Source organism: Pseudomonas sp., assembly GCF_041601375.1.
GTDB lineage: Bacteria > Pseudomonadota > Gammaproteobacteria > Pseudomonadales > Pseudomonadaceae > Aquipseudomonas.
This window is the reverse complement of record NZ_JBFIIG010000008.1, coordinates 1-53,999: the sequence shown is the minus strand read 5'-3', so window position 1 is coordinate 53,999 and position 53,999 is coordinate 1. Positions and strand designations below refer to the sequence as shown.

49 protein-coding genes are annotated in these 53,999 nt (G+C 63.6%); 24 read left to right on the top strand and 25 right to left on the bottom strand.

Features of this window, described 5'->3' with window-relative positions; all coding sequences use genetic code 11:
* On the top strand, window positions 1-161 hold a 161-nt coding region (locus ABZE94_RS02580), incomplete at its 5' end, for a PA1571 family protein (protein ID WP_372873970.1).
* A 110-nt stretch (window positions 162-271) separates the two neighbouring features.
* Here ABZE94_RS02580 and pdxB read toward each other — a convergent pair.
* Entirely contained in the window at window positions 272-1,414 is a 1,143-nt protein-coding gene (gene pdxB / locus ABZE94_RS02575; RefSeq protein WP_372873967.1) for a 4-phosphoerythronate dehydrogenase PdxB, read from the bottom strand.
* A gap of 145 nt (window positions 1,415-1,559) precedes the next feature.
* On the opposite strand from pdxB, the gene ABZE94_RS02570 reads away from it, so the two are divergent.
* Window positions 1,560-2,942 (top strand): MATE family efflux transporter, encoded by a 1,383-nt coding sequence (locus tag ABZE94_RS02570; protein WP_372873966.1) that lies wholly within the window; start codon window positions 1,560-1,562, stop codon window positions 2,940-2,942.
* Complete coding sequence (locus tag ABZE94_RS02565; protein ID WP_372873965.1) at window positions 2,939-4,030, top strand: DUF3080 family protein; 1,092 nt, start codon at window positions 2,939-2,941, stop codon at window positions 4,028-4,030. Before ABZE94_RS02570 ends, ABZE94_RS02565 begins: the two co-directional genes overlap by 4 nt.
* Here ABZE94_RS02565 and ABZE94_RS02560 read toward each other — a convergent pair.
* On the bottom strand, window positions 3,988-4,443 hold the full coding sequence (locus ABZE94_RS02560) for a gamma-glutamylcyclotransferase family protein (RefSeq protein ID WP_372873964.1): 456 nt from the start codon (window positions 4,441-4,443) through the stop codon (window positions 3,988-3,990). The two genes, ABZE94_RS02565 and ABZE94_RS02560, sit on opposite strands and share 43 nt — an antisense overlap.
* 2 nt (window positions 4,444-4,445) lie before the next feature.
* Window positions 4,446-4,697 (bottom strand): sulfurtransferase TusA, encoded by a 252-nt coding sequence (tusA, locus tag ABZE94_RS02555; RefSeq protein ID WP_238041503.1) that lies wholly within the window; start codon window positions 4,695-4,697, stop codon window positions 4,446-4,448.
* A gap of 132 nt (window positions 4,698-4,829) precedes the next feature.
* Between tusA and ABZE94_RS02550 the strand changes: the two genes are divergently transcribed.
* On the top strand, window positions 4,830-5,030 hold the full coding sequence (locus ABZE94_RS02550) for a hypothetical protein (RefSeq protein ID WP_372873963.1): 201 nt from the start codon (window positions 4,830-4,832) through the stop codon (window positions 5,028-5,030).
* A 59-nt stretch (window positions 5,031-5,089) separates the two neighbouring features.
* On the opposite strand, the gene rlmM is transcribed toward ABZE94_RS02550, so the two are convergent.
* Window positions 5,090-6,139, bottom strand: coding sequence for a 23S rRNA (cytidine(2498)-2'-O)-methyltransferase RlmM (gene rlmM / locus ABZE94_RS02545; protein WP_372873962.1), 1,050 nt, complete (start codon window positions 6,137-6,139; stop codon window positions 5,090-5,092).
* Window positions 6,140-6,448: 309 nt separating this feature from the next.
* On the opposite strand from rlmM, the gene acnA reads away from it, so the two are divergent.
* From acnA to ABZE94_RS02530, 3 genes are all read left to right on the top strand, one after another.
* Window positions 6,449-9,190: an aconitate hydratase AcnA gene (gene acnA, locus ABZE94_RS02540; RefSeq protein ID WP_372873961.1), complete on the top strand. Its 2,742-nt coding sequence runs from the start codon at window positions 6,449-6,451 to the stop codon at window positions 9,188-9,190.
* A gap of 336 nt (window positions 9,191-9,526) precedes the next feature.
* The gene (locus ABZE94_RS02535; RefSeq protein ID WP_372873960.1) at window positions 9,527-11,092 is read left to right on the top strand and encodes a methyl-accepting chemotaxis protein; all 1,566 of its coding nucleotides are present in this window, start codon (window positions 9,527-9,529) and stop codon (window positions 11,090-11,092) included.
* A gap of 415 nt (window positions 11,093-11,507) precedes the next feature.
* Window positions 11,508-11,834 carry a cyclic nucleotide-binding domain-containing protein gene (locus tag ABZE94_RS02530; protein WP_372873959.1) on the top strand — a complete coding sequence of 109 codons (327 nt, stop codon included), beginning with the start codon at window positions 11,508-11,510 and terminating at the stop codon, window positions 11,832-11,834.
* 223 nt (window positions 11,835-12,057) lie between these two features.
* Here the strand turns inward: ABZE94_RS02530 and rpsA are convergent, their stop codons facing one another.
* The 8 genes from rpsA to mtnA all read right to left on the bottom strand — a co-directional run bounded on the left by rpsA (window position 12,058) and on the right by mtnA (window position 24,495).
* Window positions 12,058-13,743: a 30S ribosomal protein S1 gene (gene rpsA, locus ABZE94_RS02525; protein ID WP_172146096.1), complete on the bottom strand. Its 1,686-nt coding sequence runs from the start codon at window positions 13,741-13,743 to the stop codon at window positions 12,058-12,060.
* A 152-nt stretch (window positions 13,744-13,895) separates the two neighbouring features.
* Window positions 13,896-14,585, bottom strand: coding sequence for a (d)CMP kinase (cmk, locus tag ABZE94_RS02520; RefSeq protein WP_372873958.1), 690 nt, complete (start codon window positions 14,583-14,585; stop codon window positions 13,896-13,898).
* A complete protein-coding gene (locus tag ABZE94_RS02515; protein ID WP_372873969.1) occupies window positions 14,582-16,804 on the bottom strand; it encodes a bifunctional prephenate dehydrogenase/3-phosphoshikimate 1-carboxyvinyltransferase in 2,223 nt (740 codons plus the stop codon). Before ABZE94_RS02515 ends, cmk begins: the two co-directional genes overlap by 4 nt.
* Window positions 16,805-16,848: 44 nt before the next feature.
* Entirely contained in the window at window positions 16,849-17,955 is a 1,107-nt protein-coding gene (gene hisC / locus ABZE94_RS02510; protein ID WP_372873957.1) for a histidinol-phosphate transaminase, read from the bottom strand.
* 160 nt (window positions 17,956-18,115) lie between these two features.
* Window positions 18,116-19,222 (bottom strand): prephenate dehydratase, encoded by a 1,107-nt coding sequence (gene pheA, locus ABZE94_RS02505; RefSeq protein ID WP_372873956.1) that lies wholly within the window; start codon window positions 19,220-19,222, stop codon window positions 18,116-18,118.
* Window positions 19,222-20,307: a 3-phosphoserine/phosphohydroxythreonine transaminase gene (serC, locus tag ABZE94_RS02500; protein WP_372873955.1), complete on the bottom strand. Its 1,086-nt coding sequence runs from the start codon at window positions 20,305-20,307 to the stop codon at window positions 19,222-19,224. Before serC ends, pheA begins: the two co-directional genes overlap by 1 nt.
* Window positions 20,308-20,402: 95 nt before the next feature.
* Window positions 20,403-23,174 (bottom strand): DNA gyrase subunit A, encoded by a 2,772-nt coding sequence (gene gyrA, locus ABZE94_RS02495; protein WP_372873954.1) that lies wholly within the window; start codon window positions 23,172-23,174, stop codon window positions 20,403-20,405.
* Between the two features lie 244 nt (window positions 23,175-23,418).
* Window positions 23,419-24,495: an S-methyl-5-thioribose-1-phosphate isomerase gene (gene mtnA, locus ABZE94_RS02490; RefSeq protein ID WP_372873953.1), complete on the bottom strand. Its 1,077-nt coding sequence runs from the start codon at window positions 24,493-24,495 to the stop codon at window positions 23,419-23,421.
* Window positions 24,496-24,723: 228 nt separating this feature from the next.
* Here mtnA and ABZE94_RS02485 point away from each other — a divergent pair, with 228 nt between their 5' ends.
* The 5 genes from ABZE94_RS02485 to ABZE94_RS02465 all read left to right on the top strand — a co-directional run bounded on the left by ABZE94_RS02485 (window position 24,724) and on the right by ABZE94_RS02465 (window position 29,653).
* The gene (locus tag ABZE94_RS02485; RefSeq protein WP_372873952.1) at window positions 24,724-26,046 is read left to right on the top strand and encodes a TRZ/ATZ family hydrolase; all 1,323 of its coding nucleotides are present in this window, start codon (window positions 24,724-24,726) and stop codon (window positions 26,044-26,046) included.
* Between the two features lie 184 nt (window positions 26,047-26,230).
* Window positions 26,231-26,929 carry a bifunctional 2-polyprenyl-6-hydroxyphenol methylase/3-demethylubiquinol 3-O-methyltransferase UbiG gene (gene ubiG / locus ABZE94_RS02480; protein WP_372873951.1) on the top strand — a complete coding sequence of 233 codons (699 nt, stop codon included), beginning with the start codon at window positions 26,231-26,233 and terminating at the stop codon, window positions 26,927-26,929.
* Window positions 26,929-27,600 (top strand): N-acetylmuramic acid 6-phosphate phosphatase MupP, encoded by a 672-nt coding sequence (mupP, locus tag ABZE94_RS02475; protein WP_372873950.1) that lies wholly within the window; start codon window positions 26,929-26,931, stop codon window positions 27,598-27,600. Before ubiG ends, mupP begins: the two co-directional genes overlap by 1 nt.
* A 159-nt stretch (window positions 27,601-27,759) precedes the next feature.
* Window positions 27,760-28,500: a YciK family oxidoreductase gene (locus ABZE94_RS02470; protein ID WP_372873949.1), complete on the top strand. Its 741-nt coding sequence runs from the start codon at window positions 27,760-27,762 to the stop codon at window positions 28,498-28,500.
* Window positions 28,501-28,726: 226 nt separating this feature from the next.
* The gene (locus ABZE94_RS02465; RefSeq protein ID WP_372873948.1) at window positions 28,727-29,653 is read left to right on the top strand and encodes a GGDEF domain-containing protein; all 927 of its coding nucleotides are present in this window, start codon (window positions 28,727-28,729) and stop codon (window positions 29,651-29,653) included.
* Between the two features lie 117 nt (window positions 29,654-29,770).
* Here ABZE94_RS02465 and rluB read toward each other — a convergent pair whose 3' ends face one another.
* From rluB to ABZE94_RS02445, 4 genes are all read right to left on the bottom strand, one after another.
* A complete protein-coding gene (rluB, locus tag ABZE94_RS02460) occupies window positions 29,771-31,057 on the bottom strand; it encodes a 23S rRNA pseudouridine(2605) synthase RluB (protein ID WP_372873947.1) in 1,287 nt (428 codons plus the stop codon).
* A gap of 186 nt (window positions 31,058-31,243) precedes the next feature.
* The gene (gene scpB / locus ABZE94_RS02455) at window positions 31,244-32,026 is read right to left on the bottom strand and encodes an SMC-Scp complex subunit ScpB (protein ID WP_372873946.1); all 783 of its coding nucleotides are present in this window, start codon (window positions 32,024-32,026) and stop codon (window positions 31,244-31,246) included.
* Between the two features lie 2 nt (window positions 32,027-32,028).
* Window positions 32,029-32,727, bottom strand: coding sequence for a ScpA family protein (locus ABZE94_RS02450; RefSeq protein WP_372873968.1), 699 nt, complete (start codon window positions 32,725-32,727; stop codon window positions 32,029-32,031).
* A 150-nt stretch (window positions 32,728-32,877) separates the two neighbouring features.
* Window positions 32,878-34,092, bottom strand: coding sequence for a tryptophan--tRNA ligase (locus tag ABZE94_RS02445; protein WP_372873945.1), 1,215 nt, complete (start codon window positions 34,090-34,092; stop codon window positions 32,878-32,880).
* A 312-nt stretch (window positions 34,093-34,404) separates the two neighbouring features.
* On the opposite strand from ABZE94_RS02445, the gene ABZE94_RS02440 reads away from it, so the two are divergent.
* Complete coding sequence (locus ABZE94_RS02440; protein ID WP_372873944.1) at window positions 34,405-34,761, top strand: PA2779 family protein; 357 nt, start codon at window positions 34,405-34,407, stop codon at window positions 34,759-34,761.
* Between the two features lie 144 nt (window positions 34,762-34,905).
* Here the strand turns inward: ABZE94_RS02440 and ABZE94_RS02435 are convergent, their stop codons facing one another.
* Together ABZE94_RS02435 and ABZE94_RS02430 are read right to left on the bottom strand one after the other, a co-directional pair.
* Complete coding sequence (locus ABZE94_RS02435) at window positions 34,906-35,532, bottom strand: L-threonylcarbamoyladenylate synthase (RefSeq protein WP_372873943.1); 627 nt, start codon at window positions 35,530-35,532, stop codon at window positions 34,906-34,908.
* 13 nt (window positions 35,533-35,545) lie between these two features.
* Window positions 35,546-36,409: a PHP domain-containing protein gene (locus tag ABZE94_RS02430; protein WP_372873942.1), complete on the bottom strand. Its 864-nt coding sequence runs from the start codon at window positions 36,407-36,409 to the stop codon at window positions 35,546-35,548.
* 343 nt (window positions 36,410-36,752) lie between these two features.
* On the opposite strand from ABZE94_RS02430, the gene ABZE94_RS02425 reads away from it, so the two are divergent.
* The 5 genes from ABZE94_RS02425 to ABZE94_RS02405 all read left to right on the top strand — a co-directional run bounded on the left by ABZE94_RS02425 (window position 36,753) and on the right by ABZE94_RS02405 (window position 40,391).
* Window positions 36,753-37,052 carry a YciI family protein gene (locus tag ABZE94_RS02425; RefSeq protein WP_372873941.1) on the top strand — a complete coding sequence of 100 codons (300 nt, stop codon included), beginning with the start codon at window positions 36,753-36,755 and terminating at the stop codon, window positions 37,050-37,052.
* Window positions 37,053-37,310: 258 nt separating this feature from the next.
* Window positions 37,311-37,694, top strand: coding sequence for a translation initiation factor 2 (locus tag ABZE94_RS02420; protein WP_372873940.1), 384 nt, complete (start codon window positions 37,311-37,313; stop codon window positions 37,692-37,694).
* Window positions 37,695-37,700: 6 nt separating this feature from the next.
* Window positions 37,701-38,378 carry a response regulator transcription factor gene (locus tag ABZE94_RS02415; protein WP_372873939.1) on the top strand — a complete coding sequence of 226 codons (678 nt, stop codon included), beginning with the start codon at window positions 37,701-37,703 and terminating at the stop codon, window positions 38,376-38,378.
* Between the two features lie 130 nt (window positions 38,379-38,508).
* On the top strand, window positions 38,509-38,949 hold the full coding sequence (locus ABZE94_RS02410; RefSeq protein ID WP_372873938.1) for a Spy/CpxP family protein refolding chaperone: 441 nt from the start codon (window positions 38,509-38,511) through the stop codon (window positions 38,947-38,949).
* A 110-nt stretch (window positions 38,950-39,059) separates the two neighbouring features.
* The gene (locus tag ABZE94_RS02405; protein WP_372873937.1) at window positions 39,060-40,391 is read left to right on the top strand and encodes a sensor histidine kinase; all 1,332 of its coding nucleotides are present in this window, start codon (window positions 39,060-39,062) and stop codon (window positions 40,389-40,391) included.
* A 120-nt stretch (window positions 40,392-40,511) separates the two neighbouring features.
* Here ABZE94_RS02405 and ABZE94_RS02400 read toward each other — a convergent pair whose 3' ends face one another.
* The gene (locus ABZE94_RS02400; RefSeq protein ID WP_372873936.1) at window positions 40,512-41,075 is read right to left on the bottom strand and encodes a nitroreductase family protein; all 564 of its coding nucleotides are present in this window, start codon (window positions 41,073-41,075) and stop codon (window positions 40,512-40,514) included.
* A 368-nt stretch (window positions 41,076-41,443) separates the two neighbouring features.
* A complete protein-coding gene (locus ABZE94_RS02395; RefSeq protein WP_372873935.1) occupies window positions 41,444-41,815 on the bottom strand; it encodes a YkgJ family cysteine cluster protein in 372 nt (123 codons plus the stop codon).
* Between the two features lie 155 nt (window positions 41,816-41,970).
* On the opposite strand from ABZE94_RS02395, the gene ABZE94_RS02390 reads away from it, so the two are divergent.
* The gene (locus ABZE94_RS02390) at window positions 41,971-43,422 is read left to right on the top strand and encodes a TrkH family potassium uptake protein (RefSeq protein WP_372873934.1); all 1,452 of its coding nucleotides are present in this window, start codon (window positions 41,971-41,973) and stop codon (window positions 43,420-43,422) included.
* 19 nt (window positions 43,423-43,441) lie between these two features.
* Here ABZE94_RS02390 and ABZE94_RS02385 read toward each other — a convergent pair whose 3' ends face one another.
* On the bottom strand, window positions 43,442-44,443 hold the full coding sequence (locus tag ABZE94_RS02385) for an AraC family transcriptional regulator (protein ID WP_372873933.1): 1,002 nt from the start codon (window positions 44,441-44,443) through the stop codon (window positions 43,442-43,444).
* Window positions 44,444-44,613: 170 nt separating this feature from the next.
* On the opposite strand from ABZE94_RS02385, the gene ABZE94_RS02380 reads away from it, so the two are divergent.
* Together ABZE94_RS02380 and ABZE94_RS02375 are read left to right on the top strand one after the other, a co-directional pair.
* Window positions 44,614-44,931, top strand: coding sequence for an Mpo1-like protein (locus ABZE94_RS02380; RefSeq protein ID WP_372873932.1), 318 nt, complete (start codon window positions 44,614-44,616; stop codon window positions 44,929-44,931).
* Between the two features lie 192 nt (window positions 44,932-45,123).
* Entirely contained in the window at window positions 45,124-46,512 is a 1,389-nt protein-coding gene (locus ABZE94_RS02375) for an adenylate/guanylate cyclase domain-containing protein (RefSeq protein WP_372873931.1), read from the top strand.
* A 376-nt stretch (window positions 46,513-46,888) separates the two neighbouring features.
* Here ABZE94_RS02375 and ABZE94_RS02370 read toward each other — a convergent pair whose 3' ends face one another.
* Both ABZE94_RS02370 and ABZE94_RS02365 read right to left on the bottom strand, forming a co-directional pair.
* Complete coding sequence (locus ABZE94_RS02370; RefSeq protein WP_372873930.1) at window positions 46,889-47,923, bottom strand: glycosyltransferase family 4 protein; 1,035 nt, start codon at window positions 47,921-47,923, stop codon at window positions 46,889-46,891.
* A complete protein-coding gene (locus ABZE94_RS02365) occupies window positions 47,920-48,729 on the bottom strand; it encodes a UDP-2,3-diacylglucosamine diphosphatase (protein ID WP_372873929.1) in 810 nt (269 codons plus the stop codon). Before ABZE94_RS02365 ends, ABZE94_RS02370 begins: the two co-directional genes overlap by 4 nt.
* A 144-nt stretch (window positions 48,730-48,873) precedes the next feature.
* Here ABZE94_RS02365 and ABZE94_RS02360 point away from each other — a divergent pair, with 144 nt between their 5' ends.
* From ABZE94_RS02360 to ABZE94_RS02350, 3 genes are all read left to right on the top strand, one after another.
* Complete coding sequence (locus tag ABZE94_RS02360) at window positions 48,874-49,626, top strand: AraC family transcriptional regulator (protein WP_372873928.1); 753 nt, start codon at window positions 48,874-48,876, stop codon at window positions 49,624-49,626.
* 86 nt (window positions 49,627-49,712) lie between these two features.
* Window positions 49,713-50,048: a tRNA-binding protein gene (locus ABZE94_RS02355; RefSeq protein ID WP_372873927.1), complete on the top strand. Its 336-nt coding sequence runs from the start codon at window positions 49,713-49,715 to the stop codon at window positions 50,046-50,048.
* Window positions 50,045-50,896, top strand: coding sequence for a DMT family transporter (locus ABZE94_RS02350; RefSeq protein WP_372873926.1), 852 nt, complete (start codon window positions 50,045-50,047; stop codon window positions 50,894-50,896). Before ABZE94_RS02355 ends, ABZE94_RS02350 begins: the two co-directional genes overlap by 4 nt.
* 61 nt (window positions 50,897-50,957) lie before the next feature.
* On the opposite strand, the gene ABZE94_RS02345 is transcribed toward ABZE94_RS02350, so the two are convergent.
* The gene (locus ABZE94_RS02345; protein ID WP_372873925.1) at window positions 50,958-51,767 is read right to left on the bottom strand and encodes an SDR family oxidoreductase; all 810 of its coding nucleotides are present in this window, start codon (window positions 51,765-51,767) and stop codon (window positions 50,958-50,960) included.
* A gap of 246 nt (window positions 51,768-52,013) precedes the next feature.
* Window positions 52,014-53,999: aminopeptidase N (gene pepN / locus ABZE94_RS02340; protein ID WP_372873924.1), on the bottom strand; the 1,986-nt coding region annotated here is incomplete at its 5' end.

Below are 53,999 nucleotides of genomic sequence, written 5' to 3'. Positions count from 1 at the left end.
CCCCCGAACCCCATGTTGCCCCTGAGCAGTCGCAACAGCCGGTAGGTGGCGCCATCATCGATGAACAAGGCCAGGAAATCCCGATCACCGAGAACATGATCCAGCGCGCCTGCCAGGAGCTGGAAAAAGAGCTGGTTACCCCAGACAAGAAAAAAAGCTGATCCGGCGGTCTATACGAACCGCCTGGCGCAAGTCTTCGCGGCTAAAGCCGCGCCTACACCAACGCGGCCGATGGGCGCTTGGCTGACCTTGTCGCTGGACGGCAGCGCCATCAACGCAAGGTCGCGCCCAGCGCCTTGACCATCTGCACCAACTGCGGCGCATCGCCTTGCAGCTTGACGCTCAACCCATCGATCTCGCGGCGCATCGGATAATGCTTGCGTAGCGCATCGAAGGCCGCCCGCCGGCTCGCGCTATCGCCCTGCAGGCTGCGGCGGAAATCCGCATCGTCGCGCCGCGGGTCATAGACCGCACGGCACAGGGTGGCCAGCGCCCAGGCCGGATCGGCAGCGGCCTCCAGGCTCAACTCGGCGAGCCAGGGCGCCGGCATCAGCTCGTCGAGGCTGACCCTCGGCGTGCAGCCGAGATGCGCGCAAACCGCCGAATAGATCTGCGCCGTGCCGCGCAGCTTGCCATCCAGGCTGTAGCCGGCGATGTGCGGGGTGGCGAGGCGGCACAGGCCGGCCAGCGCGACATCGACCTGCGGCTCGCCTTCCCAGACATCCAGCACCACCTGCAGATCGCCGCGCTGCTCGAGCAACTCGCGCAGCGCCGGATTATCCACCACGGCGCCGCGGCTGGCATTGATCAGCCAGGTGCCGGGCTTTAGTCGGGCCAGGCGCCGCGCATCGAATAGATGATGGGTCGGCTGCGCGCCAGCGCGTTCGAGCGGGGTGTGCAGACTGAGCACATCGCACTCGGTGAGCAACTGCTCCAGGCCGACGAAATCACCGCCCTCGGCGAGCTGGCGCGGCGGGTCGCAGACCAGTACCCGCCAGCCCAGGCCGCGCATCACCTCGACCAGGCGCCCGCCCACCTCGCCGGCACCGACCACCCCGTAGGTGCGTGTGGCCAGCTCGACACCCTGTTGCTCGGCCAGCAGCAGCAGGCTGCCGAGCACATAATCGACCACCCCGCGCGCATTGCAGCCCGGCGCACTGGCCCAACCGATGCCGGCCTGGGCGAAGTAATCGAGATCGAGATGATCGGTACCGATGGTGCAGGTGCCGACAAAGCGCACCGCACTACCTTCGAGCAACGCCCGGTCGACCCGGGTCACCGAACGCACCAGCAGCAGTTCGGCATCGGCCACGGCCGCCGCATCGATAGCGCGGCCGGGCAAACGACGAATCTGGCCGAATCCGGCAAAAAACTCATCGAGCAGAGGGATGTTTTCGTCGGCGACTATTTGCATGAGCGGCTCCATACGTCAGGGCGCCATTCTAACCTGTCGTCACCCTTGCCCGCAGCACGCCGACACAGCCCACACGCCGCTTTCCTGACCGAAGTGTCAGCGCGTAGACTACGCGGTTTTCCCAGAGCGCCAGCGGATGACCTCTATGCCTGCCGTATCCCGCCTGCTGCGCGTGCGCACCGAGCTGCGCACCCTGCTGGTTCTGGCCACGCCGATCATCATCGCCCAGCTGGCGCATACCGCCATGGGCTTCGTCGATACCCTGATGGCCGGGCGGGTCAGCTCCCGCGACCTGGCGGCGGTGGCACTCGGCAATTCGATCTGGGTGCCGGTATTCCTGCTGATGACCGGCATTCTGATGGCGACCACGCCCAAGGTCGCCCAGCGCTTCGGTGCCGGCCAGCAGGCCGAGATCGGCCCACTGGTGCGTCAGGCCTTGTGGCTGGCGCTGGCGGTCGGTGGTGGTGCCGCCGTCCTGCTGTGGAACGCCGAAATCGTCCTGCAATTGTTGAATGTCGAGCCGCGCCTGATCGAACCCGCCATGGGTTATCTGCGCGCGGTGGCCTGCGGCTTCCCGGCGGTGGCGCTGTACCATGTGCTGCGCTGCTTCAGCGACGGCCTTGGCCATACCCGCTCGAGCATGGTGCTGGGGCTGCTCGGCCTGCTGTTGAACATTCCGGCCAACTACATCTTCATCTACGGCAAGTTCGGCCTGCCAGCCATGGGCGGGGTCGGCTGTGGTTGGGCCACCGCACTGGTGATGGCCTTCATGCTGCTGGGCATGCTCTGGTGGGTGAAGTGGGCGCCCTTCTATAAGCCGAGCCTGTTGTTCAGCCGTTTCGACTGGCCGCAGTGGCCGACGATCCGGCGCCTGCTGGCGATTGGCCTGCCGATGGGTATCGCGGTATTCGCCGAAGTGAGCATCTTCTCGGTGATCGCCCTGCTGATCGGCAGCCTCGGCGTCAGCGTGGTCGCCGGCCATCAGATCGCCCTCAACTTCACCTCCATGGTGTTCATGATCCCCTACTCCCTGGGCATGGCCGCCACGGTGCGCGTGGGCCAGATGCTCGGGCGCGGCGATCCCCGCCAGGCCCGCTTCGCCGCCGGGGTGAGCATGGCCGCGGCACTGGTTTATGCCTGCCTGTCGGCCAGCCTGATGCTGCTGTTGCGTGAGCAGATCGCGCAGATCTACACCGCCGACCCGACGGTGATCGCCCTGGCATCCGGCTTGATCGTGTATGCCGCGATGTTCCAGTTCTCCGATGCGATCCAGGTCACTGCGGCCGGCGCCCTGCGCGGCTACCAGGACACCCGCATGACCATGTTGCTGACCCTGTTCGCTTACTGGGGCGTCGGCCTGCCGGTGGGGTACGCCCTGGGATTGTCCAGCCTGTTCGGCGAGCCGAGCGGCCCGAGCGGCCTCTGGCAAGGCTTGATCGTCGGCCTGACCTGCGCCGCCATCATGCTGGCGATCCGTCTCGGCGGCAGCGCGCGCAAACGCATTCACGCGGTTAAAATGACGCGATGATCACCAGCCCCCTTGCCCTGCTGGTCCTGCTCACCCTGCTGGTCCTATCGGCGTGCCAACCGGCCGATGACGGCCTGGCCTTGCAGGCGGACTACCTGCAACGCCTGAACAATGCCGTCGAGGGCGATGCCGTCGCGGCCTTCGACAAGATGGCGCTGACGCGGTACCGCTTGCCGCCGCGCCGCGAACGTGTGGCGACAATCCCCGAGGTGCGCATCGGCCTGCTCGACCTGCTGATCGACGTGCGCCGCTGCCCCGCGCTGCAGCAGCAGATCAGCCTGCGCAACAGCAGCCTGGGCAAACAGCTGGTCCCCAGCAGCCGCCTGGCCTATGAAGGCGACCTGTTGCGCGCCATCGACGCCTGCTTGGCGTACCTGACGCCCGAGCAAGACCAGAAGCTGCAGCGGATGCTCACCGGTCTGGCCCAGGAAAAGCGCGCGCAGCTGCCCCTGGTGTTCTGGAATGCGCTCAACGCCAGCGAGGAAGTCGAGCGCTACCTGCGCTTTGCCGATCAGACGCTGCCGATTGCCCCCGCCGAGGACGATGCCGCCCTCGATGCCTTGGCGCAGCTGGCCGCCATGGCCAATGCCCTGCCGCAAACCCTGCCGCCGCCCACGACCGAACTCGATCCGCTATTCTTCGCCCTGCATGCCAGCCCCCAGGGCGGCCAGCTGATCAGCAGCCTGGCCAGCCTGACCCACACATTGAATGAAGGCAGCCGCCTGCTCGAACAACGCCAGCAGCGCCGGCCCATTTGCCCGCAGGGGCAAGCGACGTCACGCGGGCGCATCCTGCAGAACATCTTCGTCAAATACTACGCCGGCGGCCTGCAACCCTATCTGGCCCAGGTGCACCAACGCGGTCAACCCTGGAGCAGCAGCCTGCGCCAGCTCAGCGCCGCCGCCGAGGTGCCGGCGGCCACGCGCAACTACCTGCTGAACCTGGCTGGCCCTGGGCAATCCCTGTGGGTTGATTTTCAAGCCGCCACCTCCCGGCATGTACGCGCCTGGCAGGACAGTCTGAAAAGCTGTGGTCTGGCGCCCGGTCAGTCCGGGTGGAATGGCCAGGCCGCCAACGCCGACCAGTAGGCCTCGGAGAGGAACTCACGCCCCTGCAGCAGATGCGCCAGGTAGTCCGCGCTGGGCAACAGGCCATCCTGGCGATACGCCGGATTGGCGATATACACCCAGGCAGGCTGCACGCCCTGGGCCGTGACAATCGCCAGGCGCTCGCGGCTGTAATAAATCGGCGCGCCCTCGAAGGGGTCGAGCTTGGCGATCTCATCCAGTTCGGCCAGTCGGTAGAGCACGCCTTCCACTACGCCATCGCGCTGGTAACGGATATTGGCGTAGGCACGACCCGGGGCACGGTCCACCGCGCGCTTGTTGAAACACAAGGCAAAGCCGATCAAGCGGCCCGGCATCACCTCACTCACCCGCAGACCGCGGGCCTGCATGCGCGCCGGATTCATGTTCGAGCCGTAGGCGAAGTACCAGCCCATGGTCAGTCGGCCTTTTTCCGGATCAGATACAGATAGGTACCCGCCTCTTCGCTCTGCTCGAGCAGTTCATGGCCGAGAAACACGCAGAACTTGGGGATATCGCGCCGGGTCGAGGGGTCGGTGGCGATCACCTTGAGCAGGCCGCCAGCCGGCAGGTCGCGCACCTTGTTGTGCAGCATCATCACCGGCTCGGGGCAGTTCAGCCCGCTGGCGTCGAGGGTGTCATCGAGAATGGCGTCGGATTGCAGGGGCATCTGGCTGGCTCCAAAAACAGGCGGCTATTGTCGCGCAAAGCGGCCCCTCAGACCACCCGCCCCGCTCATGCGCCAAAGCGAACCCGAACTAGCCTTTAACAGGTAGCCCCACAGGCGGAGCAGGTGGTGAAAATGTCCGCACCCAACCAACCCCGGACCTGGTGCCTGGTGCGCCTGGACGACAATGGCAACGAGTTCGTCGTGCGCGCCGACCTGACCCGTGCCGCCGCCGAAGCCCTGGCACGGCAACTCGAGGCGCACGGCCACAAACAGAGCTATTGGGTCAGGCAACAGCAGCCCGTTGGCCCGGACGAAAGCCGGGAAGATCGTTGAGGCCACCCCCCGGGGCTCATCCGGGCCTTAGACGCGAAATGGACGCGCAGTCCCCGCGCCTACAACCGGCGCAGGTGGCAGGTCACTTCCTCGCGGTCGTGGTAGAGCTGCTTGCAGGCGATCGACACCTTGATCTTGCGCGCGGCAAAGCCGTCCTCGAGGCGCTGCAACAGGCGGCGTACCTCGGCGTAGCGCTGCTTCATCGGCAACTTGAGGTTGACCACCGCCTCGCGGCACAGGCCTTCGCCGATCCAGGTTTCCAGCAGGGCGGCGCTGCGCGCGGGCTTCTCGACGATGTCGCAGACCATCCAGTCCACCGGTTGGCGCGGCTTGTAGGTGAAGCCGTCGACCATCAGGTGCTGGACCAGGCCGGTGTCCATCAGGCTTTCCGCCATCGGCCCGTTGTCGATGGCGGTGACCAGCATGCCGCGCCTGACCAGTTGGTAGGTCCAGCCACCCGGCGCGGCGCCGAGGTCGACACCGGTCATCTCGTCCGACAGGCGCTCGTCCCACTGTTCGCGCGGAATGAAGGTGTGCCAGGCCTCCTCCAGCTTGAGGGTCGAACGGCTCGGCGCCTCGCGGGGGAACTTCAGGCGTGGGATGCCCATCGGCCAGAGCGCCGAGTTGTGCGGCTCGGCCAGGCCGACGAAGACCTCGCGGCCGCTCTTGAAGGTCAGCAGCAGACGCGGCTTCTGCGCGTCCTCCACCAGCTTGCCGGCCTTGCTCAGGGCATTGCGCAGCGGCGCCTCGAACTTCTTGCAGAAGTTCGACAGCTCCTTGCCATCATTGGTGTCGAGCACTTCCAGCCACAGGCTGCCGAAGGTCGGCGAGTCCGCCAGATGGGCCAGCAGCACGCTGATGCGGTCCAGCTCCGGCAGGTCGATGAACACGCCACGCGCCCATTGCCGCGGGAAAATCAGCTGACTGAAGCGCACCCCGCGCATCAAGCGTTCGGCACCTTGCGCCTCGGTGCAGATAAATTCGGCGCAGGCCGTGCTCGGCTTGGCCTTGGCGTAACCGGCCACGTCCAGGCGCGCGGCATGCTCGGCGATCTCCGCACACACCTCGTTCTCGAAACCGGGGCGGCAGTGCAGTAACAAAGTATTCATCGGTGATCTCCTCAAGGCGCGCATCATAACGGAGTCGGCAACCCGGGGCGTAATCGCACGTCCCATCGTTCTCCACTTTGTCGCAGTGTGCCGCGGCCGATGCGGTTGCGCCCCCGCAGACGGCTTCAGCCGCGAAAGCCCTCGCGTGCCAACTATATGGCCGGCCCCTGACCGAGTACTCATAGGCACTGCTGCGCGCACGCGCACCGACAAGACCTATGACATGGCAAGCCCCGCCAAGCAGGACTAGCTTGAAGACACTGCAGCAAACAATCCGGTTTGCACCGTGCATGCCCCAGGAGACACGCAATGCCATCCTTAGATAGCCTGAACAGTCGCCGCAGCCTCGTCGTCAGCGACCAGACCTACCAATATTTCAGCCTGCCGGAGGCGGCCAAGACCCTCGGCAATATCGACAAGTTGCCGATGTCGCTGAAAGTCCTGCTGGAGAACCTGTTGCGCTGGGAGGACGGCAAGACCGTCAGCGGCGCCGATCTGCAGGCCATGGCCGACTGGCTGCAGAGCCGCAGCTCCGAACGCGAGATCCAGTACCGCCCGGCGCGCGTACTGATGCAGGACTTCACCGGGGTGCCAGCGGTGGTCGACCTCGCGGCCATGCGCGATGCCATGGCCAAGGCCGGCGGCGACCCGCAGAAGATCAACCCGTTGTCGCCGGTCGACCTGGTGATCGACCACTCGGTGATGGTCGACAAGTTCGCCTCCGCCGCCGCCTTCGGCCAGAACGTCGCCATCGAGATGCAGCGCAACGGCGAACGCTACGCCTTCCTGCGCTGGGGCCAGCACGCCTTCGCCAACTTCAGGGTGGTGCCGCCGGGCACCGGCATCTGCCACCAGGTCAACCTGGAATACCTCGGCCGTACCGTGTGGACCAAGGAGGAAGACGGCCAGACCTTCGCCTTCCCCGACACCCTGGTCGGCACCGACTCGCACACCACCATGATCAACGGTCTCGGCGTGCTCGGCTGGGGCGTCGGCGGCATCGAGGCGGAGGCGGCGATGCTCGGCCAGCCGGTGTCGATGCTGATCCCCGAGGTGATCGGCTTCAAGCTGACCGGCAAGCTCAAGGAAGGCATCACCGCCACCGACCTGGTGCTCACCGTCACCCAGATGCTGCGCAGCAAGGGCGTGGTCGGCAAGTTCGTCGAGTTCTACGGCGACGGCCTGGCCGACCTGCCGCTGGCCGACCGCGCCACCATCGCCAACATGGCGCCGGAATATGGCGCGACCTGCGGCTTCTTTCCGGTCGACGCGATCACCCTGGGTTATCTGCGCCTGTCCGGTCGTTCCGAGCAGACCGTCAAGCTGGTCGAGGCCTACTGCAAGACCCAGGGCTTGTGGCGCGAGAAAGGCCAGGAGCCCGTGTTCAGCGACAACCTGGAGCTCGACATGGACAGCGTCGAGGCCAGCCTGGCCGGGCCCAAGCGCCCGCAGGACCGGGTTTCCCTGTCCCGGGTCGGCAAAGTTTTCGATGAGTTCATCGGTGTGCATCTGACACCCAGCAGCAAGGAAGAGAGCCGTCTGCTCGACGAAGGCGGTGGCGGCGCCGCGGTCGGCAGCGCCGCGCAGATCGGCACGGTCGACTATCATCATGAAGGCCAGACCCACCGTCTGATGGATGGCGCGGTGGTGATCGCCGCCATCACCTCCTGCACCAACACCTCCAACCCGAGCGTGATGATGGCCGCCGGCCTGTTGGCGAAGAAGGCCATCGAAAAGGGCCTGCAGCGCAAACCCTGGGTCAAGAGTTCGCTGGCCCCCGGTTCCAAGGTGGTGACCGAGTATTTCAACGCAGCCGGATTGACCCAATACCTGGATCAACTGGGCTTCAGCCTGGTCGGCTACGGTTGCACCACCTGCATCGGCAATTCGGGGCCGCTGCTCGAACCGATCGAGCAGGCCATCCAGGAGAACGACCTGACGGTGGCCTCGGTGCTGTCCGGCAACCGCAACTTCGAGGGCCGCGTGCATCCGCTGGTGAAAACCAACTGGCTGGCTTCGCCGCCCCTGGTGGTGGCCTACGCCCTGGCCGGCAGTGTACGGGTGGACATCACCAGCGAACCGCTCGGCCTGGGCAAGGACGGCCAGCCGGTGTATCTCAAGGACATCTGGCCGAGCCAGCAGGAAATCGCCGAGGCAATCCTCAAGGTCGACACCGCGATGTTCCACAAGGAGTACGCCGAGGTGTTCGCCGGCGACGAACAGTGGCAAGCGATCCAGGTGCCAGAGGCCGCCACCTACGCCTGGCAGGCCGACTCGACCTATATCCAGCATCCACCGTTCTTCGAGGACATCGCCGATGCACCGCCACACATCGGCGACATTCACCAGGCGCGCATCCTCGCTCTGCTCGGCGACTCGGTGACCACCGACCACATCTCCCCGGCGGGCAACATCAAGGCCGACAGCCCGGCCGGGCGCTACCTGCGCGAACAGGGTGTCGAACCGGTGGACTTCAACTCCTACGGCTCGCGCCGCGGCAACCATGAGGTGATGATGCGCGGCACCTTCGCCAATATCCGCATCAGGAACGAGATGCTCGACGGCGAAGAAGGCGGCAACACCCTGCACGTACCGAGCGGCGAGAAGCTGGCGATCTACGACGCGGCGATGCGCTATCAGGACGCCGGCACCCCGCTGCTGGTGGTCGCCGGCAAGGAATACGGCACCGGATCGAGCCGCGACTGGGCGGCCAAGGGCACCAACCTGCTCGGAGTCAAGGCGGTGATCGCCGAGAGCTTCGAGCGCATCCACCGCTCCAACCTGGTCGGCATGGGCGTGCTGCCCTTGCAGTTCATGCCCGGCCAGGATCGCATGAGCCTGCGCCTGAGCGGCAAGGAAACCCTCGGCATCCATGGCCTGGATGGCGTCGAGCTGCACCCGCACATGGTGCTGATGGTGGAAGTGAGCCGCGAGGACGGCACGCGGGAAAGCATCGAAGTGCTGTGCCGCATCGACACCCTCAACGAGGTCGAGTACTTCAAGGCCGGCGGCATTCTGCACTATGTCCTGCGCCAACTGATCGCAGGCTAGCTACGATGCTCGGCCTGCCGACTCGCGGCGGCAGGGCCGACTAAAACGCCGCACGCAATCCGGGACGTGATCCCGGATTGGGTGGGCGCTAATCGGGTTACAAAGGCACGGCGCGCGTGCCGCGCAACCGCAATGCCTGTCGCTTGCAGAGCGCCGCGGCCACTGGCGTTTTATTGCCCGAACAGCCGTTCCAACCACGACCTGTTCCTCGCCGCCTTGTCGCCCGCGGAAATGTGAAGCCGTTCAATATCCGGTTACACTGCGAGGCCCGATTTCCGCTCAACTTCAGCCCTGCCTGGCCGATGACAAGGCATAACCCTTAGGGACAAGCTCCTCATGCGCAATAATCAGCCCATCACCCAACGCGAACGCACCTTTGCGGCCCAACAGCGCTTGATTTCCACCACCGACACCAAAGGCCAGATCACCTATTGCAACGAGGCATTCGTCGAAATCAGTGGCTTCAGCCACGGCGAGTTGATGGGTGCGCCACACAACCTGGTGCGTCACCCTGATGTGCCGTCGGCCGTGTTCGCGCACATGTGGAACACCCTGAAGCAGGGTCGTCCCTGGATGGGTATCGTCAAGAACCGCAGCAAGAATGGCGATTACTACTGGGTCAATGCCTACGTCACCCCGGTACTGGAAAAGAACCAGGTGGTTGGCTACGAATCCGTGCGGATCAAACCGACCGCCGAACAAGTACGCCGCGCCGAAGCCCTGTACAAGCGAATCAACGCCGGCAAGTCCGCCGTACCCGGTCGCGACCAGTGGCTGCCGACCCTGCAAAACTGGCTGCCCTTTATTCTGGTCAGCCAGATCGGTTTCCTGATCGGCACCTGGCTCGACACCAGTTGGGGCTTCGCCGTTGCCGCCCTGCTCTCGATACCGCTCGGGCTGGCCGGTCTCAACTGGCAGCAGCGCGGGATGAAACGCCTGCTGCAACTGGCCGATCAAACCACCTCCGACCCGCTGATCGCACAGATGTATACCGACAGCCGGGGTTCCCAGGGCCGCCTGGAAATGTCCATCCTCGGCCAGGAAGCACGTTTGAAAACCTGCCTGACGCGCCTGCAGGACAGTGCGGAAAACCTGGCCAAACAAGCCAAGCAGGCCGATGCCCTGGCTCACAGCAGCTCGGCCGGGCTGGATCGCCAACGCCAGGAAACTGAACAGGTCGCCACCGCGGTCAACGAAATGGCCGCCACCACCCTGGAAGTTGCCAGCAACGTCGCCCGCACCGCCATCGCCACCCAGGAAGCCAATCGTCTGACCAGCGAGGGCCGCGCCATCACCGCGGAAACCCGCGCCGCCATTCAGCGCCTCTCGCAGTCGGTCGGCGACACCGGCGAAACCGTCACCCGCCTGGCCCAGGACAGCAACGAAATCGGCGGCGTGGTCGATGTGATCAAAGGCATCGCCGACCAGACCAACCTGCTCGCCCTCAACGCCGCCATCGAAGCCGCCCGCGCCGGTGAAATGGGTCGCGGCTTTGCCGTGGTCGCCGACGAAGTCCGCTCGCTGGCACAACGCACCACCGAGTCCACCGGACAGATTCACCAACTGATCGCCAAACTGCAGCGCACTGCCGAAGAAGCCGTGATGACCATGGAAATCGGCCGCAAGCAGGCCGATGAAGGCGTCGAACGCGTACAGCGGGCCGACCTGGCCCTCGCCGGGATCAGCGACGCAGTGTCCAACATCGCCGACATGGCCGACCAGATCGCCGCAGCAGCCGAAGAGCAAAGCTCGGTCGCCGACGAAATCAACCGCAACATCACCAACATCGCCCAACTGTCCGACCAGACCTCCAGCGAAGCGCAAAGCTCCGCGGTGCTCAGCGAAGCACTCACCGCCACTGCGCAAGGGCAATATTCGCTGGTCGAACGCTTCAACCGCTAAACACCAAAAGGGCGCCCGAGCAGACTCGGCGCCCCCTTCCTGTAAAAGCCGCCGTGACCAACCAGCCTACTGCCAGGGCTTCGGCGCTTCCCCTCCTACCAGGCCCGAATAGCCGGTTGGCGCCGCAGCTCATTTCCGCCACCGCCTCTTCCGGCGCCTATACTGTCAGCATGCATGGTGGCAACAACACAGGGCACCAAGCCCGGTTATTGACCCTATGTTCATGATGCCGACAACGTCGCCAAATGATGACCCTAGTGCCATTCCCGCGGGGAGAAACGGCAGGTGCAACGCTATGCAAACTCTCGACCTGGCTTTGCTCAACGAGGTCCTTCCCGCCGAGATGTTCCGGCAAATGTCCGCATTCGGCGCCCTCTCTAACGAATTCATCAAACAGGTGCTGGCGGCGGGTTAGTTGCTCGAATTAACAGAGGGCGAGCAGCTCTATCATCAAGGCGATCATGCCGATTGCTTTTATGTCGTCCTGAAGGGGCATCTGGAGATTTATCAGGATAGCGAGACGGGCCGGGAGGTCATCCACACGGCCTGCGAAGGAGAAAGCGTCGGCTTTGCCGCGATACTCGCGATGCGCCCCCCGACTGTTCAGCAGCGTTGCGAGCAGCGAATGCATAGCATTGAAAATTCCCTGCCACGCCCTGCCCAGGCTGCAGGAACTGGATGGCAATCAGTTCGGGATCTTTTTCATCAATCTGTCCCGGGACATGAGTCGCTTTATGGATGATTGCATTCACCGGCTGCACGCGGCCAACACCTAGACGACAATCGCCGAAGCCCCGTTACCTACGATAAAATATTCATATTTTTCAAATACTTAACTATATATTTCGCGACAATCAGACTGCCCTTCAACCGCCGGCAACGCCAATGCAAATCCGTGGCGAGCGGGCAAATTCCAGGCACAAAAAAGGGCGACCGAAGTCGCCCTTTTTTTGGATCAACCGAACTTAGTTCTGTTTTTCCATTTGTGCACGGAGCAGATCACCAATGGTGGTCGGACCGGAAGCTTCAACTTCCTGCTTGCGCATTTCCTTGATGGCTTCTTTCTCGTCTTCAACGTCTTTCGACTTGACCGACAAGCTGATTACGCGGCTCTTGCGATCGACGCTGATGATCTTGGCTTCTACTTCTTCGCCTTCTTTCAGCACGTTGCGCGCGTCTTCAACGCGGTCACGGCTGATTTCGGAGGCTTTCAGTGTCGCTTCGATGCCATCGGCCAGGGTGATGATCGCGCCCTTGGCGTCAACTTCTTTAACGATACCGCGCACGATGGTGCCTTTATCGTTAACAGCAACGTAGTCGGAGAACGGATCTTCTTCCAGCTGCTTGATGCCGAGGGAAATGCGCTCACGCTCCGGATCGACGGAGAGGATAACGGTTTCCAGCTCGTCGCCCTTCTTGAAGCGGCGTACGGCTTCTTCGCCCACTTCGTTCCAGGAGATGTCGGACAGGTGAACCAGGCCGTCGATGCCGCCATCCAGACCAATGAAGATACCGAAATCGGTGATCGACTTGATGGTGCCGGAGATCTTGTCGCCCTTGTTGAACTGACCGGAGAAATCTTCCCACGGGTTAGTCTTGCACTGCTTGATACCCAGGGAGATACGACGACGCTCTTCGTCGATATCCAGAACCTGAACTTCCACTTCATCGCCAACCTGTACGACTTTGGACGGGTGGATGTTCTTGTTGGTCCAATCCATTTCGGATACGTGCACCAGGCCTTCCACGCCTTCTTCCAGCTCTGCGAAGCAGCCGTAGTCGGTCAGGTTGGTTACGCGTGCATTGACGCGGGTGCCTTCCGGGTAACGTGCCTTGATAGCAACCCATGGGTCTTCGCCCAGTTGCTTAAGGCCCAGGGAAACGCGGTTACGCTCGCGATCGTACTTGAGTACCTTGACATCGATCTCGTCGCCAACGTTGACGATCTCGGACGGGTGCTTGATACGCTTCCAGGCCATGTCGGTGATGTGCAACAGGCCATCGACGCCGCCCAGATCGACGAATGCGCCGTAATCCGTGAGGTTCTTGACGATACCCTTGACTTGCTGACCTTCCTGCAGGGATTCCAGCAGAGCTTCGCGCTCGGCGCTGTTCTCGGCTTCCAGCACGCTGCGGCGGGAAACGACAACGTTGTTGCGCTTCTGGTCCAGCTTGATGACTTTGAATTCGAGCTCTTTGCCTTCCAGGTGAGTGGTATCACGCACCGGACGGACATCGACCAAGGAACCTGGGAGGAACGCACGGATGCCGTTAACGTCGACTGTGAAGCCGCCTTTAACCTTACCGTTGATAACGCCCTTGACCACTTCCTCAGCGGCGAAAGCTGCTTCCAGAACGATCCAGCACTCGGCACGCTTGGCTTTTTCGCGGGACAGCTTGGTTTCACCAAAGCCGTCTTCAACCGCGTCCAGCGCAACGTGAACTTCGTCACCGACCTTGATGGTCAGCTCGCCAGCGTCGTTGTGGAACTGCTCCAGCGGGATGAGGCCTTCCGACTTCAAGCCAGCGTGAACGGTTACCCAACCAGCTTGGTAATCGATGTCGACGATGATAGCGGTGATGATCGAGCCAGCCTGAAGGTTCAGGGTTTTTAGGCTTTCTTCAAACAGTTCAGCAAAGCTTTCGCTCATTTTAATTCCTGTAGATTCAGGGCGGGGAATCCGCCCAAACCACATTCCAGACAATGTGGGTACGTTCATATAAAAAGAGGCCTACGGGTCTAGGACTGGATTCCCGCATGCCTCCTTGTGAGCTGACCGACTTAAAGCAGCCGGGGCTCTTGTCATCCGACAAGATCGCGATTGGCGACCTCACTCAGGATACGTCCCATTACCTGCTCGATGGAAAGTTCGGTGGAATCCAGCTGGATCGCATCGGCCGCCGGTTTGAGCGGAGCCACTGCACGCTGGGTATCGCGTTCATCACGCGCCCGAATCTCCTCGAGAAGACTCGCGAGATTAACATCATCGCCCTTGGCCTTCAACTGCAAGTAACGTCGCCGAGCACGCTCCTCGGCGCTGGCGGTCAGAAAAATCTTCAGCGGCGCATCGGGAAACACCACGGTGCCCATGTCACGGCCATCGGCGACCAACCCCGGCATCTCCTGAAATGCCCGCTGACGCTGCAGCAAGGCCTCGCGTACCGCGGGCAACGACGCCACTTGCGAGGCACCGGCGCCAATCCCCTCGTTGCGGATGGCCTCGGTGACCTCCTCGCCCTCGAGAATGATCCGCTGCCCCTGCCCCTGGGCACCGGCGAGGAACTGCACATCCAGGTGTGCGGCGAGCACCTTCATCGCCTCCTCGTTGGTCAGGTCGACACCATGATTGCGCGCGGCAAAGGCCAGCAAGCGATACAGGGCGCCTGAATCCAGCAGATTCCAGCCCAGTTTCTGGGCCAACAGGCCGGCGATCGTGCCCTTGCCCGAGCCGCTCGGCCCATCGATCGCGACTATCGGTGCCAGAGCAGTCATGACGCGGCCTCCTCAGCCACACGGATACCGACCTGCGCTGCCAGGGCGAGGAAGTTCGGGAATGAGGTCGCGACATTGGCGCAATCATGAATACGAATCGGCGCCGTGACGCGCAACGATGCCACGCTGAAGGCCATGGCGATCCGGTGGTCGCCATGGCTCCAGACCTCGCCACCGCCCATGCTAGCGCCGCCGCTGCCGGCCCCGTCGATGATGATGCCGTCCGGCGTCGGCTCTACCTTGACGCCCAATGCCAGCAGGCCGTCGGCCATGACCTGAATGCGGTCGGATTCCTTGACCCGCAACTCCTCGGCGCCGCGCAGTACGGTACGCCCTTCGGCACACGCAGCCGCCACGAACAGCACGGGGAATTCGTCGATGGCCAGCGGCACCAGGTGCTCCGGAATATCGATGCCCTTGAGCTTGGCGCTGCGCACGCGGATGTCCGCCACCGGCTCGCCGCCCACGGTACGCTGGTTCTCCAGGCTGATATCGCCGCCCATCAACCTGAGGATGTCGATCACCCCGGTGCGGGTCGGGTTGATGCCGACATGCTCGAGCAGCAGCTCGGAGCCTTGGGCAATGCTGGCGGCGACCAGGAAGAAGGCCGCCGAGGAAATATCCGCCGGCACTTCGATATGACTCGCCGTCAGCTTATGACCCGACTCGACGCTGGCCGTACTGCCCTCGACCGCCACCGGGTAGCCGAAACCGCGCAGCATGCGCTCGGTGTGGTCACGGGTCGGCGCCGGCTCGGTCACCGAGGTCTGCCCCGCCGCATACAAGCCGGCCAGCAACAGGCAGGATTTTACCTGGGCGCTGGCCACCGGCATCTCGTAGTGCATGCCGCTCAGGCGCTGGCCGCCGCGAATGGTCAACGGCGGACGCCCTTCGGCAGCGGTTTCGATCACCGCCCCCATCTCGCGCAGCGGCCGGGCCACCCGGTTCATCGGCCGCTTGGACAGCGAGGTATCGCCAGTCAGGGTGCTGTCGAACGACTGCCCGGCCAGCAAGCCGGCGAGCAGGCGCATGGAAGTACCCGAGTTGCCCAGGTAGATAGGCCCGGGCGGCGCCTGCAGGCCGTGCAGACCGACGCCATGGATGGTCACCCGGCCATGGTGCGGGCCTTCGATCACCACCCCCATGTCGCGGAAGGCCTGCAGGGTGGCCAGGGCATCTTCGCCCTCGAGAAAGCCTTCGACCTCGGTCGTGCCTTCGGCCAGCGAACCGAGCATGATCGAGCGGTGCGAGATGGACTTGTCGCCCGGAACACGAATCCGCCCGGAGAGCTTGCCACCGGGATTAGCCAGAAAAATCAGATCATTCGAATGCATAGCGTCCACATAGGCCCGTCGGGCTAGAATTTTGCTGAAATGTTCGCGGGCCACACGAGCGCGGGTAAACACCCCCAGCAGCTGATGGCCGTCCCCAGCGTCGACCGCATCGCGCAAGGCGTCGAGGTCGCCGCGAAATAGATCCAGGGTATGCAGCACGGCCTCGCGGTTGGCGAGAAAGATGTCGTGCCACATCACCGGGTCACTGCCGGCAATCCGCGTGAAATCGCGAAAGCCGCCGGCAGCGTAGCGGAAAATCTCCAGATTCTCGCTGCGCTTGGCCAGCGAGTCGACCAGACCGAACGCCAATAAATGCGGCAGATGGCTGGTCGCGGCGAGCACCTGATCATGGTGTTCGACCTGCATATGCTCGACCTTGGCCCCCAGTTCGCGCCAGAGCCGGTCGACCAGCTGCAGGGCCTGCGGGTCGGTTTGCGCAAGCGGCGTCAAGATCACCTTATGCCGGCGGAACAGCGCGGCATTGGCGGCCTCCACCCCGCTTTGCTCGGAGCCGGCAATCGGATGGCCCGGCACGAAACGCGCAGGCATCTCGCCGAAGGCCAGACGCGCGGCGCGCACCACATTGCCCTTGGCGCTGCCGACATCGGTGAGCACCGCATCGCCCAGGTCGAGCTTGGCCAGTTCCAGCAGGAGTTTTTCCATGGCCAGGATCGGCACCGCCAGCTGGATCACCTCGGCGCCCTGACAGGCGGCGGCCAACTGCTCTTCGCAGCGGTCGACCACCCCCCGTTCCACGGCCAGGCGACGCGACTGCGGATCGAGATCGACCCCCACCACTTCCCGGCACAGGCCGCGCTCACGCAAGCCCTTGGCGAAGGAACCGCCGATCAGGCCGAGACCGATCACCACCAGGCGGCCGATCATAGGCGTACAGGGTTGCGCCTTGGTGACAGCGCTTTTCGCTTCGCTCACGCGTCCAGCACCTTGGCCAGCGCTTCGAGGAAACGGCCGTTCTCTTCGGGCAAACCGATGGAGACACGCAGGTAGGTCGGCATGCCGTAATTGGCCACCGGCCGCACGATCACGCCTTCGCGCAACAGCGCCTGATAAAGCGGCATGGACTCGCGACCGAGGTCGACGGCGATGAAGTTGCCCCTGGACGGGATCCAGCCCAGCCCCAGCGCGCGGAACCCCGCCTCCAGCTGCGCCATGCCGGCCGCATTGACCCGACGACTCTGCGCCAGGTACTCGGCATCGTCGAACGCCGCACAGGCGGCCGCCAGGGCCAGGCTGTTGACGTTGAACGGCTGACGCACACGGTTGAGCACATCGGCGATCTGCGCCGAACTGATGGCGTAACCGACGCGCAACGCCGCCAGGCCATAGGCCTTGGAGAAGGTGCGCGAGACCAGCAGATTCTCGTACCTGGCCAGATAATCGAGGCCGTCCGGCAGCTCATCGCCTTCGGCGTACTCGATATAGGCCTCGTCGAGAACCACCAGCACATTGCCCGGCACACGGGCGAGGAAATCGTCCAGCGCCTGCGGACCGAACCAGGTGCCGGTCGGGTTGTTCGGATTGGCGATGAACACCACCCGGGTATCGACGTCGATGGCAGCCAGGATGGCCTGCAGGTCGTGGCCATGCTCCCTGGCCGGCACCACCTTGCCCTGCGCACCGACCGCCTGGGTGGCGATCGGGTAGACGGCAAAGGCATGCTCGCTGAACACCGCATTCAGACCGGGCGCCAGATAGGCCCGCGCCACCAGCTCGAGAATATCGTTGGAACCGTTACCCAGGGTGACCTGGCCGGTCTGGACGCCGCAGCGCTCGGCCAGCAGGCTTTTCAGGGCGAAGCCGTTGCCATCGGGATAACGGGTCAGCTCGGCCAGCTCGTCACGAATCGCCTGCAACACCTTCGGGCTGGGGCCCAACGGGTTTTCATTGCTGGCCAGCTTGACGATGCTGGCCGGATCCAGATCCAGCTCGCGGGCCAACTCATCCACCGGCTTGCCCGGCACATAGGGCGACAGCTTTTGCACGCCTGGCTGGGCCAGGGCGAGGAAATCGGTCATAGCAAAACCTCGAACTGCAGGTTACGCCCAAGCAGGTTTTGCACAGGTTTAAGGCCTGCTTTCCCTGTAGGAGCGGCTGAAGCCGCGAATTTCGCGGCTGAAGCCGCTCCTACAAAAAAGCACTCCCGCTCATGCATCACCCAAGCGGCCGTAACTGCTTTTAAAGTACCGCTTTCGGGTAGGAACCCAGCACTTTCAGCGCCACGGCTTCCTGATTGATCTTCTCCAGCACATCCTTGATCAGCGGATCGCGGTGATGGCCGACGAAATCGATGAAGAACACATAGGTCCACTTGCCGCTGCGCGACGGGCGCGTTTCGATGCGGGTCAGGTCGATGCCGTTGTTATGGAACGGCACCAGCAACTCGTGCAACGCGCCCGGCTTGTTGCGCATGGAGACGATGATCGAGGTCTTGTCGTCGCCGGTCGGCGGCACTTCCTGGCTGCCGATGATCAAGAAGCGCGTGGAGTTGTCCGGGCGGTCCTCGATCTTTTCCGCCAGTTTGCTCAGCCCATACAGGCTGGCCGCCATGTCGCCGGCGATCGCCGCACTGTTCCACTCGCTCTTGACCCGCTTGGCCGCATCGGCGTTGCTCGACACCGCCACGCGCTCGACGTTCGGGTAATGCGCATCCAGCCACTTGCGGCACTGGGCCAGGGACTGGGCGTGAGAATAGATGCGGGTGATCTTGTCGACCTTGGTGGTTTCGCCGACCAGCAGATGATGGTGGATGCGCAGCTCGACTTCGCCGCAGATCACCATGTCGTGCTCGAGGAAGCTGTCGAGGGTGTGATTGATCGCGCCCTCGGTGGAGTTTTCCACCGGCACCACGCCGAAGTTCACCGCACCGGCGGCCACCTCGCGGAACACCTCGTCGATCGCCGCCATGGGCACGCTGATCACCGCATGGCCGAAATGCTTCATCGCCGCGGCCTGGCTGAAGGTGCCTTCCGGACCGAGGTACGCGACCTTCAGCGGGTTCTCCAGGGCCAGGCAGGAGGACATGATCTCGCGGAACAGCCGGGCCATTTCCTCGTTGCCCAGCGGCCCCTGGTTGCGCTCCATGATGCGCTTGAGCACCTGGGCTTCGCGTTCGGGGCGGTAGAACACCGGCTTCTCGCCTTGCGGCAAGGCGAGCATTTTGACCCGTGCCACCTCTTCGGCGCAGCGCGCGCGGTCGCTGATCAGCTCGAGGATTTTTTCATCGAGGTTGTCGATGCGCAGGCGCAGGGCTTGCAGTTCCTGTTCGGAGATTACATCCGTCATCAGCCGTGTTCCTTCTCGAATTCGGCCATGTAAGCGACCAGCGCCTCGACGGCATCCAGGCCCACGGCGTTATAGATGGAGGCACGCATGCCGCCAACCGAACGATGGCCCTTCAGATTGAGCAGGCTGCGGGCCTCGGCACCGGCGAGGAACGGCTTGTCCAGGCGTTCATCGGCCAGGCGGAAAGGCACGTTCATCCAGGAGCGGGCGTTGAGCGCAATCGGGTTGCTATACAGCCCGCTGCTGTCGATGGCGCCGTAGAGCAGCTCTTTCTTGGCGCGGTTGCGCTGTTCCATGCCTTCGACGCCGCCCTGCTCCTTCAACCACTCGAACACCAGGCCCGAGAGGTACCAGGAAAAGGTCGCCGGGGTGTTGTACATCGAGCCGTTGTCCGCGGCGACCTGGTAATTGAGCATGGTCGGGCAGACGCTGCGGGCGCGGCCGAGCAGGTCCTCGTGGACGATGACGACGACCAGCCCGGACGGGCCGATGTTCTTCTGCGCACCGGCGTAGATCAGGCCGAATTTCGATACGTCGATCGGCCGCGAGAGGATGTCCGAAGACATGTCCGCCACCAGCGGCACGTCAGCGACTTCGGGAATCCAGTCGAACTCCAGGCCGCCGATGGTCTCGTTCGGCGTGTAGTGCAGGTACGCGGCATCTTTCGACAGCTGCCAGTCGTTCTGCCCAGGAATGGCGAAGTAGTCGTAGGGCTTGGCGCTGGCGGCGACGTTGATGTTGCCATAGCGCCGCGCCTCGTCGATGCTCTTCTTCGACCAGATGCCGGTGTCGATATAGTCGGCGACGCCGTCTTCCGGCAGCAGGTTGAGCGGAATCTCGGCGAACTGCTGGCTGGCGCCGCCCTGCAGGAACAGCACCTTATAGTTGGAGGGGATGGCGAGCAGGTCGCGCAGGTCCTGTTCGGCCTTGGCGGCAATGCCCATGTAGTCGTCGCTGCGGTGACTCATCTCCATCACCGACAGGCCTTTACCCTGCCAGTCGAGGAGCTCCGCCTGGGCGCGTTGCAGAACAGCTTCAGGAAGCGCGGCCGGGCCGGCGCAGAAGTTATAGGCTCGCTTGCTCACATCCACTCTCGCTCAATTGTTGGACGACTGACCACTGCCGGTCAGTCGTCGAATCCAACGCTGTAACGAGCGAGGTCCAGCCTCGCTCATGCCGATCACTCTTCGCTGGCTGGACTCTCGTCAGCGGCAGCATCCGAAGCCTCGACGGCATCGCCTTCCAGCAACCCATCTTCCAGCAGCTCCTCGTCGTCCTCGGCCGAAGGCTCCTGCACCCGCTCGAGACCGACCAGCTTTTCATCCTTGGCCAGCTTGATAAGGGTCACGCCCTGGGTGTTACGACCCAGGCTGGAGACTTCGCCTACGCGGGTCCGCACCAGGGTGCCCTGGTCGGAAATCAGCATGATTTCCTCGTCGTCGAACACCTGCACGGCGCCAACCAGCTTGCCGTTACGTTCGTTGCTGACCATGGCGATCACGCCCTGGCCGCCGCGTCCGCGACGGGGGAACTTGCTCAACGGCGTGCGTTTGCCGAAACCACGCTGGGAGGCGGTGAGAATCTGCGCCCCCGACTCGGGAATCAACATGGAGATCAACTGCTGCCCCTTGCCCAGCCGCATGCCGCGAATACCTCCCGCGACACGGTTCCTGACCTTCACCGCGCTCTCGGCGAAACGAATCACCTTGCCGGCCTCGGAGAACAGCATGACCTCGGTGGAGCCGTCAGTGATGGCGGCGGCGATCAGGGTGTCGCCTTCCTTGAGTTTCAGGGCGATCAGGCCGCTGGAACGTGGCCGGCTGAATTGCGCCAGCGGGGCCCGCTTCACCGTACCGAAAGCGGTGGCCATGAAGATGTAGGCGCCGGTGGGTTCAGCCACCAGTTCCGCCGTTTCGCCGTCGATTTCCTCGGCCTCGACCGCCTCGTCGGCTTCGACCACCTCACCCTCGATCAGCGCATCGTCGGCGTCGTCCAGCTCGTCATCGGCACCGGCACTCTGCTGCAGGGCTTCCAGATCGATCTGCAGCATGGTGGTGATGTACTCGCCCTCATCCAGCGGCAACAGATTGACCAGCGGACGACCACGGGCGGCACGCGAGGCCTCGGGAATCTCGTAGGTCTTCAGCCAGTACACCTTGCCCTTGCTGGAGAACAGCAACAGAGTGGAGTGACTGTTGGCGACCAACAGGTGAGCGATGTAGTCCTCATCCTTGATGCCGGTGGCCGACTTGCCCTTACCGCCGCGACGCTGAGCCTGATAGGCGCTCAGTGGCTGCGATTTGGCGTAACCGGTGTGGGAGATGGTCACCACCCGCTCTTCTTCGGTGATCAGGTCACCCAGGGTCAGGTCCAGACGGGCGTCGAGAATCTCGGTACGGCGGGCATCGCCGAACTCAGCCTTGACCGCTTCCAGCTCTTCGCGAATCACTTCCATCAGGCGCACGGCGCTGGTGAGGATGCGGATCAGCTCGCCGATCTGGGTGAGAATTTCCTGGTATTCGGCCAGCAGCTTCTCGTGCTCCAGACCGGTCAGGCGGTGCAGGCGCAATTCCAGAATGGCCTGGGCCTGTTCGGGCGACAGGTAATACTTGCCGTCGCGCAGACCATATTGCGGTTCGAGGGTTTCCGGACGGCAGGAATCGGCGCCGGCGCGCTCGACCATGGCTTCCACCGCAGTGGATTCCCAGGCGGTGGCAATCAGCGCGGACTTGGCTTCGGCCGGGGTCGGCGAAGCCTTGATCAAGGCGATCACCGGGTCGATGTTGGACAGCGCAACGGCCTGGCCTTCGAGGATGTGCCCACGCTCACGCGCCTTGCGCAGCTCGAACACGGTGCGCCGGGTGACCACTTCACGTCGGTGCAGGACGAAGGCTTCGAGCATGTCCTTGAGATTCAGGACTTTCGGCTGGCCATCGATCAGCGCCACCACGTTGATGCCGAACACGCTCTGCATCTGGGTCTGGGCATAGAGGTTGTTGAGCACCACTTCCGGCACTTCGCCGCGGCGCAACTCGATGACGATACGCATGCCGTCCTTGTCGGACTCGTCACGCAGCTCGGTGATGCCTTCGAGCTTCTTCTCTTTAACCAGCTCGGCGATCTTCTCGATCAGCCGCGCCTTGTTCAGCTGGTACGGCAACTCGCTGACGATGATCTGCTGACGACCGCCGACCTTGTCGATGTCTTCGATGATCGCCCGCGCGCGCATATAGATGCGCCCGCGACCGGTGCGATAGGCCTCGATGATGCCGGCGCGGCCGTTGATGATCGCCGCGGTCGGGAAGTCCGGCCCCGGGATGTACTGCATCAGCTCATCGACCGTCAGCTCGGAGTTGTCGATCAGCGCCAGGCAGCCGTTGATCACTTCCGTGAGGTTGTGCGGCGGAATGTTGGTGGCCATGCCCACGGCGATGCCGCTGGAACCGTTGACCAGCAGGTTGGGCACCTTGGTCGGCATCACCGCCGGAATCATCTCGGTGCCGTCGTAGTTCGGCACCCAGTCGACGGTTTCCTTGTGCAGGTCGGCCAGCAGCTCGTGGGCCAGCTTGGTCATGCGCACTTCGGTGTAACGCATGGCGGCGGCGTTGTCGCCGTCCACCGAACCGAAGTTGCCCTGACCATCCACCAGCAGGTAGCGCAGGGAGAAGGGCTGAGCCATGCGCACGATGGTGTCGTACACCGCGGTATCGCCATGCGGGTGGTACTTACCGATCACGTCACCGACCACGCGGGCGGACTTCTTGTATGCCTTGTTCCAGTCGTTGCCCAACTCACTCATTGCAAAGAGCACCCGACGGTGCACGGGCTTCAAGCCATCGCGCGCATCCGGCAGGGCACGCCCGACGATTACGCTCATCGCGTAGTCGAGGTAGGACTGCTTCAGTTCGTCTTCGATATTGACCGGGAGGATTTCTTTGGCCAGTTCGCCCATGAGTAGCCTGGTTCCTTTTTCTGGTGATACTCCGCACCATTCATCCCGAACGAGGCGAAGCGTGCCGCGCGGCCCTAGGCCAGCAGCGACTCACGACAAATCAATGAGTTATGCCATGTATCTGCGCAGTTAAGGCGACCGTTGCCAGCGCCCCTGAAAACGGCCGAATATTACCACAACCGGCGCCCCGCACCTATCCCCAGCCAACCGCCGCAGCAACACCCGCCGGCCAGCCGCGACACGCTCAATGCAGACGCTTGCGGCACATCAGCCTGGTCATTTTCGCCAGGTCCGGCCGCTCGACCACGCCCTTCTCGGTGACGATAAAATCGATCAGGTCGGCCGGGGTCACATCGAATACCGGATTGAGTGCATCCACCCCCGCCGCCACACGCTGCCCGTTGAGTTCCAGCAACTCGCTGGCATCACGCTCCTCGAGAGGGATGTCGTCGCCACTTTCCAGCGCCATGTCGATGGTCGAGCTCGGCGCCACCACCATGAAGCGCACGCCGTGGTGCATGGCATTGACCGCCAACTGGTAAGTGCCGATCTTGTTCGCCACATCGCCATTGGCGGCAATCCGGTCGGCACCGACGATGATCCAGGTGATACCGCGGGTCTTCATCAGGTGCGCGGCGGCCGAATCGACATTCAGGCTGACCGGAATGCCTTCGCCAGCCAACTCCCAGGCGGTCAGGCGCGAACCTTGCAGCCAGGGACGGGTTTCGTCGACATAGACGCGCTCGACCAAGCCTTCCAGATAGGCTGCGCGAATCACCCCCAGCGCCGTACCGAAGCCGCCAGTGGCCAGGGCGCCGGCATTGCAGTGGGTCAACAGGTTCTGCTGATTGCCCTGATGCTTGCGAATCAGGTCGACGCCGAGCTGCGCCATGGTCAGGTTGGCTTCACGGTCGCTCTGATGAATACCCAGCGCCTCGCTCTCCAGCAGCGCAAGCGGATCGTCACCTTCCTTAATACGCGCCAGGCGTTCGCGCATTCGATTGAGCGCCCAGAACAGATTGACTGCGGTGGGTCGCGAGTCGGCCAGCACTTTGAAGTCGGCCTCCAGGGCCGAACGCCAATCCCCACCCTCGGCCAGCCGCGCACGCGCGCCGAGCACCACGCCAAAGGCCGCACTGATACCGATGACCGGTGCGCCGCGCACCACCATCAGGCGAATCGCCTCGGCTACGGCCGCTGCCGAATGGCAGGCATGCCAGGTTTCCTCGAACGGCAACACACGCTGATCGAGCAAATACAGAGTGCCATCGCGCCAATCAATGGCCTGAACCTTCTCCGCCGCTAGCAACTGCTCGCGCATGACCCACCCCGCCCCGAAAAAGCCGAGCATTATACGCAGAGAAGCAGCGGCAAGAGAAAAGCAGCTGCAAGCTGCAAGCGAATCGGCTCCCGGGCCGACAGCCGCGCCTCGTCACGCGTTCTCGCTCTTACTTGCCGCTTACCTTTGCGACTTACTGGCTGCGCAGCTTCAAGCGCACGCCGTTCCCCTATAAACTCAGCCTCTTAGATACTCACAGGAAGCCCAGGCATGCCCCACGCCCCTCTCGACCTCCTCCTACTCCCAACCTGGCTGGTGCCGGTCGAGCCTGCGGGAGTGGTGCTGCACGAGCATGGCCTGGGCATCCGCGACGGACGCATCGCCCTGATCGCGCCGCGAGCCGAAGCGCTCAAGCACAAGGCTCTGGAAGTCCGTGAACTGCCCGGACGACTGCTGGCGCCGGGCCTGGTCAATGCCCATGGCCATGCGGCCATGAGCCTGTTCCGCGGCATGGCCGATGAGTTGCCGCTGAACAACTGGCTGGAGCAACACATCTGGCCCGCCGAGGCCAAGTGGGTCGACGAGCAGTTCATCCTGGACGGCACCGAACTGGCCATCGCCGAGCAACTCAAGGGCGGCATCACCTGCTTTTCGGACATGTACTTCTTTCCCGAAGTGGCCAGCGAGATGGTGCACAGGAGCGGCATTCGCGCCCAGATAACCATTCCGGTACTGGATTTCCCCATTCCCGGCGCCCGCGATGCCGACGAAGCCCTGCGCAAAGGGCTGGCGCTGTTCGATGACCTCAAGCATCACCCGCGCCTGAGCGTCGCCTTCGGCCCCCACGCCCCCTACACGGTGAGCGACGACAAGCTGGAGAACATCCGCCTGCTCGCCGAGGAACTGGATGCCGGCATCCATATGCACGTGCATGAAACCGCCTTCGAGGTACAGCAGAGCCTGCAACAGCATGGCGAGCGACCGCTGGCGCGACTGGCGCGACTCGGCCTGCTCGGCCCGCGCTTCCAGGCCGTGCACATGACCCAGATCGATGATGAGGATCTGGCGCTGCTGGTGGTCAGCAACAGCAGCGTGATCCATTGCCCGGAGTCCAATCTCAAGCTGGCCTGCGGCTTCTGCCCGGTAGAACAGCTCTGGCAGGCCGGGATCAATGTGGCCATCGGCACCGACGGCGCCGCCAGCAACAACGACCTGGACCTGCTCGGCGAAACCCGCACGGCCGCCCTGCTGGCCAAAGCCGTGGCCGGCTCGGCCAGCGCCCTGGACGCACATCGGGCACTGCGCATGGCAACCCTGAATGGCGCACGCGCCCTCGGCCTGGACGATCGGATCGGCTCGCTGGAAGTCGGCAAAGCCGCCGATCTGGTGGCATTCAATCTGTCTGGCCTGGCCCAGCAGCCGATCTACGACCCGGTTTCGCAACTGATCTACACCTGCAACCGCGACTGCGTCGAGGATGTCTGGGTCGGCGGCAAGCACCTGCTCGACGGCGGCCGACTGACGCGCCTGGACGAACAACGGATCATCGCCAACGCCCGCGCCTGGGGAGCGAAGATCGCCGGCAAGCAATAGAACACATAGATAACGGGCAGGAATCGAGGGGACGCCCAGTCCTTGCCGGCAAGCTGGCGCCTGCGGACTGCGACAAACTGACATATATTGGCGCGCCAAGAGGCGCCCACTCCACCGCGAGAAACTGGCAACATGGCGCAACGCGCCTCAGGCCTCCCGCTTTCAGCTTTTACCCGAGAAAAATATGAGCAACGTCGATCACGCCGAAATCGCCAAATTCGAAGCCCTCGCCCACCGCTGGTGGGACCGCGAAAGCGAATTCAAACCCCTGCACGACATCAATCCACTGCGGGTCAACTGGATTGAAGAGCGCGTCAGCCTGGCCGGCAAGAAGATACTCGACATCGGCTGCGGCGGCGGCATCCTCAGCGAAGCCATGGCCCAGCGCGGTGCCGAGGTAACCGGCATCGACATGGGCGAAGCGCCCCTGGCCGTGGCTCAGTTGCACCAGTTGGAATCCGGCGTCTCGGTGCAGTACCGACAGATCACCGCCGAAGCCCTGGCCAGCGAAATGCCCGAGCAGTTCGACGTGGTCACCTGCCTGGAAATGCTCGAACACGTCCCGGATCCGGCCTCGGTGATCCGCGCCTGCCACACCCTGGTCAAACCCGGCGGCCAGGTATTCTTCTCCACCATCAACCGCAACCCCAAGGCCTATATGTTCGCGGTGATAGGCGCGGAATACCTGCTGCGCCTGCTGCCGCGCGGCACCCATGACTTCAAGAAATTCATCCGCCCCTCGGAGCTGGGCGCCTGGAGCCGCGAAGCCGGCCTGCAAGTCAAGGACATCATCGGCCTGACCTACAACCCGCTGACCAAACACTACAAACTGCAAGCGGATGTCGACGTCAACTACATGATCCAGACGCTCAAGGAGGCCTGATGCGTTTGCGCGCAGTTCTTTTCGATATGGATGGCACCCTGCTCGACAGTGCCCCGGACTTTATTGCCATCTGCCAGGCGATGCGTGCCGAACGCGGCCTGGCGGCCGTGGACGACAAGCTGATCCGCGATCAGATTTCCGGCGGAGCCCGCGCCATGGTCGCCGCGAGCTTCGCCATGGATCCACTGGCCGAGCAGTTCGAGGCGCTGCGCCTGGAGTTTCTCGAGCGCTACCAGGATCACTGCGCGGTGCTGACCCGCCCTTTCGACGGCATCCAGGAGCTGCTCGCCGACATCGAGCAGGCCAAGCTGATCTGGGGCGTGGTGACCAACAAGCCGCTGCGCTTCGCCGAACCGATCATGCAGCAACTCGGCCTGGCCGAGCGCTCCGCCATCCTGATCTGCCCGGATCATGTGACCAACAGCAAACCCGACCCGGAACCGATGACTCTTGCCTGCAGCCAGCTGGGCCTGGACCCGACCAGCGTCCTGTTCGTCGGCGACGACCTGCGCGATATCGAGTCGGGCCGCGCCGCCGGCACCAGAACCGCGGCGGTGACCTATGGCTATATTCACCCGGAGGACAACCCGAGAAACTGGGGCGCCGACGTGGTGGTCGACCACCCACTGGAATTGCGAGCGGTACTCGAACGGGCGCTGGGCGGCTGCTGACGCAGCAGCTGCAAGACCCGCAGGGCGGGTTAGCCATGAAGCGGCGTAACCCGCCAGCGATACCGACAACGACTGTGGCGGGTCACGCTGCGCTAACCCGCCCTAGATAGTGCGCCCGGCCTTCACGGCCCGATCCACCCATCCTCCGAAGGAGCCCCCATGTTCCAATATTCTGCCCGCCCCGACCTGCTCAAGGATCGGGTGATACTGGTCACCGGCGCCGGCCGCGGAATCGGCGCCGCCGCCGCACAGACCTTTGCCGCCCATGGGGCGACCGTGCTGCTGCTGGGCAAGACCGAAGCCAACCTCAACCGGGTCTACGACAGCATCGTGGCCGCCGGCCACCCGCAGCCCGCCGTGATCCCGCTCAACCTGGAAACCGCCCTGCCACACCAGTACGACGAACTGGCCGCAATGATCGAACGCGAATTCGGCAAGCTCGACGGCCTGCTGCACAACGCCTCGATCGTCGGCCCGCGCACACCGCTGGAGCAGCTCTCCGGTGACAACTTCATGCGCGTGATGCAGGTCAACGTCAACGCCACCTTCATGCTCACCAGCACCCTGCTGCCGCTGCTGAAACTCTCCAGCGATGCCTCGGTGGTATTCACCTCGAGCAGCGTCGGACGCAAAGGCCGCGCCTACTGGGGCGCCTATGCGGTCTCCAAGTTCGCCACCGAGGGCCTGATGCAAGTGCTGGCCGATGAGGTCGAGGGCGTGGCGCCGGTACGTGCCAACAGCGTCAACCCGGGCGCAACCCGCACCGACATGCGCGCCCAGGCTTATCCAGGTGAAAACCCGGAGAACAATCCGCTACCCGAGGCCATAATGCCGGTCTATCTCTACCTGATGGGCCCCGACAGCAGCGGCGTCAATGGCCAGGCATTCGACGCCCAGTAATGCCGACAATCGGCCAGCGAAGCGGCAGAAAAATGGCGAAACACCCACCGACCGGCAACCGTTTGCCGGCCGCTGCGGCAACGGCACTGCCGATACTGGCCATTAGCCGCAAAAAAACGGCGTAAGTGACTGACTTCAAATAATTTTCATATTTCCTGAACCCTCTGGCATGAAATTCGCTCTATAGCCAGTGTTGCCGCATCAATGCGCCAGAGGCTCAGCATTTATGGTTACCCCCAGCCAGACCAACACCATCAATTTCGATACGGCCAAGCTTCAGCGCCTGGGCTTTTCCGGCAATCGCGCGCCGTCCCTGCGCCCGATCAGCCTGGCCCAGCTGCGCCAGCAACTCGGCATGCAGCTGCAGACCAGCCTGGATGCCGAGCGCATCCTCAAGCTGTTCTTCACTGCCGTGCAAAGCCTGGTGCCGCTCAATGCCCTGACCTACCAACAGCCGACCGCCGACCTGCGCCTGGAGCTGGGCGAACGCGCCAGCCACTCGGCCGGTTACCGACTGAGCCATGAAGGCGAATACCTCGGCGAACTGGTTTTCCGCCGTCAGCAGCGCTTCAGCGACGAGGAGCTCGGCCAACTGGAGTCCCTGCTGGCCAGCTTGCTGTTCCCGCTGCGCAATGCCCTGCTCTACCGCGCAGCGGTCCAGAGCGCGCTGCGCGACCCGCTGACCAACACCGGCAACCGCATTGCCATGGATCAGATTCTGCAGCGTGAAATCGATCTGGCGCAACGCAACCAGCAACCACTCTCGCTGCTGATGCTCGACCTCGACCATTTCAAGCGGATCAACGACAACCACGGCCATAGCATCGGCGACGAGGTATTGATCGACGTGGCCGCCACGCTGAAAAACCAGCTGCGCAATGTCGACATGGTGTTCCGCTATGGCGGCGAAGAATTTCTCGTACTGCTCTCGGGAACCTGCCGCGAAGCCGCCGCCATGGTCGGCGAGCGCCTGCGTCATGCCGTGCAAGAACTGCAATGCCTGGCCCAGGGTCGAACGATCGAGGTGTCCATCAGCCTCGGCTGTGCCAGCCTGCTGGCGGGCGAGTCGGCGGAAAGCCTGTTGCGGCGCGCCGATAGCGCACTCTATGTAGCCAAGCGCGAAGGGCGCAATCGCCTGAGCATGGCCGGCTAAAAGCAGTGTCTAGTCCTGAAAAGGTGTAAACCTATTTCAGGACTAGACACTGCCCATAAAAAAGGGACTCAATCGAGTCCCTTTTTTACGATCCCAAGATCGCGCTACCTCAGCCCACTACTGCGGCTTGCGCGCACCACGACCAAAACCTGGACGCTGCCCTTCGCCCGCCGGCTGGCTGCGGCGCTTGGCTGGGGCGGCCGGCTTGCGCCCAGGGCGCTCGCTCAGCTCGACGCCCGGACGCACAGGCTTGGACTTGCTCGGAGTCTTCTTGTTGACATCCCGCGGCCGCTCGGCGACTGGCGTCCCCTTGCCCGGAGCCGGACGACTCTGCTCCGTACGGCCCTTGTCTGCGCGTGGCGGGCGCGGGGTACGCACGGCATGATCGCCAGCTTCGCTGCGCGGAGTACGTACAACACGCTCCCCACCTTCGCCACGCGGGGGGCGCACGACACGCTCGCCAGCTTCGCCGCGCTGCGTACGCCCGGAACCGCTACGCTCAGCGGGCACCGAAGCACCATGGGCTGGACGCAGAGTGCGCTGTGGACGCTCGCCGCGACCGACCGGCTTGGCCGATTTGCGCTGCAGACGCTCGAGCTTGTCGCGGGTCTTCTCTTTCATGTCCGGCAAGGCGACCGACTTGAGACCGACTTCCTCACTGAGAATATCCACTTCGCGCTGGCTCATTTCGCGCCAGCGGCCCATGGTCAGGTCCGAGGTGATAAATACCGGCCCGAAGCGCACGCGCTTCAAGCGGCTGACCACCAGGCCCTGGGATTCCCACAGGCGGCGCACTTCGCGGTTACGACCTTCCATCACCACGCAGTGATACCAGTGGTTGAAGCCCACACCGCCCGGCGCCACCTTGATATCGGTGAACTTGGCCGGGCCGTCTTCGAGCATCACCCCGGCTTTCAGCCGCTCGATCATCTCCTCGTCGACTTCGCCGCGCACGCGCACGGCGTACTCGCGGTCCATCTGGTAGGAGGGATGCATCAGGCGGTTGGCCAGTTCACCGTCGGTGGTGAACATCAACAAACCGGTGGTATTGATGTCGAGGCGCCCGATGTTGATCCACCGGCCCTCTTTCGGCCGCGGCAGGCGGTCGAACACGGTCGGGCGACCTTCGGGGTCGTCGCGGGTGCAGATCTCGCCTTCGGGCTTGTTATAGATGATCACGCGGCGCACGCTTTCGGCGGCTTCTTCGCGCTTGATCAGACGGCCATCGATGGCGATGGCATCGTGCAGGTCTACACGCTGGCCGAGGCCGGCAACCGCACCATTGACCTTGACCCGGCCGGCGCTGATCCAGCCTTCGATTTCGCGGCGTGAAGCCAGGCCCATGCGCGCCATGACTTTCTGCAGTTTCTCGCCGGCTGGACTGTATTCTTCGGATTCACTCATCTGGGCACCTCCCGGTGTATCTCTAGTGATGGACGACAGCAAGTCGTCGAATGGCCGCGGATCATACGCGAAACGCGATCTGTCCGCACGGCATTAGACTAGCCGGCAGACGAGCGATGCCCAGGCTTTTCGACAGCCGGTGCATCCACAACGGCATTGCTAGCCGCAGCCCGGATGCAATCCGGGCTAGCTATGACGCGGCAGTTCTTCTTCGTCCGCCGCCTCGGTCAGTTCGTCGCCGTCGGCGACGGAAAAATCATCGAAATCGGTCTTCAAGCCCTGCTCCATGGAGTCCAGTTCGGCCAGCAGGCTGCCGAAGCTGGTTTCCTCGCTCGCCTCCACTATCGGTTCATCGGCCAGCGCCAGGTCGGCGCGGGCCTGCAGGCTTTGCGGCGCGGCAAGCTCGTCATCGAAGGCCAGCATGGGTTCGGGCTCTAGCTCACGCAGGGCCGCCAGCGGGGGGAGTTGGTCGAGACTCTTCAGGTTGAAGTGATCGAGAAACGCCTTGGTGGTCGCCAGCATCGCCGGTTTGCCCGGCACGTCGCGGTGACCGACCACACGGATCCACTCGCGCTCCAGCAGGGTTTTGACAATGTGGCTGTTGACCGCCACGCCGCGAATATCCTCGATCTCGCCGCGGGTAATCGGTTGGCGGTAGGCAATCAGCGCCAGGGTCTCCAGCATGGCGCGCGAATAACGCTGCGGGCGCTCCTCCCACAAGCGTCCGACCCAGGGCGCGTAGGTCTCGCGTACCTGTAGGCGGTAGCCGGAAGCCACCTCGACCAGCTCGAAGGCACGCCCTTCGCAGGACTGGCGCAGCCGCTCCAGGGCTTTTTTGAACACCGCAGGCTCGGGACGCTCCGCCTCTTCGAACAGCTCGTACAGCCGCTCCAGCGATTGCGGCTTGCCGGAGGCGAACAAGAAGGCTTCCAGCAGGCTGGCCAGGTCGCGGGGATTGCTCAGGTTCATGCTCATTCGGCTCGCGCACGCACGTGGATGGGTCCAAAGGCTTCATTCTGCACCAGCTCGACCAGCGATTCCTTGATCAGCTCGAGCACCGCCATAAAGGTCACCACCACGCCCAGACGCCCCTCCTCGGCCGTGAAGAGCTCGACAAAAGGCACGAAGGCCCCGCCCTTGAGGCGCTCCAGCACTTCGCTCATGCGCTCGCGGGTCGACAGCGTCTCCCGGCTGACCTGGTGACTCTCGAACATATCGGCGCGGCGCAGCACCTGCGCCATCGACAACAACAGCTCCTCCAGAGCGACCTCCGGCAGCAGCTTGCGCGCCAGCGCCTGCGGCGCCTCCAGGCGCGGCACCGTCAGGTCGCGGCCGACCCGCGGCAGCCCATCCAGGCCTTCGGCAGCGGCCTTGTAGCGCTCGTATTCCTGCAGGCGGCGAATCAGCTCGGCGCGCGGATCGTCTTCCTCCTCCGGGGCCTCGCTCGACCGTGGCAGGAGCATGCGCGACTTGATCTCGGCGAGCATCGCCGCCATCACCAGGTACTCGGCGGCCAGCTCCAGGCGCACCGACTGCATCAATTCGACATAGCCCATGTACTGCCGGGTGATTTCCGCCACGGGAATGTCCAGCACATCGATATTTTGTTTGCGAATCAGGTAGAGCAGCAGGTCCAGGGGGCCCTCGAAGGCCTCGAGAAACACCTCCAGCGCGTCCGGCGGGATATACAGATCCAGCGGCATCTCGGTCACCGCCCGGCCGTATACCAACGCGAACGGCAGTTCTTGCTGGGCGCCCGCTTGCTCGTCGGCGGGCGGTTCAGGTGACTGACTGTGCATATCGATTTACGGAGCCTCTGCTCAGCGGTAATTCAGACCCAGGGCCAAACGCACCTCGGTCAAGGTTTCCCGGGCTTCAATGCGCGCGCGCTCGGCGCCCTCGGCCAGGATGCGGCGCAGCAACTCGGGGTTGTCCTGGTAATCGGCGGCACGCGTCTGCAAGGGCTGCAGCTCTTTCTGCACGGCCTCGATCAATGGCCCCTTGCAGTCCAGGCAACCGATACCGGCGCTCTTGCAGCCTTGCTGCAGCGCAGTACGCGTCTCTGCACCGGTGTAAATCTCGTGCAGCGGCCATACCGGGCAGCGGGCAGGATCGCCGGGGTCATCCCGATGCACCCGCGCCGGATCGGTGGGCATGCGCCTGATCTTTTCTTCGACTTCGGCACTGCTGTCACGCAGAAAAATTGCATTGCCGCTGGACTCGGACATCTTGCCGCCATCCAGTCCCGGCAGCTTGGGCGCATCGCTGAATAACGGCCGGGGCTCGGGCAGCAATACCTTGCCGCCCCCCTCCAGGTAACCGAACAGGCGCTCCTTGTCGCCGATGGTGATGCTCTGCTGCTCTTTGAGCAGCGCCCTGGCGGTTTCCAGGGCCTCGACGTCACCCTGCTGCTGGTACGCCTTGCGCAAATTGTTGTAGAGCGTGGCGGTTTTCTTGCCGAGCTTGCGGATCGCCGCCTCGGCTTTCAGCTCGAAGCCGGGCTCACGGCCATAGAGATGATTGAAGCGCCGGGCCACTTCGCGCGCGAATTCGATATGCGCCAATTGATCGGCGCCAACCGGCACTACTCCGGCGCGATACAGCAGGATATCCGCCGCCTGCAGCAATGGATAACCAAGAAAGCCATAGGTGGCGAGTTCCCTGCCTGGCAGCCGGTCTTGCTGCTCCTTGTAGGACGGCACCCGCTCCAGCCAGCTGAGCGGGCAGATCGTCGACAACAGCAGATGCAACTCGGCGTGCTCCGGCACTTGCGACTGGATGAACAAGGTCGCGGAACTGGGGCTGACCCCGGCAGCCAGCCAATCCACCGCCATGTCCATGACATGCGGGGAGATCTGCCCGACATCCTGGTAGTTGATCGTCAGCGCGTGCCAGTCGGCGATACAGAAAAAGCATTCGTATTCGTGCTGCAACTTGATCCAGTTCTTCAGCACGCCATGATAATGGCCAAGGTGCAAACGGCCACTGGGACGCATGCCGGACAGCACGCGGCGTTCGGAATCAACAAGGCTCAAACCAGGCTACCTAAGCGAATCAACAAGACGCGAAGTATAGCTAGGCCCGAAGCCGCCGCGGGAAAAACGATAAGGGAACCGCTTCAACTCACGGTCAGTCATAACTAATGAAGCCGTCAGCGTCAGAGATTGTGAAGATATCGAGCGCCGTAGCGAGAGCACCTCTGGGTATTCGCGTAGCGCAACGCAGCAGCGGGCGCCTGCAGGCGAGCGATTTTTCACAAGCTCTCAGGCCAAGCCGACGGCAGAACCGCGCGCCAACAGCAGTGCACGATTTGACGCGAATCCAGACTAGTCGTCGAGGGTCACAGCATGAAAATTCCCAGCCTAACGTTCGGTATCGCTTTGCTCGCAGCATTACTGCTGTTCCTGCCGCCGCTAACTGCCCATGCCGGCATGATCGGCACCCAAGAAGTCATCGCCGAGCAAACCCTGCAGGCCGATCGCGACAAAGTCAGTGAGTTCCTCAACCGTGCCGACGTCGAGGAGCGCTTGCAAGCCATGGATGTCCCCGCCACCCTGGCCAACCGCCGGGTGGATGCGCTGACGCCCGCGGAGGTCGCCACCTTGGCCCAGCGGATCGACGCGTTGCCGGCTGCCGGTGCACTGAGTGGCAATGACTTCATCGTCATCCTGCTGGTGGCTATCCTGGTGGCATTGCTTATTTAGCCTCGACGCAACGCCCTTCGATGCGGCCCTCAGCGGTTGTGAAATATCGAGCGCCGTAGCGAGACCGTCTCCAGGCGTGCGCAGTGCGACGTTAGCAGCGGGCGCTTGAAGGCGGTCGCAGGAGGCGAGAGTTTCTTACACGCTCTAGGCCTCGCCGAAAGGCGTGGGATCGCCGCAGCCGACGCGAATGATTTGCGGCTCATCGTCAACCAGATTGATGACGGTCGAGGCCTCCAACCCGCCAAAACCGCCGTCGATGATCAGGTCGACCTGATGCTCGAGGATCTGGCGCATTTCGCAGGGATCGCTCATTGGCAGCGTCTCGCCCGGCAAAATTAGGCTGACGCTCATCAGTGGCTCGCCGAGCTCGCTGAGCAACGCCTGGGCAATCGGATGACCCGGTACCCGCAGACCGATGGTGCGGCGTTTGGGGTGCAGCAGCATGCGCGGCACTTCGCGAGTGGCACTGAGGATAAAGGTGTAAGGCCCCGGTGTATGGTTCTTCAGCAAGCGAAAGGCGCCAGTATCGACCTTGGCGAACAGGCCTATCTGCGACAGGTCGCGACAGACCAGGGTGAAATTGTGTTTGTCATCCAACTGGCGCAGACGGCGGATACGCTCCACCGCATTCTTGTCGCCGATATGGCAACCAAGCGCATAGGACGAATCGGTGGGATAGATCACCACACCGCCGGCTCTGATGATCTCCACCGCCTGTTTGATCAGGCGCAGCTGTGGGTTTTCCGGGTGAACCTGGAAAAATTGACTCACGCTAACTCCCTGTTCAACTTGCAGTAGGCTGCTGGACATGCTGAAAACGCGCCCAAAGGGGCGACAAGTCTGCCGGTACAGGGCGATACATACCCAGTTCAGACCAGTCGCCAGGTGCATGAAAGTCACTGCCGGCACTCGCCAGCAGGCCGAATTCGCGAGCCAGAATCGCCAGACCACCAACCTGTTCGGCTGGCTGCATGCCGTTGACCACCTCGAGCGCATGGCCACCGGCAGCGACAAAATCGGCGATCAGTTTGCGTCGCTTACTACGAGTAAAGTCGTACTGCCACGGGTGCGCCAGGCTGATCGAGGCGTCGGCTTGTTGCAAGGTTGCAAGGGCCTGCTGCAATGTCGGCCAATGCTGTTTGACGTCACCCAACTTGCCCGACCCGAGCCACTTGCGAAAGGCCTCGGCGCGATCCTTGACGTAACCGGCACGCACCAGAAACTCGGCGAAGTGCGGGCGGGCCGGGGCGTTGCCGCTGTCGCCCAACTCCTGCTGCACTGCCCGCGCGCCCTCGAGAGCGCCAGGCATGCCTTTGTTGTCCAGGCGCTTGCTGATTTCCGCGGCACGCAACCAGCGCCCCTCATGCAGCTCGGCAATCGACTGGAGCAAAGCTGGCGCATCGCTGACGAAGGCATAACCGAGGACATGAATGGTGGCGCCACCCCAGGTGCAGGACAACTCGATGCCATTGACCAGCTGCATATCCAGCGCCTGGGCGGCGGCGCGCGCCTCCTCGAGGCCTTCCAGGGTGTCATGATCGGTCAGCGCCAACAGCCGCACACCACGTTCGTACGCCCGCGCGACCACCACAGCAGGCGCAAGCGCACCGTCTGAAGCCGTGCTGTGACAATGCAAATCAACATCCATAAGCAACGCTTTCTCGGTAATTTATGTTTGTTATTATGCCGACACCGGCGAACTCTTGCTGATATCACTAACTAGACTGTTGAAAAATGTAGGCGAAGCCGCCGAGACAAGGCAAAAATAGCCGCAACCCAACATGGCCAAGCGCAGTAATGCGCAAGGCCATGTCCCAGTTTTGGGTTGCATGTAGTCCTTGCTGTGCCCCGGCACTCCGGCGATGCTTTTTCTCTGTGAGCTGGATCGCCAGCGAGCTGGGCTTCGTGCAATAAACAATTTCTCGACTTTGCCAGTTCGCCCTGCTTTTCTGCGCTGATGCCGACTGGCGCACCTGCCATTAAGGATTGAAATGCTCTACGCCATTATCGCCACCGATGTCGAAAACTCCCTGGAAAGTCGTTTGGCTGCTCGCCCCGCGCACGTCGCTCGGCTGGAACAACTGAAAAGCGAAGGCCGCCTGGTGCTCGCCGGCCCGCATCCTGCAATCGACAGTAACGACCCTGGCCCGGCAGGCTTTTCCGGTAGCCTGATCGTTGCCGAATTCGAATCGCTGAATGCCGCCCAAGGCTGGGCCGATGCCGACCCTTATCGCGCGGCCGGAGTCTACGCCTCGGTGCTGGTCAAGCCGTTCAAACTGGTTCTTCCTTAATTCGCGAGCAGGCCGTTGAAAAACGTAGGCGAGGCAGACAAGACAAAGACTAGGCGTCCCCGCAAAAACGGCCGCAGCGGAGTAACAGCCGTAGGCTGGCCCGCAGGGCGAACGAAGCGAGTCAAAAGAGGACTGGGCTCGCACGCGAGGCCGTTTTTAACGCCCCCTCTTTTATCAAGAGGGCCAACGCAGGTAGTTTTACAACGGCCTGCTGGTCGCTGCTTGCCGACAACCACCCAACAGGACATAGGAGTTCCGATGCGCCCAGGCCCGTGGTCTTTTCTGTTTACGCTATTGCTGCTGCCGCTCGCTCTGCACGCCGAGCAAACCCCGCCTGCTACCGCGGAGCAAGCGCAGATCGATGCCCTCGAACAGCGTCTGGCCACCAGCGAGCAACAGCGCGAAGCATTGGGCGCAGAACTGCAAGCCAGCGGTGACGGTAGCGCACTCCTACAGCGCCTGCGCCAGGAAAACCAACGCCTCAAGCTGCAGCTGAAGAAAATCCAGGCCGAGGCGCCCGAGCCTTTGCTCGACGATCGGCAACAATGGTTTGCCGTCGGCGCCGGCGCAGCACTGCTGGGCGTCATTCTCGGCGGATTGCTGCGCGGCAAACGCCGCTCGCGGCGTGAGTGGATAAACTGAACCCGTATGAGCACCCTCCTGTTAATCGACGACGACATCGAACTGTGCGAGCTGCTGACCAGTTGGCTGACCCAGGAAGGTTTCCAGGTCAGTGCCTGCCATGATGGCAACAGCGCACGCCGCGCCCTGGACGATCAGGCTCCTGACGCGGTGGTACTCGATGTGATGCTGCCCGACGGCAGCGGCCTGGAACTGCTCAAGCAATTGCGCAGCGACCATCCCGGGCTGCCGGTATTGATGCTCTCTGCCCGCGGCGAGCCGCTGGACCGGATCCTCGGCCTGGAACTCGGCGCCGACGACTACCTGGCCAAGCCCTGCGACCCCCGCGAGCTGACCGCCCGCTTGCGCGCCGTGTTGCGGCGCAGCCTGCATCCGGCCGTGTCCAGCCAGCTGCAACTGGGCGACCTGTGCTTCAGCCAGGCACGCGGCGTGGTGACGATCGGCGAACACGAGGTCATTCTCACCCTGTCGGAGAGTCGCCTGCTCGAAGCCCTGCTGCAGCAGCCCGGCGAACCCGTGGACAAGCAGGAACTGGCGCAACTGGCGCTGGGCCGCAAACTGACCCTGTACGACCGCAGCCTGGACATGCACGTCAGCAACCTGCGCAAGAAACTCGGCCCGCACCCGGACGGACGCCCGCGCATCCTCGCCCTGCGCAGCCGCGGCTACTACTACAGCGCCTGACGCAACGAGGTAAAGCCAGTCTCGGCTCGGCTTTACCCAGGCTTTACCCTTGCCTGACGGCCCTTGACCTTGACCGCTCTAGACTGGGCACATCCGGTAACTGACCTGCATCGAGACAAGGAGACACACCATGCGCAAGACTCTCACCGCCCTGTTACTCACACTGACCCTGCCGACGCTGGCCATGGCCATGCCCGAAGGCGGCCCGCAGCACGGCGACGGCTATGGCCACGGCGGCAGCCACGGTGACCGACATGGCTCGCGGATGTTCAAAGACCTCGACCTGAGCCGGGAGCAACAGCGCGAAATCCGCAAGTTGATGGGCGAGCAGATGAAAAGCCGCCACGAGATCACCCGACGCTACCTGGAAAAGCTGCCGGCGGCCGAACAGAAGGCCATGCAGGATGAGCTGAAAGCCGCCAAGGACAAGCGACACAGCAGCATTCGCGATCTGCTCGAACCCGAACAGCAGAAGGCCTTCGACGAGCACCAGAAGAAAATGCAGGAACGTCGCGCCGAGCGTGCAGCCTTCAACGCCTGGAAGGCCGAACAGGCCAACAAGGCCGAATAACCGCCGCAGGCTGGCTTCGGCCAGCCGCGCATGCCAGCACAAACCCACCCATCAAGCCCTGTCTTGATGGGTTTTTTCGCTGCCTTTTCGCTACCAAGAAGGAGTCATCCGTGCGTTCATTGTTCTGGCGCATCTTCGCCAGCTTCTGGCTGGCCCTTGCCCTGGTTGCCGGGCTATCCATGCTGCTGGGACGAGCGCTGAACCAGGACGCCTGGATTCTCAGCCAGCACCCGGCCCTGGATGGTTTGGCCGAAACCTGGACCAGCCTTTATGAACAACGGGGTGCCGACGCCGCCCAGGCCTTTCTCGAGCAGCGCAAAGAGGCCTCGCGCCTCAACGTGCAAGTGCTCGACGACAACGGCCAACCCCTGGTCAGGGGCACCTTCCCGCCGCGCGCCGCTGCCTTCGAGGCGCGCCAACAGAATGAAAAGCGCCTGCCCTGGCGCCGCCTGACCACCGACTACAGCAGCCCGCAGACCGGCGAAACCTACCTGTTCATCTACCGTATCCCGCACCGCGAGCTGACTGCCTGGCACCGCGACAGCCTGCTCTGGCCGCTCAGTGCACTGAGCATCGCCCTGGTGGTGCTGACCCTGTTCAGCCTGCTGGTGACCCTGTCCATCACCCGTCCACTGAATCGCCTGCGTGGCGCCGTGCACGACCTCGGCCAGACCGCCTACCAGCAGGACAGTCTGGCCCGCCTGGCCAATAGGCGCGACGAACTGGGCGTGCTGGCCCGCGACTTCAACCGCATGGGTGCACGCCTGCAAGGGCTGATCGGCAGCCAGCGCCAGTTGCTGCGCGATGTGTCCCACGAACTGCGCTCGCCGCTGGCGCGCTTACGCATCGCACTGGCCTTGGCCGAACGCGCCGACGCCGCCGAGCGGGAAAAGCTCTGGCCTCGCCTGGCGCGCGAATGCGACCGCCTGGAGGCCTTGATCAGCGAGATTCTCGCCCTCGCCCGCCTCGACGCCGATCCTGGCGCAGCGCAACCGGTCGACCTTGCCGCGCTGCTGCGCAAGCGGCAAGAAGAGGCACGACTCGACACCCCGGAGCAGCGGGTGGAGATCGAACTGAAACCCGGCGTGAGCCTGCACGGCTGGCCGGACATGCTCGAACGGGCACTGGACAACCTGCTGCGCAACGCCTTGCGCTTCAATCCGGCAGGCCAACCGATCGAACTCAAGGCCGAGCGCCAGGCCGACGAACTGTGCCTCAGCGTACGCGACCACGGGCCTGGCGTTGCCGCCGAATACCTGACCCGTTTGGGCGAACCCTTCTTCCGCGCCCCCGGACAAAGCGCCCCCGGGCATGGGCTCGGCCTGGCGATCGCCCGCCGCGCCGCCGAGCGCCACGGCGGCCGACTGCTGCTGCGCAACCACCCCGAAGGCGGCTTCAGCGCCAGCCTGCTGCTGCCGCTAAAGCCACAGGCCAGACTGTAAGGGCGGGGCGGCTTTGACGGCGCTCCGTTCGGAGGCAGGGCGGCTTCGGAGCGCAGCGACAACCCGCCAGCTTTTGTGCCGCGCCGATGAGCCTGCGCCCTCCCCCCTACAAATCGCCCGTTACGCGCCCGGCCAGGCGCTGACGAAATCGGCGACAGGCAAAGGCGCGGGTTTGCGCAATTCGCGTTCGGCGGTTCCCAGGTAGAGGAAGGCGACGACTTGTTCGTCACTGGCCAAGCCAAGGCCCGTCGCCACCTGAGCGTTGTAGGCCAGCTCACCGGTGCGCCAGACCGCGCCTATGCCCTGGGCATGGGCGGCTAGCAGAATGGCATGGCTAGCGCAACCCGCGGCAATAACCTGTTCCTGCGGCGGCACCTTGGCATGGGCCTTTACACGTGCGATTACCACGACCAGCAAAGGCGCCCGCAGCGGCATGGCACGCGCCTTGGCCAAGGCCTCCTCGCCGACTTCACCCTCACCGGCCGCCAGGGCCTGGGCGAACAAGTCACCCAACTGCTCACGCGCCGCCCCCTCGATGGTGAGAAAGCGCCACGGCCTCAACTGGCCGTGATCCGGTGCACGCAATGCTGCGCGAAACATCAGTTCGCGCTGCGCGGCATCCGGTGCAGGCTCGCGCAAACGCGGCGCTGAAACACGATTGAGCAGAGCATCGAGAGCATCCATCGGCCACCTCTTGAATAAAAATAAGCGGGAATTCTAGAGCGTGGCAGCGGCTGGCGGGGAAAAATCCGTTACTCGACGCGCAAACCGACAGCAGAAATCAACGGCACGGGTTAGCGCAAACAAACGTTCAGGCTCTAGGGTCACGCCAACGTTGAACTGTCGGTTAATCACGCCTTATCCATGACCGCGAACCCGTAGGGCAGGTTAGGCGCGCGGCAGTCGATCAACGGTGGCCAGCGAAACCAGGCGCGCCGTAACCCGCCACCGGCGCAACGCAGTCCAGTTTCGAGGCGAGGCGCCTGGCGGGTTACGCGGCGCGCCACGATAGCGGTGCCTGATCGTTCGCAGCTTGGCGCCGCTAACCCGCCCTACGCAACCCGCTCCGGCGCCACACTCGGCCTTACCGGTGGCGTCAACGGCGGCAGACCGTGGGCGCGCCGGGCATCGTCACAGCGCGGCTCAGGCTCGCCGTTGGCCCAGGACGCCTCGAATTCTCGGCATGGGCTGGCGCGTTGCTCATAGAGCGTACAGCGTACGCCCTGCCCCACGTCGCCAAGCAGGGCGACACAGCGAGCCGGCTTGTACTCGGTGCCGCGCATGGCGACCCGGTGCGGAGTGATCAGCACCACCTGGTCGTCCGGCACCGTGCCGCCGGCCGATTGGCACTCACCCCAGAAGAAAGACACACGAAAATGCGCGCAGCAGGCGCCACACGTAAGGCAAGGATTAGCGTTCGACATGATTTTAGAGGGCTCAGAAACCGGCAAGGGCCGGCACCTGGCGGCTATTCTATGCCTAGCCATGCACTTGTAAAGCCCCTTGTAATGGCTGGTTTACAGCCCCGACCGCGCGAGTACAATGGCGCCCTTTGCCGCCCTCAATCCGAGCCCCCTGCATGGCCTTGCCGACCCTACGGATCATCGCGTTCATCAACGGCATCTTCCTGATCACCCTGGCCATCAGCATGGTCGTGCCGATGCTCACCCTGCTGACCTTCGACAGATCCTACGAACTCAATGCCTTCCTCTGGTCGAGCATGATCACCTTTGTCGCCGGGCTGGCCATGGTGGCCCAGGGGCGCCCGAAAGATGTTCAATTACGGCCTCGCGACATGTACATGCTGACTACCGCCAGCTGGTTGATCGTGTGCATATTCGCCGCCCTGCCGATGGCGCTGATCCACCATATCAGCTACACCGATGCCTTCTTCGAGACCATGTCCGGGGTCACCACCACCGGCTCGACGGTGCTCTCCGGGCTGGACGACGCCTCGCCGGGCCTGCTGATCTGGCGTTCGATGCTGCAATGGCTCGGCGGCATCGGCTTCATCGCCATGGCCGTGGCGGTCCTGCCGCTGCTGCGGGTCGGTGGCATGCGCCTGTTCCAGACCGAATCCTCGGACTGGGGCGAGAAGGTCATGCCGCGCTCGCATATGGCGGCCAAGTACATCGTCGCCATCTACCTGGCCTTCACCCTGATCGGCATCCTCGCCTACTGGTTCTCCGGCATGAGCTGGTTCGATGCCCTCAACCATTCCATGACCTCGATTTCCACTGCCGGCTACTCCACCTCGGATGCCTCCATGGGCAACTTCGACCCGGCCAGCCATTGGGTCGCCATCGTCCTGATGCTGCTCGGCAGCCTGCCCTTCACCCTGTATGTCGCCAGCCTGCGCGGCAACTACAAGGCATTGCTCAAGGACCAGCAGGTGCGCGGTTTCATCGGCATGCTGATAGTGGTCTGCCTGGTGTTCAGCACCTGGCTCTGGCTCAACTCCGAACATGCCTTTGGCGACGCCCTGCGCCTGGCCAGTTTCAATGTGGTATCGATAGCCACCACTACCGGCTATGCCATCGGCGACTACAGCACCTGGGGCGGTTTCGCCTTCATGGCCTTCTTCTACCTGACCTTCGTCGGCGGCTGCTCCGGTTCCACCACCGGCGGCCTGAAGATGTTCCGTTTCCAGGTCGCCCTGTCCCTGCTGCGGGCCAACCTGAAACAGATGGTCCACCCGCGAGCGGTGATCAAGCAGCAATACAACGGCCACAACCTCGATGAAGAGATCGTTCGCTCGATTCTCACCTTCTCCTTTTTTATCACCATGACCATAGGCGCCATCGCCCTGTTCCTGGCGATGCTCGGGCTCGACCCCATCACCGCACTGACCGGCGCCGCCACCGCAGTGTGCAACGTAGGTCCTGGCCTGGGCCCGATCATCGGCCCGGCCGGCAACTTCGCCAGCCTGCCGGATGCCGCCAAGTGGGTACTCGCCGCCGGCATGCTGCTCGGCCGCCTGGAGATCATTACCGTGCTGGTGCTGTTTACCGCCAGCTTCTGGCGGCATTGAGCACTGCCCACCCGGGTAGCTATAAACGTGCGCGGTACTCGCCCGGGGTGATGGCGAACCAGCGGCGGAACGCGCGGAAGAAATTGCTCGGATCGGCAAAGCCGAGTAGATAGGCCACTTCCAGCAGGGTCAGGTTGGGCTGGGCCAGGTACTGCTCGGCCAGCTCGCGACGGGTGTCATCGAGCAGGCGCTGGAAGCTCGTCCCCTCGTCCTGCAGACGCCGCTGCAGGGTTCGTTGCGACACGTGCAGCGCCTGCGCCACCGCCTCGCGCTTGGGTTCGCCCTGGGGCAACAGGCGGCACAGCACCTGCCGGGCCTGGTGACTCACGCGGCTTTCCGAGAAGCGCGCCAGGTATTCGCCGGCGAATCTGTCGTGCAACTGGGCCAGCGACTCATTGGCCGTCGGCAGAGGCCGGTCCAGGTCAGCCCGCTCGAACAGCAGTGCATAGTGCCCGGCATTGAATTTGAGCGGCGCCTGAAACACCTGCTGAAAGGGCTCGAGATCCGCCGGAGGGTCGCCTTGCAAAAGCACCTGCTGCGGGCGAATGGGCTGGCCGGTCAGCCAGCGGCAGAAGGCCAAGGCGCAGGCCATCGAAGCCTCGGCGCTCTGCCGGGCCGGCGGCAGGCGGTCGCCATGAATCGCCAGGATCAGCTCATAACCCCTGGGCGTGGGACGGAAGCTGAGATCGGCGCCTTCGGCGATGATCCGCTGGTAACGCACCAGCCGTGCCAGCCCCTCGGTCAAGGTGCGGCTGGACATCAAGGCGTAACCGACCACATGGAATGAAGCCGGGCGCACCACCTTGGCCATGTTCAGGCCGATCGCCTGATTGCCCGACAGCTCCACCGCGCGCTGCCACAGCCGCGTCATGTCGTCCTGGGCAAAGCGTGCATCCGGATCTTCCAGCGCGGCGTAATCCAGCCCCAACTCGCGGAAAATCATCCGGCAGTCGACGCCGCCCATTTCCAGGGCCTGGACGATGCCCAGGGCCCAATTCGACGAAGTGGTGCGTTCGCTCATGACGTTATTCTTGTTCGAGTCATCTGGAAGTCGCTTCTCTCGGCCTGGCGGCGAAGGATACTAAACTGGCACTTAATGTCACTGGCCCAACGGGACAGCGCGCCTAGACTGCCAACACGCCACAGCCGCTGATCCGCCGGTGCGGCCAGTAGACGACCAGGAGGCACGCCATGGCTACGCCAACCAGCAAACGCTACACCAGCTTCGCCGAGTTCTATCCCTATTACCTGCAAGAACACAGCAACCCGATCTGCCGCCGCCTGCATTATGTCGGCAGCCTGCTGGTGCTGGGCATCCTCTTCTACGCCCTGGCCACGCAACAGTGGCTGTGGCTACTGGCCATGCCAGTCGCCGGCTATGGCTTTGCCTGGGTCGGCCACTTCGTCTTCGAAAAGAACCGCCCGGCCACCTTTCAATACCCGCTGTACAGTTTCATGGGTGACTGGGCAATGCTCAAGGATGCCTTTACCGGGCGCATCAAATTCTGATCCGCCGGCGTTCAGGCTGCGCCGACGCCAGCCGCTGGACGCCATCTTCACACCGTTGAGCACTGGTGCTTGGCTCGTGTCGCCTCGCTTGGTTATGATCCCTGCTCTGTTGCAATCCTGGTCCAGCGCTTGCAGCGCTACTTAGACGCCCAGCAGAGACGTCGGATAATCAGCAGGGATCGTTTCCACAGCATGAATGCCACTACCCAGAACCGGCTCCACGCACTGCCGGCGCCACCGTTGCGCGAATACTATTCGCGCATACTGGCCTATATCGCCGTGGCCGCAAGCATCGCTGCCGGCACCTATACCCAGCATTTCGGCTACGACATTCTCTGGGTAGTGCCCTATGCCCTGCTCTATCCGCACCTGGTCTACCACCTGAGCCAGCGCTTCAAGCGTGATCATCCGCGAACCGCCACCCTGACCCTGCTGTTCATCGACGCCCTGCACTGCGGCGCGGCGCTCGCCCTGCTCAGTTTCTCGGTCGTGCCCAGCCTGATGTGCCTGCTGATCCTGGCCTTCAGCTCGATGGTGGTCGGTGGCCTGCGCTACCTGGCCCTGGCCATGCTGGTCGCGGCCAGCAGCACGCTGCTCAACACGGCGCTGACCGAACTGAAATTCACCCCCGAGACCCCGGCCCTGGTTGCCCTGGTGAGCATCGCCTTCAGCACCCTGTACATCTGCATCACCGCTTATTTCGTGCACCAGCAGGGCTTGCGCCTGGACCAGGTGCGCTGCGAAATCAAGCGCGAGCAGGAAAAAGCCGCCCGCCTCGCACGCAACCTGGCCAAGTACCTGTCACCGCAGGTATGGGAGTCGATCTTCACCGGCAAGAAGAGCGTGCGCCTGGAGACCCAGCGCAAGAAACTCACGGTGTTCTTCTCCGACATCAAGGGTTTCACCGAGCTGTCCGAGGAACTGGAAGCCGAGGCCCTGACCGACCTGCTCAACAGCTACCTCAACGAGATGTCGAAGATCTGCCTGAAATACGGCGGCACCATCGACAAGTTCATCGGCGACAGCGTCATGGTGTTCTTCGGCGACCCGGCCAGCAAAGGCGCCAAGCAAGATGCAATGGCGGCGGTATCGATGGCCGTGGCCATGCGCAAGCACATGAAAGTGCTGCGCCAGCAATGGCGCGCCCAGGGCATCACCAAGCCGCTGGAAATCCGCATGGGCCTGAACACCGGCTACTGCACGGTGGGCAACTTCGGCGCCGACACACGCATGGACTACACCATCATCGGCCGCGACGTGAACCTCGCCAGCCGCCTGGAAAGCGCTGCCGAAGCCGGCGACATCCTCATCTCCCACGAGACCTACTCGCTGGTCAAGGACATGATCATGTGCCGCGACAAGGGCCAGATCAACGTCAAGGGCTTCACCCGCCCGGTACAAATCTACCAGGTGGTGGACTTCCGCCGCGACCTGGGCGCCACCTCCAGCTATGTCGAGCATGAATTGCCCGGTTTCTCCATGTACCTGGACACCAACGGCATCCAGAACTTCGACAAGCAACGGGTGATCCAGGCGCTGCAGCAGGCCGCCGAGAAACTGCGCGACAAGGTGATCATGTAGGGGCGGCCGCCCTTTCTTCGACGCAGCGCTGTCGCGCAGCAAACTGTGTGCTCAAGGATCAAGACCGTAGGATGGGTCGGGCCGCGTAGGTTAGGCGCCCACAAATTGACCTGCGGTCAGCAGAACAAACGCGCCGTAACCCATCATCGATATTCGCCCTGCCAACGGGTACAGGCTTAAACCGCCCGATGGGTATCGCTGCGCTCAACGCCATCCTACGATATGGCCGTGCCGGATTTTGTAGGATGCGGCGGGCCGCGTAGGCTTGAGCGCAGCGATAGCCATCACAGAGGCCGGCTGATCAGTGCAGCGTAGAATCCAGGTCGGCCCGGGCGTCACTACGCTTTAGCCGCACCGCCCTTTGCCCTAGCGCGCCCTACAACTCCGCGACCGGCTCCTGGCCCTGGCACGGCTCGCCGTCGAGCAAGGGCTGACGGGCCAGGAACTCCAGCGCCGATACCCGCCAGGATTGCTGCGCCGCCAACTCGGCGCAGCGCGTGCGGTTCAGCTCCAGTGCCGCCAGGCAGGCCGCGCGCAAATCCTCGTCCATCACCCCGGTGACGCCCGCCTCCAGCACATCCAGCGGGCCGGGCACCGGAAAGGCCGCCACTGGCGTGCCGCAGGCCAGTGCCTCGAGCATCACCAGGCCATAGGTATCGGTGCGCGAGGGAAATACCAGCACGCAGGCCTGACGATAGGCCTCGGCCAGTTCTGCGCCATGCCGATAGCCGAGAAACTTCACCTGCGGATAGCGCACCTGCAAGGCTTCACGCAGCGGACCGTCGCCGACCACCTGCTTCTCGCCGGGCAGGTCGAGTTCGAGAAAGGCCTCCAGGTTCTTTTCCGCGGCGATCCGCCCGACACAGAGGAACACCGGCTTGATCGCTCCGAGCAGCGGCACCCGCGGCTGAAACAAGCGGGTATCGACGCCCTTGCGCCACAGCGCCAGACGCTGCAGGCCCCAGCCGGCAAACTCCGCACGCAGGCGCTCTGTGGTCACCAGCACCGCCTGGCTCGGGCGATGAAAGGCGCGCAGGTAGGCATAGCCCCAGCGCAGCGGCAACCACGGCCAACGGCCATGGATGTACTCGGGAAAGCGCGTGTGGATGGCGCTGGAAAACGCCAGGCCGCGCTTGCCCAGCCAGCGTCTGGCGGCCCAACCGAGCGGCCCCTCGGTGGCCAGGTGGACGCAGTCGGGCTGAAACTCGCGGATTGCCGGGCCGACCCGCCAGAGGTTCCATGCCAGCGGAATCTCCGGGTAGGTCGGGCACGGCCAGCTGCGAAAATCCTGCGGCGACAGCAGTTCGACCTGATGGCCCAGATCACCCAGTTCGCCGACCAGGGCCTGCAAGCTGGTGACCACGCCGTTGACCTGGGGCAGCCAGGCATCCGAGACGATCAGTATCCTCATGCCGCCGGCTGCTCGGTCAGAGCCAGGGCTTGCCGAGTCTGGTCGTCGGCCAGCCGATACAGCTCGATGCGGCCATCCAGGTGTTCGATCAAGGCGCTGCAGGACTCGACCCAATCGCCGCAGTTCATGTACTCCACCTCGCCCATCGGGCGGATCTCGGCGTGATGGATATGCCCGCAGACCACACCATTGAAGCCGCGCTTGACGCATTCGTGGACGATCGCCTGCTCAAAGTCGCTGATGAAGCTCACCGCGCCCTTGACCTTGTGCTTGAGGTAGGCCGACAGCGACCAATAACCGTAGCCGTAACGACTGCGCCAGTGATTGAGCCAGCGGTTGAGGGTCAGGGTGATCTCGTAGGCCGAGTCGCCGAGAAAGGCCAGCCAGCGGTGGTAGCGAGTGATCACATCGAACTGGTCGCCATGGATCACCAGCAGCCGGCGACCGTCGGCGGTGACGTGCTCGGCCTCGTCGACCAACTGGATATTGCCCAGCATCAGCGACGAATAGCGGCGCAGGAACTCGTCGTGATTGCCGGTGACATAGATCACCTCGGTGCCGCGCTTGCTCATGGTCAGCAGGCGGCGGATCACGTTGCTGTGCGCCTGCGGCCAGTAGATGCCGCTGCGCAGCCGCCAGCCGTCGATGATATCGCCCACCAGGTAAATCCGGTCGGTTTGGTAGCGCTTGAGAAACGCCGCCAGGTGTTCGGCCTGGCAATCCCGGGTGCCCAGGTGGACATCGGAAATCCACAGGGTGCGAACTCGTTGCTTGCGACTCGGCTTGGCGAGCTGGGCGCTGGTCATGGGCGGCCTCCGGCTGGGTTTTCAAGAGCGTGCCTGCCTGCGGTGAAACGACTGTGACAACTCCATGGCGGTTCAATGACAGCGCCCCGCCACGACCAGGCGCAACGGCCTGCTAAACTGGCCGCCTGTCATGAGGACCTTGCCATGCCGTCGCCGCTCTCTTTGCGTCACTACAGCCATGAACTGCTCAACCACAGCCATGCCCATGCGCAGCTGGTCTTCGGCCTGAGCGGCCAACTGGACTTCGAAGTCGCCGGACTGGGCAGCCGGGTGATCCGCCAGACCCTCGCCGTGGTGCCGGCGACGGCGCAACACGCCTGTGGCAGCAGCAGCGGCAGCCAGTGCCTGGTGCTCGACGTGCCCTCCGAGCACTGGCTGCAACAGCACCTGGGCATGCATGCCGATGCCAGCCGACGCTTGCTCGAGCGCCCCGGCGCCCTGAGCCTCAACCCGGCGCAAAGCCAGCTGGTGAGTTGGCTGGCGGCCAGCCCGATCAATGACCCGGTGATCGCCCAGCAAGGCGCAGCGCTGTTGCTGGCCAGCCTGGCAAGCGAGCGCGTCGAGCTGCCGGGCGTGCCAGGCTTGCCGCTGGCAGCCCTGGACGCGCATATCGACCGGCATGCCGCCTACCCGCTGCAGGTTGGCGATCTGGCGCGGTTGGCCGGTTTGTCGGCGGCGCGTTTCCATGCGCGCTTTCTCGACGAGACCGGGCAGACGCCCATGGCCTATGTGCGCAGCCGGCGCCTGCTGCTGGGCCGACAGTTGCTGTGCACCAGCCATCTGGCGGTCAGCGAGATCGCGGCGCGGGTTGGCTACAGCTCGCAAAGCGCCTTTACCGCGGCGCTATTGCGCCAGTTCGGCTGCACCCCGCGCGCGCTGCGCCAGCGCCGCGAGTAACGCGACAAAGCTCGCGACTCCCGCGACAGACAGGGCCCGCTTCTCTCCCTAGACTGCATGCAACATCAGCTAGCCGGGGAAGCGTTATGCAGCAGATCGAATGGGAAGACTTTCAGCGGGTGGAATTGCGCGTGGGCACGCTGCTGTCCGCCGAGCCGAACGACAAAGCCCGCAAGCCGGCCTATGTGCTGCGGGTCGACCTCGGCGAACTCGGGGTGAAGACCTCCAGCGCGCAACTCACCGAGCACTACCCCTGTGCCGAGCTGGTTGGCCGCCAGGTGCTCTGCGTGTGTAATTTCGCCCCCAAACGCATCGCCGGCATCCGCTCCGAGGTGCTGGTCACCGGCGTCTATGACGCCGACAACAAGGTGGTACTGGCCAGCTTCGACAAACCGCTGCCCAATGGCGCGCGCCTGGCATGACCGAACGCAAGGCACTGCTGGCGATTCACCTGGGCGCCCTGCTGTTCGGCCTGTCGGGGATCTTCGGCAAACTGGCGAATACCCTGCCCCTGGCCATCGTCGCCGGCCGGGCGATCTTCGCCGTCGTCGCCCTCGCCCTGTTCGCCCGTCTCCTCAACCAGAACCACAGCCAGCGCCCAAACGCCCGACAGCTGGCCATGCTGGCGCTTGGCGGCTTATTGCTCGGCAGCCATTGGCTGACCTTCTTCGAGGCGGTGAAGGTTTCCGGCGTGGCCATCGCCACCCTCGGCTTCGCCAGTTTCCCGGCGTTTACCGTGCTGCTCGAAGGCCTGCTGTTTCGCGAACGTACGCGGTCCAGCGAATTCGCCATGGTCGCCCTGGTCTGCCTGGGGTTGATCCTGGTCACGCCGAACTTCGACCTCGGCAACCAGGCCACCGTCGGACTGCTCTGGGCCATATTGTCGGGCTTGCTGTTCGCCCTGCTGTCGCTGCTCAACCGCGCCGGTACCCGCGGTCTGGATCCGGTGCAGGCGGCGCTCTGCCAGAACCTCACGGTGCTGCTGTGCTTCCTGCCTTTCGCCTGGCCCCTGCTGCCCAGCCTGGCGCTGCTCGACTGGTTCTGGCTGGGCCTGCTCGGAGTGTTCTGTACTGGCTTGGCGCACAGCCTGTTCGTCGCCAGCCTGCGCGTGATCAAGGCGCGCAGCGCCGCGGTGATCTTTGCCCTGGAGCCGGTCTACGGCATCGCCTTCGCCTGGTGGCTGTTCAATGAAATACCCACCCTGCGCATGCTCCTCGGCGGCACGCTGATCATCCTGGCGATCTTCTTCTCGGCGCGCATGGCGCGCTGAGCGACCAACTGGCGAAGGGCCGGGTGAACCCTCGCCAGTCCTGGCCGCACCTGGAGCCGGATTACGCCGGCTTGCCCTTGGCGCGCATCCTGTCGGCCATGCTGATCATTTCGTCATACAGCAGCTGCGGGTTCTTCTGCTTCAACGCCCAGGCCATGCGGCCCTGCTCGTGGGGCAGAATCATGAACTCGCCCTTGGCCATCGCGTCATAGATGTAGTCGGCGATGTTCGCGGCGCTGATCGGCGAGCTTTCCAGCAGTTTGCCGACCTGGGCCTTCATCGCCGGCGTCGGGCCACGGAAGGAGTCGAGCAGGTTGGTCTGGAAGAACGACGGGCAGACCACATGCACCCCGATTTCCTGTGCCTTCAACTCGATCAGCAGGCTTTCCGACAGCGCCACCACACCGGCCTTGGCCACGTTGTAGTTGCTCATCGCCGGGCCTTGCATCAGGGCCGCCATCGACGCGATGTTGACGATCGTGCCCTTGCTGCGCTCGAGCAAGGGCAAGAACGCCTTGCAGCCCTTGACCACGCCCATCAGGTTGATCGCGATCTGCCAGTCCCAGTCTTCCAGCGACAGCTCGTCGAAGAAACCACCCGACGCCACGCCGGCGTTATTGACGATCACATCGATGCCGCCGAACTTTGCCTCGCAGGCCTGCGCCAGTGCGGTCAGCTGACTGTAATCGCGCACATCGCAGCTCTTGGCGAAACCATCGCCGCCGGCTGCGCGGACCAATTCCAGGGTCTCGCCGAGACCCGCCTCGTTGACATCGGCGAGCGCCAGGCGCCAGCCCTCGCGTGCCCAGCGCAGGGCGATTTCACGCCCCAACCCCGAACCCGCACCGGTAATCATCATGCGATTTTGCATATGGAAGTCGCCTTATCTTGTGCGCTGAAAAAGAATACAAGGCGCAGTGTAGCCAAGGAAATATCCAGCCCCACGCACCATCATGCCGCTGAATGACCCAGGCAAACCACCGTCGCTGCACCCCGCACCGGTGATCGCAGGTTGCTTGAGGTATTGGGCCGGCACAGCGCGATCAGAGCGTTGCCATTCGGCGAAAACATGGTACCGGTCCGCGACCGGCACCATGTTTCAGGGCGGCGGCGCGGGTCAGGCGAGGCTTTTGCTGACCACCTCATAAACATCGCTGGACAGTTCGCCAGAGACGAGGATCCGTTCCAGCTCGGCCTTCATCAAGGCCTGACGCGCATCGTCGTATTTGCCCCAACGGGTTAACGGCCCGAGCAGCCGCGCGGCGATCTGCGGGTTGAGGGCATTGAGGGTAATCACCTGATCGGCCAGGAAGCGATAGCCGCTGCCGTCGGCCTGATGGAAGTTGACCAGGTTCTGCCCGCTGAAGGCCCCGATCAGGGCGCGCACCTTGTTCGGGTTTTTCAGGGTGAAGGCCGGGTGCGTCATCAGTTGCTGCACGCGCGCCAAGCCGCCCGGCAGGCTGCAGGCCGCCTGCACGCTGAACCACTGGTCCATGACCAGGGGGTTGTCCTTGAAGAACTCGGCAAAGCTGGCCAGGGTCTTGGCCTTTTCCGCTTCGAACGGCGAATTGACCAGCACCGCCAAGGCCGCCAGACGCTCGGTCATGTTGTCGCACGCCTCGAACTGCTCCAGGCAGGCGGCCAGCACCTCGGGCTTGCCGCTGAGCATCAGGTAGGACAGCGCGATGTTCTGCAGGCTGCGCCGGGCGAAGTGTTCGGCCTCGGCGACATAGGCGGTGCTGCGCGAAAGCTCGCGATTGGCCTGGTAACGCTGCCAGAGCAGATCGAACAGCGCCTCGGCCAGTTGCTGGCGGGCGAATTCGCGGGCGCTGTGGATGGCCTCGACATCGGCCACCGTGCTGATTTCGCTGAGGTAGGCCTCACCCGGCAACGAAAGCAGCTCGGCGACCATGGCCTGATCCAGCGACGCGTTCTCCAGCACGCTGCGCAGGGCGCTGACCAGGCGCTGATCGAGCTGCAAGGTCTCGCCGCGCTGATGCTGGCCGATCAACTCCTGCAACACCTGCACGGACAACTGCTGACCGGCTTCCCAGCGATTGAAGCCGTCGGCGTCGTGCTGCATGAGGAACATCAACTGATCGCGGCTGTAGGGAAAGCTCAGCTTGACCGGCGCGGAGAAGCCGCGCAGCAACGAGGGTAGCGGCTGTTCGGCGACATCGACGAAGGTCACCACTTGCTCGGCTTCGGTGATCGATATCACCCGCGACGTCGCCCCTGCGACGGCTTCACCTTGCAGGCGCAGCGGCAAGGCCTGGCCCTGCGCGCCGAGCAACCCCAACTCCACGGGAATCACGAAGGGCTGCTTGTCCTTCTGCCCCGGCGTCGGCGGGCAGCTCTGCCTGAAGCTCAGGTTGTAGGTCTTGGCGGCGGCATCGTAGGCCCCGCTGACGGCCAAACGCGGCGTACCGCCCTGGCTGTACCAGCGCTTGAACTGGCTCAGGTCGACGCCATTGGCGTCTTCCATGGCCTTGATGAAATCGTCGCAGGTCACCGCCTGGCCATCGTGGCGCTCGAAGTACAGATCGCTGCCCTGGCGGAAGCCCGCGGCGCCGACCAGCGTGCGGATCATGCGCACCACTTCCGAACCCTTCTCGTAGACGGTCAGGGTGTAGAAGTTGGAAATCTCCATGAACGACTCGGGACGCACCGGATGGGCCATGGGGCCGGCATCCTCGGCGAACTGGTGAGTGCGCAGGTAGGCCACGTCCTCGATGCGCTTGACCGTGCGCGAGTTCATGTCGGCGCTGAATTCGGCGTCGCGGAATACCGTGAAGCCTTCCTTGAGCGACAGCTGGAACCAGTCGCGGCAGGTCACCCGGTTGCCCGACCAGTTGTGGAAGTACTCGTGGGCGACCACCGCCTCGACCCGCTGGTGCGCCGCGTCGGTGGCGGTCTCGGCCTTGGCCAGCACGCAGCTGGAGTTGAAGATATTGAGGCCCTTGTTCTCCATGGCGCCCATGTTGAAGTCGTTGACCGCGACGATCATGAAGATGTCCAGGTCGTACTCGCGGCCATAGACCTGCTCGTCCCACTTCATCGACTTCTTCAGGCTGTCCATGGCGTGCTGGCACTTGTCGATGTT

What these genes read in the sequence shown, in the direction of transcription:
- ABZE94_RS02355 (WP_372873927.1), top strand. Translation starts at nt 49,713, where the DNA reads ATGCAGCAGATCGAATGGGAAGACTTTCAGCGGGTGGAATTGCGCGTG.
- rluB (WP_372873947.1), bottom strand. Translation starts at nt 31,057, where the DNA reads ATGAGTGAATCCGAAGAATACAGTCCAGCCGGCGAGAAACTGCAGAAA.
- ABZE94_RS02470 (WP_372873949.1), top strand. Translation starts at nt 27,760, where the DNA reads ATGTTCCAATATTCTGCCCGCCCCGACCTGCTCAAGGATCGGGTGATA.
- ABZE94_RS02420 (WP_372873940.1), top strand. Translation starts at nt 37,311, where the DNA reads ATGCGCCCAGGCCCGTGGTCTTTTCTGTTTACGCTATTGCTGCTGCCG.
- ABZE94_RS02535 (WP_372873960.1), top strand. Translation starts at nt 9,527, where the DNA reads ATGCGCAATAATCAGCCCATCACCCAACGCGAACGCACCTTTGCGGCC.
- mupP (WP_372873950.1), top strand. Translation starts at nt 26,929, where the DNA reads ATGCGTTTGCGCGCAGTTCTTTTCGATATGGATGGCACCCTGCTCGAC.
- ABZE94_RS02390 (WP_372873934.1), top strand. Translation starts at nt 41,971, where the DNA reads ATGGCCTTGCCGACCCTACGGATCATCGCGTTCATCAACGGCATCTTC.
- pdxB (WP_372873967.1), bottom strand. Translation starts at nt 1,414, where the DNA reads ATGCAAATAGTCGCCGACGAAAACATCCCTCTGCTCGATGAGTTTTTT.
- ABZE94_RS02485 (WP_372873952.1), top strand. Translation starts at nt 24,724, where the DNA reads ATGCCCCACGCCCCTCTCGACCTCCTCCTACTCCCAACCTGGCTGGTG.
- ABZE94_RS02570 (WP_372873966.1), top strand. Translation starts at nt 1,560, where the DNA reads ATGCCTGCCGTATCCCGCCTGCTGCGCGTGCGCACCGAGCTGCGCACC.
- ABZE94_RS02440 (WP_372873944.1), top strand. Translation starts at nt 34,405, where the DNA reads ATGAAAATTCCCAGCCTAACGTTCGGTATCGCTTTGCTCGCAGCATTA.
- gyrA (WP_372873954.1), bottom strand. Translation starts at nt 23,174, where the DNA reads ATGGGCGAACTGGCCAAAGAAATCCTCCCGGTCAATATCGAAGACGAA.
- ABZE94_RS02380 (WP_372873932.1), top strand. Translation starts at nt 44,614, where the DNA reads ATGGCTACGCCAACCAGCAAACGCTACACCAGCTTCGCCGAGTTCTAT.
- cmk (WP_372873958.1), bottom strand. Translation starts at nt 14,585, where the DNA reads ATGACTGCTCTGGCACCGATAGTCGCGATCGATGGGCCGAGCGGCTCG.
- ABZE94_RS02350 (WP_372873926.1), top strand. Translation starts at nt 50,045, where the DNA reads ATGACCGAACGCAAGGCACTGCTGGCGATTCACCTGGGCGCCCTGCTG.
- ABZE94_RS02550 (WP_372873963.1), top strand. Translation starts at nt 4,830, where the DNA reads ATGTCCGCACCCAACCAACCCCGGACCTGGTGCCTGGTGCGCCTGGAC.
- ABZE94_RS02465 (WP_372873948.1), top strand. Translation starts at nt 28,727, where the DNA reads ATGGTTACCCCCAGCCAGACCAACACCATCAATTTCGATACGGCCAAG.
- ABZE94_RS02370 (WP_372873930.1), bottom strand. Translation starts at nt 47,923, where the DNA reads ATGAGGATACTGATCGTCTCGGATGCCTGGCTGCCCCAGGTCAACGGC.
- scpB (WP_372873946.1), bottom strand. Translation starts at nt 32,026, where the DNA reads ATGAACCTGAGCAATCCCCGCGACCTGGCCAGCCTGCTGGAAGCCTTC.
- ABZE94_RS02560 (WP_372873964.1), bottom strand. Translation starts at nt 4,443, where the DNA reads ATGGGCTGGTACTTCGCCTACGGCTCGAACATGAATCCGGCGCGCATG.
- tusA (WP_238041503.1), bottom strand. Translation starts at nt 4,697, where the DNA reads ATGCCCCTGCAATCCGACGCCATTCTCGATGACACCCTCGACGCCAGC.
- rlmM (WP_372873962.1), bottom strand. Translation starts at nt 6,139, where the DNA reads ATGAATACTTTGTTACTGCACTGCCGCCCCGGTTTCGAGAACGAGGTG.
- pheA (WP_372873956.1), bottom strand. Translation starts at nt 19,222, where the DNA reads ATGACGGATGTAATCTCCGAACAGGAACTGCAAGCCCTGCGCCTGCGC.
- ABZE94_RS02365 (WP_372873929.1), bottom strand. Translation starts at nt 48,729, where the DNA reads ATGACCAGCGCCCAGCTCGCCAAGCCGAGTCGCAAGCAACGAGTTCGC.
- mtnA (WP_372873953.1), bottom strand. Translation starts at nt 24,495, where the DNA reads ATGCGCGAGCAGTTGCTAGCGGCGGAGAAGGTTCAGGCCATTGATTGG.
- ubiG (WP_372873951.1), top strand. Translation starts at nt 26,231, where the DNA reads ATGAGCAACGTCGATCACGCCGAAATCGCCAAATTCGAAGCCCTCGCC.
- acnA (WP_372873961.1), top strand. Translation starts at nt 6,449, where the DNA reads ATGCCATCCTTAGATAGCCTGAACAGTCGCCGCAGCCTCGTCGTCAGC.
- ABZE94_RS02410 (WP_372873938.1), top strand. Translation starts at nt 38,509, where the DNA reads ATGCGCAAGACTCTCACCGCCCTGTTACTCACACTGACCCTGCCGACG.
- ABZE94_RS02565 (WP_372873965.1), top strand. Translation starts at nt 2,939, where the DNA reads ATGATCACCAGCCCCCTTGCCCTGCTGGTCCTGCTCACCCTGCTGGTC.
- rpsA (WP_172146096.1), bottom strand. Translation starts at nt 13,743, where the DNA reads ATGAGCGAAAGCTTTGCTGAACTGTTTGAAGAAAGCCTAAAAACCCTG.
- hisC (WP_372873957.1), bottom strand. Translation starts at nt 17,955, where the DNA reads ATGACCGATTTCCTCGCCCTGGCCCAGCCAGGCGTGCAAAAGCTGTCG.
- ABZE94_RS02400 (WP_372873936.1), bottom strand. Translation starts at nt 41,075, where the DNA reads ATGGATGCTCTCGATGCTCTGCTCAATCGTGTTTCAGCGCCGCGTTTG.
- ABZE94_RS02375 (WP_372873931.1), top strand. Translation starts at nt 45,124, where the DNA reads ATGAATGCCACTACCCAGAACCGGCTCCACGCACTGCCGGCGCCACCG.
- ABZE94_RS02415 (WP_372873939.1), top strand. Translation starts at nt 37,701, where the DNA reads ATGAGCACCCTCCTGTTAATCGACGACGACATCGAACTGTGCGAGCTG.
- ABZE94_RS02430 (WP_372873942.1), bottom strand. Translation starts at nt 36,409, where the DNA reads ATGGATGTTGATTTGCATTGTCACAGCACGGCTTCAGACGGTGCGCTT.
- ABZE94_RS02385 (WP_372873933.1), bottom strand. Translation starts at nt 44,443, where the DNA reads ATGAGCGAACGCACCACTTCGTCGAATTGGGCCCTGGGCATCGTCCAG.
- ABZE94_RS02425 (WP_372873941.1), top strand. Translation starts at nt 36,753, where the DNA reads ATGCTCTACGCCATTATCGCCACCGATGTCGAAAACTCCCTGGAAAGT.
- ABZE94_RS02360 (WP_372873928.1), top strand. Translation starts at nt 48,874, where the DNA reads ATGCCGTCGCCGCTCTCTTTGCGTCACTACAGCCATGAACTGCTCAAC.
- ABZE94_RS02515 (WP_372873969.1), bottom strand. Translation starts at nt 16,804, where the DNA reads ATGATCGGCCGCCTGGTGGTGATCGGTCTCGGCCTGATCGGCGGTTCC.
- ABZE94_RS02395 (WP_372873935.1), bottom strand. Translation starts at nt 41,815, where the DNA reads ATGTCGAACGCTAATCCTTGCCTTACGTGTGGCGCCTGCTGCGCGCAT.
- ABZE94_RS02345 (WP_372873925.1), bottom strand. Translation starts at nt 51,767, where the DNA reads ATGCAAAATCGCATGATGATTACCGGTGCGGGTTCGGGGTTGGGGCGT.